The organism is Lacticaseibacillus zeae subsp. silagei (assembly GCF_030770335.1).
GTDB lineage: Bacteria > Bacillota > Bacilli > Lactobacillales > Lactobacillaceae > Lacticaseibacillus > Lacticaseibacillus zeae.
In genome coordinates this window covers 865074-922744 of sequence record NZ_CP132484.1, presented here as the reverse complement: position 1 = coordinate 922744, position 57671 = coordinate 865074, and the positions used below count along the sequence as shown (strand labels likewise).

Genomic DNA, 57671 nt, shown 5'->3' with positions numbered 1-57671 from the left:
GATCAGTGGCAATCAACACATCCGCACCGATTTTCTTGCCCAATGCGATCGGCAAATCAAAGACTTGGGCAAATTCAGGGTTCGGGAACGGGGTTGTCGCAAATTCCGGATCAGCAATGCTTTGTTCCGGAACCAAGCGGAAGTTTTCAAACCCGGCATTGCGCAAAACCATTTGTGCCGGAATGCGGCCAGTCCCATGTAACGGGCTATAAACCAGTGACATATTCTTCCCGACAGTGTGGACCAAGTCAGGATTGATTGTCACTGTGGCCACTTCAGCATAATAGGCTTCATCCACATCTTCACCAATCGGCTGCATTAAATCCTTGGCCCGCAACTCGTGAACATTTAACGCTTTAATCGCAAAAAGATCAGATGCCGACCGAGCGTACTTGGTAATTTTGTCGGATTCTTCCGGCGGCATTTGACCGCCATCTGGACCATAAATCTTGTAGCCATTGTATTGCTTCGGGTTATGGCTAGCCGTAATCATAATCCCGGCGTAAGTCTTCAAATGACGCACCGCAAAACTCAACTCCGGTGTTGGCCGCAGCTGGTCAAACACATAACTCTTGATGCCGTGAGCGCCAAGCACCCCCGCACTTTGATAAGCAAATTCCTGACTCATGTAGCGGGAATCATAGCTAATGGCGACGCCGCGCGCCTTTGTTTCATCCGTCAAAGTATCCATAAACCGCGCCAGGCCCTCAGTTGCCTGGCGTACCGTATAAATGTTCATCCGGCCAATGCCTGCACCAAGAACGCCGCGCATGCCGGCAGTCCCAAATGCCATGGGCGCAGCGAACGCCTCTTCCTTAGTTGTTTCGTCGTCAGCCATTTTCTTAAGATCAGCTTTTAGCTCCGGATCAAGTGTTGGTTCATCAACCCATTGTTGATACGTATCACGGTAACTCACGTGATCAGCTCCTATCTGTCTAAATTAATAATTTCGGGTACAGCCCTTCCCTTTCCAATCATACTATAAGTAACCAACGCTTGGTTGAAAACGCGCTCAAATAAGAAAATTCTTTTGCGATCCATTGAGAAGTTGGGGCAATAAATTCTATACCGTGCCAAACTCCGCAATCTCCGGCCAGCTGGGGCTGGAACGGGGTGGGCACGACTTTGAGCCCCATCTGGCCTACGATTGCTCCGCTTTGGCACTAAGATCTCAAGAGACTTGACAAGTTATTCATAAGTAAACAAAAAAAACAAACTTACCACCATCGTATCAATGGAATGTAAGTTTGCTTTTAAAGTTTGGCCTTATACTAGGCCATGGCCGTCTCCTATTTTTAGCTTCGAATCACTTCTAGTACACTAAAAATAACTAAGCTTTAACTTCAATGTTGGTATCATTCAAACTTTGGATATAGTTGAAAACGCCTTGCCCAGCAGTACCGCCTTCGCCTACCGCTGTGGTGATCTGCCGCAGGTCTTTGGCACGAACATCACCGATGGCAAAGATGCCCGGTACCTTTGTCCGCATGTGATCATCAGTTGGAATCCAACCATGATCGTCCAGAATGCCGAGATCCTGGAATGGTTCGGTCATCGGCATGATGCCGACATAAATGAAGACACCGGCAACTGGCAGAACATGCTCTTCACCGGTTTCCTTATCACGATACTTGACGCCGGTGACTTTCATGTCATCGCCTTGGATTTCCTGAACCTGGGCGTTCCAGACAAAATGCATCTTGTCATTGGCAAATGCGCGTTTCTGGATAATCTGTTGCGCACGCAGTTGATCACGCCGGTGAATAACCGTTACCTTTTTGGCCATTTGGGTCAGGTAAAGGCCTTCCTCGATCGCGGAATCGCCACCGCCAATAACGGCAAGCTCGCGGTCTTTAAAGAAGGCCCCGTCGCAGACTGCGCAGTACGAAACCCCGCGGCCGCTATAGGCTTCTTCGCCGGGTACACCCAGCTTTTTGTGTTCTGCGCCTGTCGCAATGACAATTGCTTTGGCTTCAAATTCGTCTTCATCAGTCTTGACCAACTTGGTTGCGCCATGATTCTGGACGCTGATGACATTACCATAGGCGTATTCGGCACCAAATTGAGTGGCGCCATCATACATTTTTTGGCCAAGATCAGGCCCAAGGATTGACTTGTAGCCCGGATAGTTTTCTACTTCAGCGGTGTTGTTCATTTGACCGCCATAGACACCGCGATCAAGCATTAACACTGACAAATTGGCACGCGAAGCATAAAGCGCCGCCGTCATGCCGCCGGGACCGGCACCGATCACGATTACATCATATTTTTTTGCCATTGGCAGTCTCTCCTTTTGCCGTATTGCTTACAAATAGTAAGCTACGTAGTCTAATATACAGGGTTTTAGTGCTTTTGTAAACTAGCATTGTCAAAATCAAATTCCGGTTTGCCGGATCGCTGCATGAGATCGGTAATCACCGCGCGAATTGGGGCATTTTCATACAGGACCTGGTAAATCGCATCGGTAATCGGCATATCGACACCTAACTCACGCGCCATGTGATGAGCAACCTTGGTCGTGGAAACACCTTCGACCACCATTCCCATATTCTTCAACACGTCTGAAAGCTTCTCGCCTTGACCCAGCGCATTGCCGGCGCGCCAATTGCGGCTGTGAACGGAAGTGCAAGTCACAATTAAGTCGCCGACACCGGATAGGCCGATAAACGTGAGCGGCTCAGCACCTAATTTTACGCCCACCCGACTGATTTCCGCCAACCCGCGGGTCATCAAGGCGGCTTTGGTGTTATCGCCGTAGCCGAGGCCATGCAACGCCCCGGCACCGATTGCAATCACATTTTTTAACGCTGCACCGATTTCGACGCCGATGACATCGGTATTGGTATAAAGCCGAAAATAGTCATTCATGAACAGCTGTTGCACTTTTTTCGCCAGCGGCAAATCTTCAGATGCGGCGGTTAAGGTGGTAATGTCATGCGTAGCAACATCTTCGGCATGACTCGGCCCGGAAATCACAACGATCCCTTGAATGAGATCCGATGGCAAGACGTCAGCCAAAACCTGCGAAATTCGCAACTCGCTGCCGCGTTCCAAGCCTTTTGCCGCATGGACAATAATCGGCTGCTCGCCGCGGCCACGGTGCGCCTGCAAAATCGGCTTGACCTGTTCGGCCACACTGCGAATGGCATTGGTCGGCACCACGAATAAAATCACGGTCGCCTGGTCCAACGCCTGGCCTAAATCTGCGGTCACGTGAAGCGCATCATGTAATGTAAATTCAGCACCCAGGTAATGCTCATTTTTGTGAGTCTGCTTCATGGTCGCAACTTGTTCCGGACTATGACTCCATAAATAAACGTCATGGCCATTTTCCGTTAGCAAGTTTGCTAACACCGTTCCCCATGAACCAGCACCTAACACTGCTATTTTTGTCGGCACAAAATCACTCCTATTCAACTGCTTTCAGCGGATTACCGTCTAAATACCATGCAACGTCTCCCCGGCGCCGCCGATACCAGATTAACGCACCAGCCGCGATGAACAAAATAATCGACAGAATCTGGGAAACCCGTAACCCTGGCACCACATACAGTGAATCGGTTCGCATGCCTTCAACAAAGAAACGGCCGAAGCTGTACCACATCACGTAACTCAAGACAACCTCGCCTTGCTTGAACCAATGCTGATGATGCCGCACCGTCATGATTAAGGCAAAGCCAACCAGATTCCACATACTTTCATACAAAAATGTCGGCTGGCGATATGCGCCGCCAATATTCATTTGCTGAATGATAAACTCTGGCAGATGCAAGCCACGTAAGTAAGCCAGACTTGTGATCGCACCATGAGCTTCCTGATTCATGAAATTGCCCCAGCGGCCAATCGCTTGCGCCAGCATAACCGTGGGCGCCGCAATATCAAGTACTAGCCAGGCTGGCAGCCACTCAATTCGGCAATAAATAGCAAAAACAATCACGCTGGCAATCAAAGCCCCATAAATTGCAATGCCGCCATGCCAAATGGCAATAATCTCGCCGGGATGGGCAGCATAATATGGCCATTCAAATGCCACATAATAAAGGCGTGCCCCGATGAGTGCAAATGGCAACGCCCATAAAATCAAATTCAGAATGTGATCTTCTTTAATACCGCGTTTTGGTGCTTCCTTCATCGCCAGATAGACTGCCAGTAAAACAGCACTGGCAATAATAATCCCGTACCAATGAACTTCCAGACCACCCAACTGAAACGCGATTGGATTGAGTACTAATAACAAGTTATTTTTCCTCCGAACTGCTCTGGTCGTTTGCTTCGTTATGTTCGATCAGATGATTAAGATTTTTTTCGAATGTCTTGGTCGCATCATAGCCCATTGACTTGGCGCGGAAATTCATGGCTGCCACTTCAATGATGATCGCCAGGTTACGCCCAACTTTAACCGGTATCGTAATCTTAGGAACCGGTACGTCAAAAATAAGCTGTGTCTGTTCACCGGAACCCAGCCGGTCAAATGTCTTATCCGGCGTCCAGTTTTCCAAATGAACAATAAGCGAAATGGTGGTGTCTTCGCGAACAGCACCGGCACCAAAAAGATTCATGACATCAATAATACCCAAGCCACGAATTTCCAGCAGATGTGAGAGAATCGGCGGCGCAGCACCCACGATGGTTTGTTCATCCTGTTGATAAACATCCACCCGGTCATCAGCGATCAGCCGGTGCCCACGTTGAACCAGTTCCAAAGCCGTTTCTGATTTACCAACGCCGGAATCGCCGGTGATCAGTACGCCCAGACCATAAATATCAACCAAAACGCCATGCATACTGCGGCGTTCTGCCAGCTGTCCGTCTAAGTATTCGGTGATCAAGCTTGACAGCCGCGTTGTCGGTAACCGTGAACCCAATACCGGAATATGCGCCGCGGTGGCCGCCGTAATCATTTCCGCCGGTGGTTGCAACCCGCGCGACACCAGAAACGCCGGGGTGTCCTCGGTTGCCATCCGTTTCAAAATCAATAACCGCTCTTCCGAGGACATATTCCGCGCAAATGAAATTTCTGTCCGACCAAAAAGTTGAATCCGTTCATGCGGATAATAATTAAAGTAACCCGTCAACTCAAGTCCGGGACGCGAAATATCGCTCAAAACGACCTGCCGAGAATCAAGATACTCCTCACCACTGTATACCTCAAGCTTAGTCGCCTTGACGAGTTGCCGTACCGTCACGCTGTCTGCCATGAAGTCCACCTTTCTTTCGCCATGTTTGCTTCATTTTACCATAACTCGGTGAACCACACGGGGACGACAGGGAAAATAGCTTTCAAAGTCGCCGCATTTCGCCAGAATAAGGTCAAAAGGTTACTTCCCATTAGTGCGCCGGATTACGCTCAGATAAAAAAAGTCGGTCCCCCTAGACAACTTTTGTCTTGAGAACCGACTCTTACCGCAGCTTTCAATCAAGCCGCACTATTTTTTACCCACAAAAATCATATTCATTACTGAAATGATGATGGCCAGTACCATGGTCGAGCCAAAACTGCTGAAAACAATTCCGGACACGAACCACGTCATCATACTGAGCATCAAGCCGTTGAGGACGATTAAAAACAATCCTAACGTGAGAATTGTAATTGGAATCGACAGAATCACCAGGATTGGTCGTAGCAAGCCATTAAGAACTCCTAAAACAAGCGCACCGACAACGGCCACACCAAAGCCCGCAACATAGAGTTGACTAGGAAACAGTTGCGCATAGATTAAGAAAACGGCGGTTGTGATGATGGTACGTTTGATGAAATTCATGACTAGAAATCGCTCCAATCATCATCATGTGACTCGGTAACGTGGGTAGCGTTTTTACGCGGTCGCGACGTACCTTGATCGCGATATGGATGCCGTGGACCACGGCGGCCATCACGGTCATGGCGCGAGAATAGCCATACAGCCAAAACCACCAGAAGTGCCGGTACGATTAACATTTTCAACAAGATGATCCCGATCGCAAATACCGCCACCAAAACCAAGCCAACGATGAAAAACATTAATGGAATTAATAGAAAAGGCATAAGCGATCCCCCTTAGTCATTTGAATCTTTCAGTTGAATATTGCCACTGGTCGTATTGAGTTTCAACTCGCTGCTACCAGTGCCCGGTCGCTCCAGTTCGAAGCGTTTAATCCCTTTTGCCGGTTCGGTCACATTGCTCAGGCGACTCTTAATACTGCCAAAATGGGTCCGGGCTTCGCCATTTAAGGCAATCGAAGCCGGCACAGCAACTTTCACATTGCCATTCATCGAAGTCCCTTCAATTTTGGTAAAGTCAGTGTGATAGGTTGCGCGAACCGTTCCATTTACGGTTTTCAGTGCGGCAGTTGCCGGGTCGGCATCAACTGAAACATCACCGTTAACAGTGGTCAGCAATAAGTCATGCGTATGGCCACCCTGAACCTTGATAGAGCCATTAACACCTTCACTTTCGATCATGACACCATCAATATTAGTGAAGGTCATTTGACCATTGGTACTCTTGACATAAAAATCTTTTCCGCTCATGCCGGTCAGATCCGCACTACCGTTGAGTAAGCGCACGGCCACATGATCATAGCTGCGTTTTGGCAGTGAAATGACTAGATCGGCCTGAACGCGCTTATTAGGCACCTGGAAACTGAAATGATCATCGGTAACATCAATCCGGCTGCGGTCGTTAAACGCGTCCAGCGGTGTCGGTGCATCCATTTTGCCGTACAGCTTGATGGCTGCTTCGACTTGAATACCCGGTTGATCCCAAGGCTTAAAATGCACGTCACCATTAGCAACCTTCACATCCAAAATGGTTGCCTTACTGTCAGGAAATTTAAATACATGCTCGAACTTCTCTGTGGCTAAGCCAGGAACGGTAACGGTGACATTCTTCCAATCGACATTATCCAAGACATTGTTGACAGTATCTTTGACAAAACCGCCGATTTGCGAGGTCGCATCCCCGATATTTTTACCAAGTTCGGAAAAGACGTCACGGGCATCTTTTTGCCACTCGTCATTGAAAATCTTGTCGCCGATCTTTTGACGTTCCAGATCATGTTTCTGATGACGAAGGGTGGCAAGGTTGGCTTTAAGTGACTCAACCTGGCCATTTAACTCGGCTAGTTGATCGGTGAGTTTCTGATTCTCCTGCTTTAATTCCCCGCGCTTTTGGTATTTCTCTGGGGACAAAGCTTCAAGATCTTCCATCGTGTCTAAGACGATAATCTGTTCGTTATTGGCTTCAATTTGCTTGTTGATGCTGGTTACTTGCGTTGTTGCCGCGTCCAATGCACCGGCTGCTTCGGCAATCTCGGTGTTGAGTTCGGTCAACGCAGCATCGGTGTCAGTATCGGTTTCTTCGTGATCATCGTGCTTGGCTTGATCATGCGTATCTGACTCCGAGTTGTCTTCGGGAGCAGTATGATCGGCCGGGCTGTCGGCTTGGGAGCCTTGCTGTTTGGCGAGGTTCTCCAAAAGTACCAGTGCCTCTTCGCTTGAAATAACGCCTTTTTTGACGAGGTCTAAAATTCTTTCGCGTTCATTCATGGGTTATCCCTCCAGGATTTGATTACATGATTAGTATGCACGGAATTTGACCACGGCGCATAGGTCCAAAGGTTGATTTTTAAACGGGTCGGAAGGCGGACGGTTCATTTATAACGAGGTTGAATCATAATTTAGTAGGTGCGCTCATAGTTTGATTCTGAACGGTCGAAAAAGCTTAGGCAATAAGTTCCAAGCCGTGCCAAACTCCGCAATCTCCGGCCAGATGGGGCTGGAACGGGGTGGGCACGACTTTGAGCCTCAGCAAACCCGGCTGAGTCTCAAAGCTCGGCCTTGGCCTAAAACGGGAAAACCGCCCGTTTAATGCCAATTTCACCCCTGAGCCCCATCTGGCCTACGATTGCTCCGCTTTGGCACTAACATCTCAATGCTCTGACAAATTACTCTAGGCAAAACAAAAACGAACATGCTCACTGCGGTCGGCCCTGTCAAGTTGACAGATGAAATAATATAAAATTTTGGTAGCTTTTAGACGGCCTTATTCCAGTATTCTTCTGGGGTAAGGCCGTCTCTTTGTCCTGAACGGTTTTCGTGATTGAAATAGTGGATCCCGTCTTCAACGAGCTTGACGAATTCCTTGTAAGTCTTTGCCATTGGATGACGATCCATCCACCGCAGTTTAAACTCGTTCCACCAGCGCTCTATCGGTGCGTTGTCATAGGGCGTTCCCGGCCGTGACATACTTCGTGTGACTTCAAATTGGTTGAGGTAGCGGTTGAATGCCTTGGATGTATAGGCGGAACCACGATCAGTATGAATGAGCGGATGGACGTTGCCAGCGCGAGTGAAAGCGCGCTGGAAGACCTGAATCTCGGCAGCGGTTGTTTCGGTTGCACTCAGGTTGTAAGCCAACAGATTGCGGCCATAGAGGTCAAGAACGCCACTGAGGCGCATCTTGTACTCGCCGTTGATACCGTATTTCAACTCGGTTGAGTCGGCTAGCCAGACTTGATTAGGGCGTTCCACGTAGAAGCATTGATTGAGCACATTGTCTTGCAGGTACTGTTCAGATTGCTTGACGCGCCTATGCCGTTTTTGGCGGATCTGACATCGAATGCCAAGCTCGCGCATGACGCGACGAACTTGTTTGATCGTGACCGGAAAGTCAATCAGCTCATCTTGTTGTAAGTTGATCAGGAGATTCCCAGCACCAATGCCTTGGTGATGAAAATCAAACCAATATTGAGTCCGCTCCTTAAGCCGTCGATCGTGGGCCTCCCACACTGTTTCCTCCCGCCTTAAGCCTTTGTAATAAGCTTGACGGCTGATGCCAATAACGTCCAATAACTTTGTGACAGCGCCATGTTGGCCTTGACTAACTTCTTCGATGGCACGGTAAGCTTGTCGGTGTTGTTTGATCACTCCTTGTGCTGGATTTCCAGTAATTTTTTTACAAAGGCCTCCACTAGCTCTTTGTCCTTGAGCTCAGCTTCTAGTTGACGAATGCGCAGTTTGGCCTTGTCTAATTCGGTTAGATCACGCTTGTCTTTGTGGTGACCACGGTTATCTACCAGCGCCTCATAACCGCCTTCGCGAGCCTTGATCACCCAAGACCGTGCCTGTTGATAAGACACATCAAAATGGGCTGCCGCTTCAGTATAGGAGTGCTTACCCTTAGTGACATATTCAACGACTTTAATGCGTTCTTCGAAGGTGGTTGTACGACTCATGGTGGGGACCTGCTTTCTAGACGGTGAAGCCGTCAAAGATTGATGATCCCTATTATACATGGCTATCCATCTTTGCAATTGTGTTGATGAGCGCAGACCAAATTGCATCGTGACTTCGGCTAATGACCCTTCACCACTGAGATAAGCAAGTACTGCTTCAAGCTTTTGTTCCTTGGTATAATGTTGATTCTTTCGAGCTTCCTCTAATCCCTTAATCCCATCGCGTTCATAGCGCGCCTGCCAACGTTGTAATGTACGATCACCAAGACCGTGTTGACGGGAGAAACTACTGATACTTATATTCGAATGTCTGAACTCCTCCAATATGAGTAACTTTTCTTGAGCTGTATGCTTAGATCTGGGCATAGAAAATCCCTCCATGATCATCAGATGAATTATGATATTTCATCTGACAACCATAAAGGGATTATCGCACACATTGCTGTTGAGTATGTCCGTTTTTAAATTACCAAGGTGAATTATGGTCATACCTGTTGATTGAGCATAAATACTAACTGAGCACTTTTAACAATCCTCATTGTTGAAGTGTCCCTTCATCAGAACTTGTCCTCAATCGCATTGGAGTTGAGTTCAGTGATCTTCCCAGTCTTTAAGTAAACAATCCACTCGCAGATGTTGGTGACATAATCGCCGATCCGTTCCAGATAAGAGGAGACGAGCATGTAGTCCATCGAGCCAACCACGGTTTCCGGGTTGTCCTGCATCTGGCGAATACATTCTTTATAAATTCGGGATGAGAAGTCGTTAATCCCGTGGTCTTCAAGCGCAATTTTGCGCGCCCGCGCGGAGTCTTCCTTAACATAGGCGTCCAAAACCTGCTCCACCATTTCCTTGACCGCTTCGGCCATGCCGGCAATCTCGGTTTCGATTTGTGGCACCCGGGTTTTGCCTTTGACGCGAATCGTTGATTTGGCAATGGAAACCGCATGATCGCCCATTCGCTCGAGATCAGAGCTTGCTTTCATCACCGTCACAATGACCCGCAGATCTGTTGTGACCGGTTGCTGCAGGGCAATCAGCTCAAAGCTGCGTTTTTCCAAATCGACTTCGCGTTCATTGATGTGTTTGTCTTCCTGGATCACTTCGCGGGCCAAAATCTTGTCATGATTAATGAAGGCTTTCACGGACTTATAGATGGCCTCATTGACCATCATCCCCATTTCCGAAAAACGTACATGAAGATCGTTCAATTCGTCAACAAAAAGTCGTCGCATACTACCCCTCCTACCCGAAGCGTCCAGTGATGTAGTCTTCGGTTTCCTTTTCTTTTGGATTTAAAAACATTTGTTTCGTGTCAGCGAATTCGATCAAATTACCGGTTAAGAAAAAGGCCGTTTTGTCCGAGATTCGGGATGCTTGATGCATACTGTGCGTTACCAAAATGATCGTGTACTGATCGCGTAAGCCCAGCAACATATTTTCGATTTGAGTGCTGGATATCGGATCCAAGGCACTGGTCGGTTCATCCAACAAAATAACATCCGGCTTAACCGCCAGCACCCGCGCGATGCACACCCGCTGTTGTTGGCCGCCTGACAACGATAACGCACTGTCATGCAAATGGTCTTTGACTTCATCCCAAATGGCCGCTTGCTTTAAGCTTGTTTCAACGACCTCATCCAGCTTACTTTTATCTTTGACACCAGCCAAACGTAACCCATAAATCACATTTTCATAAATCGAAAAAGGAAAAGGATTCGGTTGTTGAAACACCATGCCAACTTGTTTGCGTAACTGAACCACATCTTCGTTTGGTGCGTAGATGTTTTGACCGTGCAAGCTGACCGTACCGGTAATCGTGACGCCTGGGATCAGATCGTTCATCCGATTAAGCGTGCGTAAATAGGTCGACTTACCACAACCTGAAGGCCCGATTAAAGCCGTGATTTCGTGCTGGTTGAAATCCAGACTAATCCCTTTTAGTGCTTCAAACTTGCCGTAAAAAAGATGAACGTCTGAACTGGTAATGATTTTTTGTGCTTCAGCCATGGGGACCTCCTAGCCGAAATGTCCGGAAACATAATCGTTGGTTGCTTTAATCTTGGGACGCGTGAAGATCTTACGGGTTTCATCATATTCAAGTGCGGCGCCGCTATAAAAGAACGCGGTATAGTCGCTAATCCGAGCCGCCTGCTGCATGTTATGTGTCACGATGATAATCGTATACTTATCCTTCAACGCTAGCAAGGTATCTTCGACCGCTGAAGTCGAAATCGGATCCAACGCACTGGCCGGCTCATCAAGCAACAGAATATCCGGCTTCATTGCAATGGCCCGGGCGATACACAACCGTTGTGCCTGACCACCTGACAGCGACATGCCGCTTTGATTCAGATCATCTTTAACCTGATCCCATAAGGCGGCTTGTTTCAAACTGGTTTCAACAATCTCATCCAGCTTCTTTTTGTCTTTGAGACCAAAGCGGCGTAATGCAAAGGCAATATTGTCATAAATAGACTTCGCAAACGGATTAGGCCGTTGGAAAACCATTCCGATGTGTTTGCGCATTTCATAGACATCAACGGCATCGCTGTTAATATCGATGTTGCGATACATGATCTTGCCAGTGACACGGGCGCTTTCAATATTATCGTTCATTCGATTCAGCGAACGCAAGTAGGTCGACTTCCCGGAGCCACTCGAGCCGATCAATGCGGTGATTTTATACCGTTCAAAAGGCAGCGATACGCCATGAATGGCCTCACTGTCGCCATAAAAAACATGCAGGTCCTTCGTTTCAATGGCAATCTCCTGCTTGTCCCGATCAAACGGGCGGATATACGTATCATCTAAAGAATACTTTTCAAGTTCTTGCATCTTGAACCTCCATGCCTTTTCATGATAGGCGCCATGACCGTCTTCATCGCGGCATCCGCGCAAATCATCACCGTGAACCACGCATTAAGCGGCGGTCATCTTTTTGAATAAACGATTACCAAAATACCGCGCACCCACATTGAAGATTAGAACGGCGATAACCAGCACCGCACTGGCACCGGCGGAAACCGCAACCGCATCCGGCTGAATCCCTTCAGAGTTGATTTTCCAGATATGCACCGCCAGCGTCTCGGCTGGGCGGAACGGATTCAACGGGCTAGCAATGTTCGCCGGATTCCAATTGGTAAAATCAAGCGCCGGCGCACTTTGCCCGGCTGTATAAATTAATGCCGCAGCTTCACCGAACACCCGGCCGGCACCAAGAATCATCCCGGTAATGATCCCCGGCAACGCTTCAGGCATCACGACATGTAACACCGTTTCCCAGCGTGAAAGTCCAAGGGCCAAGCCTGCTTCGCGCTGCTCATTGCCAACGCCGCGCAATGAATCTTCAACATTTCGCGTTAACAGTGGCAAGTTGAAAACCGTCAATGCCAGCGCACCCGACAAAATCGAAAATCCAAACTTAAACTGCAAAACAAAAATCAGGAAACCAAACAAACCGACAACAACTGATGGCAACGAACTCAGGATTTCAATGGAAGTCCGGATCACATCCGTCAACCAGTTTTTCTTTGCGTATTCACTCAGGTAAATGCCGGCCCCTAAGGAAATCGGGGTTGAAATCAACATGGCCAGCAGCAACAAATAAAACGAGTTGAACAGTTGAATGCCGATCCCACCGCCAGCCTCAAAGCTTTGCGCCGGACTTGTCAGAAAGTGCCAGGAAATATGGGGAACCCCTTGAAACAGAATATAACCAAGCAGGCTTGCCAAAATAATAATGATGATGCCTGAGATAATGTAAAGCACTGTGGTAGCCACTTTATCCGCAATTTTCGGATTCATTTGTTCAGCTCCCCTTTCTTCCCGATCCACCGAATCAACAGGTTAAAGGCCAATGACATCAGCAACAATAGCAACGCTAAGGACCACAACGCGTTATTGTCAAGCGATCCCATGACGGTATTCCCGATGCCGCTGGTTAAAACCGATGTCAGTGTCGAGGCCGGAGATACCAGATTCTTTGGCAACAAGGCCGCATTCCCGATGACCATCTGCACCGCCAAGGCTTCACCAAACGCCCGTGCCATGCCGAAAACAATCCCGGTCAAAATGCCGGGAATAGCCGCTCGCAGAACAACCCGATAAGTCGTCTGCCAGCGAGTCGCACCTAACGCCAACGATGCTTCACGATAATGACGCGGCACCGCTTTTAAGGCATCAACTGTCATAGACGTCACGGTTGGTAGGATCATGACGAACAAAACAAACGTCCCGGCCAAAATCCCAAAGCCGGTGCCGCCAAAGATATGACGAATGAACGGCACGATGACGGACAATCCGATAAAGCCATAAACTACTGACGGAATCCCAACCAGCAGCTCGATGACCGGCTGCAGAATCTTTTGCCCCCATTTACGGGAAATCTCGGTCATAAAGATGCCGGCTCCGACAGCAAAAGGCGTCGCGATAATCGCCGACAGGAACGTGACCCCGAAAGACCCGACAATCATCGGTAAAGCCCCGACTTCGGGATTTCCATGAGCATCCTTAATCGAAGGGTTCCAAACACTCTTAGTCAGGAACGACCAGGGATTGATTTTGTTTTGGAAAAATGTTGCCAGTCCTTTTGATGCAACAAAGAAAAAGATTGCTACCACCACAATCACAATTAGGGTGATACAAAATAGGCTAATCATTTTGCCGCGCCGCTCTAACTTGGCTGACCGCGATTTTTTTAACATCGCTTCTCGAATTGGATCCATCATAACCCTCCTAAAATCTCATCACCGTGACCGTGCATGTCAATAAATGGCCCCTTTTGACAACGATCCGTGTACTTCGGTTGCCAAACGTCACATTCACATCGCACTTGGCTGCAAAGTGCCCGTCAAAAAGCTGCCGTTGTGCAGTTATTGCTTGCTAACATGGCCACTGGCATCACGAACGACCTTCATCTGGGTCATCGGGATATAGCCCATTTTCTGCACCAGCTTTTTTTGAATCGGTGATGACATAATATACGCCAAAAATCGCTTGGTTAGCCCGCGCGGCTGGCCTTTCGTGTACATGTGTTCATACGACCAGATCCGCCACCGGTTCGTGGTCACGTTGGCATCGGTCGGCGCAACCCCATCTACCGACAGACTCTGAACCGTTTTATCGATATAGGAAAAGGCAACGTACGAAATGGCCCCGGGCGTGCTGCCGACAATCTGGCGAACCATCCCGGTCGAATCCTGCTCTTGTGCGGCAATCGGTTGTTTGCCTTGAAGCACCCACTTCTCAAACGTTGCCCGGGTTCCTGATCCTTGCGCCCGGTTAACCAAAACGATTGGCACATTCTTGCCGCCCAACTGCTTCCAATTGGTGATCTGGCCTAGGAAGATCTGTTGCAACTGGGCCATTGTGACATTCTTGACCCCGACGTCCGGGTTAACAATCGGCGCAATGCCAACAACGGCTACTTTATGGTCCACGAGCTTTTTAGCGTTTATGCCCGGTTTTTCTTCAGCGAAAAGATCCGAATTGCCAATATCAACAGCCCCTTGCTGGATCTGGCTCAATCCGGTTCCGCTCCCGCCGCCTTGAACGTTAATAAAGACGCCGAGATGTTCCGTCTGATATTGTTCACCTGCTGCTTCAACCAATGGCTGCAGCGCACTTGATCCAACTGCGGTAATGGATTCACCTGACTGTTTGCTATTACTGCTGCTGCCGCATGCACTTGCCATAAACGCCAGAAGCATGATCGTAAACAGGGTCACAATTTTTTTCACACGAAATCCTCCATTTCAAGCTCCAACCATCTTATCAGCTGTGTGTAAATGTTCATGCTGTTGAATGTAAAGGTTGTGTAAACATCAACGTTAAGCCGGACGATTATTCTGGCCGACCGGCAATGTTACGGTAAAGGTTGAGCCAACCCCAACCTGACTATTAACCGCAACACGGCCATCCATACTTTTCACCAGTTCAGCCACGATGGCCAATCCCAATCCGGTGCCACCGTTGTGCCGGCTGCGCGCTTTATCGACCCGGTAGAAGCGTTCGAAAATACGGGCCTGTTCTTCTTCCGGAATGCCGATTCCCGTATCCGCCACCGCTAATGATAAGTGATCGCCTACGACTTGTGCGGTAATCGTTACGTGACCGGCTAGGCGATTGTAAAAGACAGCATTATTCAAAAGATTCCGTACGATCTGGGTCAGCTTACGTTCGTCGGTAACAATCTGCAAGTCCGGTGCAATCGCAACTTCAACCTGAATTTGTTTATCTTTAATCACTTTATCCAGATTGCGCAAGGCATCATCAACCAGCTTCTTAAGCGCAACTGTCGCTTGCACCGCCTGATTGGTTTCCGGCCGGCTCAGTGTCAGAATATCATTGATCAGCTGGGTGAGTCGCTTACTTTCATCGAAAATGATGCCTAAAAATTTATCCAGAGTCGCCGGATCATTTTTAGCCCCGTTCAACAAGGTTTCCGCAAACCCGGCAATCGCGGTAACCGGTGTCTTTAATTCGTGGCTGACATTGCCGACAAAATCCAGCTGCATTTTTTCAACCTGCCGGAGATAGGTGACATCATATAAAATCACCAATACCTGTAGCCGGCTAATGCCTTGATTCAACGGAATAACGGAGGCATCCACCGACTTTTGGGTCGCCAAGACGGTTAGTTCCTGATGATGGGTCTTTTCATGGCGGAATGTATGCTCGATCATCCGCGCAAGCGCGTAAGTTTTGACATCGTCGAGATAACTGTGACGCGGTTGGGGAATCTGATGCCCCAAAAGCTGCGACATGGCATGATTGTGCAAGATCACATCTTTGTTGGTGTCAATCAACATGACGCCTAAAGGTAGGTTGTCGATTAAGCGATCAAAGCTCGACTGGCGCACAGCTACTTTTTCGCGGAGATGCGCCTGTTCAGCGGCGAGCGCATTGATTCGCTGTGCCACAGGTACAAATGGTGACTTCGGCGGCAAAATCACCGGATCGGGTTCCTTTTTTTCGCGGATGCGATCCAGATTGTGGCTCATGACCCGGATGGCTTCCTGATACTGATGTTCAGAGCGGAAAAGCCAGAGTAGAATCAGCGCAATTAAGGCCGCGAAGATCAGTGTCAGAATCCAAAATTGCTCTGGCGCCGTGGTCCATACGCTTGATTTATACCGGCTAACGGCAACCCATTGACCGTGATCCCGAAACAGATAAGCCTGCTCCGTTCGCCCATAAACATTGACTGATGTGACGAAAGCCTTGGCACGGCGTCCTCGCAACGCATCAGCCATTACCTTCTGTCTGGTGGTCTGAGGATTATCCGGAATGATCGTGATAAAAGCAGCTTCTGATTCAGCCAGCGCCTGGCGATCAACGCCATCGTGATCAGACGTCACGTAAGTTCTGGCCACCCGGCGAAGATCACGTGCCTGCTGGTGAACGATTTGTTGATTCACTGTTGTCACAAGCACAAAAAAGCCTGCCAAAGATAGCAGACTAATAACAAGTGCACGGCGAAAAACCCGTTTATTCATGTGGTGCCTCCATTTGATAGCCGAATCCCCGAACTGTCTTTAAATAATCCGGATGTTTTGGATCGGTTTCAATCTTATCCCGTAAATGACTGACCTGAATATCGACCATGCGGGTTTCAGCTGGATAATCAAACCCCCAGACGCCATTTAACAAAGCGTCACGAGACAAGGTCTTACCTACTCGCTGGGCAAAATAAACCAGCAACTCAAATTCCTTAGGGGTCAGTTGCAGCCGGTGACCGGCTTTGCTAGCCTTATAGTTTTCCGGATCGATGGTGATTTGGCCAACGGTAATCTGATTGTCGTTACCGGAGCGCGCCGTGGTTTGCGGCTGGCTCTGACTACGCCGTTCGATGGCCTTGATCCGTGCGATGATTTCCCGTGGCGAAAACGGTTTGGTGACATAGTCGTCGGCACCCAATTCAAGTCCCACAATTTTGTCCGTTTCATTATCCTTCGCCGTCAGAATCATGATGGGGGTCTGAATCTTATCTTCACGAATCTTGCGGGTAACATCCAGTCCGCTCAGGCTTGGTAACATGAGATCGAGGATAATAAAATCAAACGGTTCGCTACGTACCTTGTCTAAGGCTTCTTGCCCATCGGTTGCTGTCTCCACCTGATAGTGTTCGGTTTCTAAATTATATTGCAGCAACGTCAAGATGGCTGGCTCGTCATCAACAATCAAGATCTTCTTCATGCTGTCTCCTCCGGGAATAAAATCATACCAAGTTCATGCGGCGCACCGGCAAAAATTGCGGTTTCGGCAAGGCGCAATTCACCATCTGCCTGTTGAAGCCGCAAGCGACAATAAGTGGGTTCCTTTTGAATGGCATTGTACAATTCACTGGCGCTATTCACCGCGATGTGGTTACAGGAAAGCACCCGATCTCCGGGTTGCAGATTCATTTGTGCTGCCGGGGTATCAGGCACAACCCCGATTAAAACAACGCCGCGATCAGTGCGCGTTACTGTCAGGTACACCTTATGGCCTTGCCAGAGTAACCCGCTTCCAAGAATAACACTGATACATGCAGGCACGATGGCGCTCGCAAATGCAGGAAGGAACAGTAATCGTGCAGCGACGCCGTATGCGACTAATGCGCCACCTGCGCCGGCAAACCACGGCCAGCTGCGTTGCCAATGCATTTTCGCCCGATCATGCTGTGACGTAAATGACGCACCTAAGACCAAAGGCAGGCCGACGATCGCAAATGCTTGAATGATCACTGTCAAAACCGGCAACTCGTCAACCTGAGTAGGAACCACCGGAACCAACAACGGTACCCAATAAAACTGCCGCAACCGAAACGCAGCACTTTTTCGCTGGCGCCGATCTGTCAAAATAACCGGCGATTCAAGTTGGTCGCCATGATTCAACCATGCCAGCACAGCCTGGGCAAGCCAAAGCAGCCCGATCAAAAGCGCCAAATTAGCTGCCAGCATTCCATCTGTATCAGAATAATCTGATCGAATAAACGCGGCTAAACTTGCAAGACCTAGCCACCATGGACTAAACGACCATGCAGACACGATCAAGGCAATCACGGTCAAACCGCTTATAGCCAATAAGGCAGCTAAACTGACCTGAAGTCGCGCCAAAACCGAGATGGCGGATACCACAATACCGATCAGGATACCTACCCAAAAAAACCGGGCAATCTCAATATGTTTTGGGTGAATCGCCCGTAAGTACCGGTGGCGTTCACGGCCCGTGCGCCGAACCGCAAACAAAATCGTCAACCCTAAGGCTAGCCAAAACGCCAAACCAACCGGGCTGATAAGTAAGGCAATGATCACTGCCATTCGTAACCCTCCACTATTCACTGTAAACAGTATAGCAGAAATCAACTGCTGCTCCTATAAGGTTTGGGCAATCGGAGATGGCTCAGTGATGCGGAGGCGGTATTGAAGTCTACAAAAAAGTTTAGGTAATAAGTTCCAAGCCGTGCCAAACTCCGCAATCTCCGGCCAGCTGGGGTGGCGACGCGAAGCTAGAGCAGTGGGCACGACTTCGAGCCCGCAAAGTACGCGGTCTCGAAGCTCGGCCTCATTGTAGGCGGTAAACCGCCAACAATGACTTCACTGCTGATCCCCATCTGGCCTACGATTGCTCCGCTTTGGCACTGTTACCCTAATGCCCTTAACGAATTATACTTGGGAAACAAAAAAACGAACATATCCTCTTTACTAAAGAATACGTCCGTTTATATACTGTGGTCGTGAATGATGACCAGTCTATTTTGTAAATTTGATTAGATTAACTTTCATAGACTAATTAATGCTCTAGAACTTAAGGAACCGCCGCATTGAGATGACCGATCCGAGCGCGCCGATGACGATCCCGATGCCGGCTAGCATCAAGTCTAACCAGAACAGGAATGGCATATTGGCATACAGTGAATAGCCACTGGCGCCGTTAGCCATGCTGAAACTATGGTAGACAACGGCATAACCGACATCAACAACAACGATCGGCAGGATTGCCCCGAACAAGCCGGTCCATGCCCCTTCAAGTAAGAACGGCCACCGAATATAGGAATTGGTTGCGCCGACTAACCGCATAATTCTGATTTCGTCGGAACGCGATAAAATCGTAATTCGGATGGTGTTGTTGATCAGGAACACGGCGACAAATAGGAGCAGAATCGTGAAGCCAAGCCCCCACTTTTGGGCAAGATCGACAGAATTAAAGAGTTTCTTCGCCGTTCTGCCCCCGTAACTGGCATCAACAACATGATCGAGCTTCTGCGCCTCTTTAGACACGGTTATCGTTGCCTTGGGGCTGGTCGTCTTAACCATATAGACGTCGCTTAACGGATTCTGATCGCCGGAGAACATCCGCCACTGAGATCCGTAACCGCCGATAATTGTATCCAATTCCTGCTGACGGGAACGGTAAGTCACTTTATTGACATGATCAAGTTTCTTCAGCTTGTTCTTTAACTCATCCCGTTGCTTAACTGTTGTTTTTTTATCAATATAAACCCGCACCTGAACATCATTTTCAACCTGTTGCGAAATATGGTGCAAGTTGAAGATTAATGCCATAAAAATGCCGACAAGTAACAAGGTTACCGTCACGGCACTGACGGCGGCAACTGACATCCAGCCGTTACGCCGCAAACTGCGCAGAGAATCTTTGACATGGCGGAAAAAGACTTTACTCTTCATTGCCGTATGTGCCTCCTTCTTCGTCACGAACTAAACGACCACCGGCAATTTCAAGCAGCCGGTGTTGCCGTTCATTGACAATATCCTTGTTATGCGTCGCCATAATAACGGTCGTACCGTTGGCGTTGATCCGTTCGAGGATATCGACAATTTCATCGGAGGTTTGCGGATCCAGGTTACCGGTTGGTTCATCAGCAATCAACACCTTTGGCTTGTTCACAATCGCACGGGCAACTGACACCCGCTGCTGTTCACCACCAGATAATTCATCAGGAAAACGGCGCAACTTCTGCTCCAAGCCAACGAGCCCCAATACTTCGAGCACCCGGTCTTTGATTTCATCATCCGGCGCTTCGATAACCTGCATCGCATAGGCAACATTTTCATACACGGTCAATCGCGGCAAGAGTTTAAAGTCTTGAAAGACAATGCCGATGTGGCGACGCAAAAATGGTACCTCTGAAGGCTTCATGGTCGAAAAGTCAAAGTTATCAATTTTAATGGTGCCGCTGGTCGGCATCAATTCATGGTATAGCATTTTAACAAGCGTCGATTTTCCGGCACCACTAGGCCCAATGACGTAAACAAACTCACCATCTTGGATCTTAAGATTCACATCCTTGATGGCGGTGACGCCGTTAGCGTATTGCTTCGTCACGTTTTCCATTTGAATCATGCATTTTGCTCCTTTTTCTAAGCTAGAGACAGTATAACAGGCGATTAAGTCAGCAAGGTTTCAGGCAGATTACAGTTTTAATCCGGATTTTTCTGCGAAAGTTCCCACTGTAAATAAGCGTTGATAAAAGGATTGAGGTCGCCATCCATGACGGCGTTACCGTTGCCGGTTTCGTAATTGGTTCGATGATCCTTCACCATCGTGTATGGATGGAAAACGTAAGACCGAATCTGGGAGCCAAACGCGACATCTTTTTGTTCGCCTTGAATTGCCTTGGCTTTGGCGCGTTTGGCCTCTTCTTCACGCTGATACAACTTGGCTTTTAACATCGCCATCGCGGTCGCTTTATTTTGGAATTGTGACCGTTGTGCCTGGCTTGAGGTAACAATGCCAGTCGGAATATGAATCAGCCGAACCGCACTGGAGGTTTTGTTAATATGCTGACCACCGGCACCGCTAGAACGGAACACTTCCATTTTGACGTCTTCCGGACGAATATCGACTTGAATCGAATTATCGAGTTCCGGCATCACATCGACGGAGGCAAAACTGGTATGGCGGCGGCCGGCGGAATCAAACGGCGATATCCGTACCAGCCGATGCACGCCTTTTTCGCTTTTAAGCAACCCATAGGCATTTTCACCGTTAATGAGCAACGTCACGCTTTTGATCCCGGCTTCGTCACCTGGTTGATAATCGGCTACTTCCACCTTGAAGCCATTTTGGTCGGCCCAGCGCTGATACATGCGCATCAACATGGACCCCCAGTCTTGCGATTCCGTGCCGCCAGCGCCAGGATGAATTTCCAAAATGGCATTGTTGTGATCGTACGGGCCGTTCAAAAGGAGCTGCATTTCATAATGATCGAGCTTGTCTTGAAGATCCTTAATCTTGGTTTCTTCTTCATGCTGCAAATCCGCATCAGGTTCGTCCTGCAACAGCTCGAGACCAGCTTCAAGATCTTCCAGTTCGTTTTCAAGGGCATAAAAACGATCATGCTTTTCCTTCAACGCATTGTTGGCATCGATCACTTTTTGGGCGGCTTCAGAATCATCCCAAAAGCCCGGCTCAGCCATTTTGCCTTCATTTTCAGTGATCCGTTCGTTCAACGCATCGAGGTCAAAGTGACCCCCTAAATTGATTTATTTTGGTCCGCATGGCGGCCAAGGTGTTACGCATAACATTAAGTTCCATCGTCTAAATCCTTTCCCAAATAAGTGAGCGTGAGCCAGTCCGATCTGAACCAACTGCTTGACTACCGTTTTTCTACCGCTATCCCCAAAACACCCCAGTACCGCAAGTCAAAATTGCAGTGCCGGGGCGTCTGTTCATTGTTAACGGCGAATATTTTGCCGGATTTCGGCTTTCATGAACAGCCGGGTAACGTCATCGTCAATTGAGGCAATCATTTCTTCAAACATCCGATAGCCTTCTTCTTGGTATTCGACTAACGGATTCATTTGACCATAACCACGCAAACCAATGGACTGACGTAGCTGATCCATGGCATCAATATGATCGGTCCAAGCCGAGTCAACCACTCGCAAGATAACAACCTTCTCAAATTCAAGCATCTGGGCATCATCGCCTAGTTGCTTATTCTTTTGTTTAAAGTTTGTTTCTGCCAGATCTGCCAGCAAACCAATCAATTCATCTTGTGACTTACCATCCAATTCGCTGCGCTTGAATTTCTCCGGATCAATCATGTTCGCGGTGATCCACGCATACAGCGCATCCAGATTCCAGTCTTTCTGTTCGCCTTGCGTATGGGTTTGAACGATTCGGGTAATCGTACGATTGATCATCGCCATCAAGACCGGCTTCAGCGTCTCATTTTCATTAATGATCTGCTGCCGCTGCTTGTAGATAACCTCACGCTGTTCACGCATCACATCATCGTATTGCAACGTATTCTTACGGGTATCGTAGTTGTTCCCTTCAACCCGCTTCTGGGCGGACTCGACTTGCCGGGAAATCATGCGACTTTGAATGACCTGATCATCATCTGCGACTTTGAATCGATCCAGCATGGCTTTGATGCGTTCTGAACCAAAACGCTTCATCAAATCATCTTCAAGGCTCAAATAAAATTGAGTCGAACCCGGATCACCTTGCCGACCGGAACGACCACGCAACTGGTTATCGATCCGGCGACTTTCATGGCGCTCGGTCCCGATAACAGCAAGCCCGCCTAATTTAGTCACGCCGGGTCCTAATTTAATATCGGTACCACGTCCGGCCATGTTGGTCGCGATGGTAACTGCCCCACGTTGGCCGGCATTCATGATAATTTCTGCTTCTTTAAAATGGTTTTTCGCATTCAAAACAGTGTGCGGAATTTTGGCTTTATCAAGCTGCTTACTCAACCGTTCACTCGATTCAATTGCAACGGTCCCGACCAAAATTGGCTGGCCTTTCTTGTGGCGCTTTTTGATGTCTTCAACAACGGCATTGAACTTGGCATCCAGTGTCGGATAAAGTACATCGGGCGAATCAACTCGAATAACCGGCTTATTAGTCGGCACCGAAATAACTTCCATGTTATAAATTTCGCGGAATTCCTCTTGCTCGGTTTTCGCCGTCCCGGTCATCCCAGCCAGTTTGTTATACATCCGGAAGAAGTTCTGATAAGTGATGTTGGCCATCGTCTTATTTTCATCCTGAATCTGGACGCCTTCTTTAGCTTCGATCGCCTGATGCAGGCCATCAGAATAACGCCGGCCTTCCATTGCCCGACCGGTAAACTGATCGACAATCAGAACTTCGCCGTTGGAGACCATATAATCGATATCCTTGAGCATAATATAATTAGCACGCAAGGCTTGATCGATATGATGGGTCAACGCAGTATTTTCCGTGTCATACAGGTTATCCAAGCCAAAATTCTTTTCGGCTTTGCGGATGCCGCTTTCTGTCAGGGAAATGGTCTTAGTCGGCCAGTCAATCTTGTAATCGGTATCGGCTTTCAACGTTTTCACAAACCGATCAGCCCGAATATAAAGGCCGGTTGTCTTCTCGGCACCACCGGAAATGATCAACGGTGTCCGCGCCTCATCGATCAAGATGGAATCCACCTCATCGACAATGGCAAAATTCAACGGACGCTGAACCATTTGTTCCTTGTAAACAACCATGTTATCCCGCAGGTAATCAAACCCAAGTTCACTGTTGGTCGAATAGGTAATGTCGCAATTGTAGGCTTCGCGCTTTTCATCGCTGTTCTTGGAGTTGAGATTCAGCCCAACACTCAAGCCAAGCCAGTTATACAACTCGCCCATTTCCGTGGCATCACGGGTGGATAGGTACTCGTTAACCGTAACAACGTGTACACCTTTGCCAGTCAAGGCATTCAAATAAACGGGCATGGTAGCGGTCAAAGTTTTACCTTCACCGGTTTTCATCTCCGCAATATTACCTTCGTGTAACACGATGCCGCCGATAATCTGAACCCGAAACGGGAACAGTCCCAAAACCCGCTTGGCACCTTCACGAGCAGTTGCAAAAGCTTCTGGTAAAATATCGTCCAGAGTTTCGCCTGCTGCAAGCCGATCTTTAAATTTCTGGGTATTTGCTTTTAATTGTTCATCAGATAATGCTGCATATTCATCTTCATAGCGCTGAACCTGATCAGCGATTTTGCCGAGGCGACCGATCTCTCGCTTATCGCTTTCGACCCATTTTCTAAGAATATTGGCCATAAATGGATTCCTCTCTGTCGAAACCTCGTGAATCTAACACACTTTAATCATTCTAACATTGATACATTGTAACATCTTAACATTTTCACGGGGAGATTGAAAATACCATGATGACATTTTCGGTTATTTAACTCAGTCGTGATGCCCAGAACATGAATGCCACCAAACTTAATGCCAGCCAATGAAAGCAAATGGTTGCCGCGCTTGCCAAACAAAAACAAGACTGCCGGTAAATCAGCAGCCTTGTTTTTGTTTAAAGGGTATTTATTTATTCGTTGGTTTCGATCAGGCCGTAACGTCCATCACGACGCTTGTAAACAATGCTCGTACCATTTGTATCGGCATCTTCGAAGATGAAGAAGTTGTGGCCCAGCATATCCATTTGTAAAATGGCTTCTTGCGAATCCATTGGCTTTAATGAAACTCGCTTTGTCCGTACCACCGTCAGATTATCATCATCTTCGGCTGGCTTTGGCTCAGCTGGTGCACTAGTGTCAACATCAATTTGCCCAAAGCCTTTTTCACGGGATTTACGATTGATCTTCGTCTTGAACTTGCGAACCTGCCGCTCCAGCTTATCAGTTACAAGATCAATGCTGGCGTATAAATCAGGACTGGTTTCTTCCGCACGCAGGGTCAAAAACGAGAGTGGGATCGTCACTTCGACTTTAGCTGTCTTATCCGGATAAACCTTCAAATTGACGTGCGCCGTCGCAGTGACTGAACCTCCGAAGAACTTGTTCAGTTTGCTAATTCGCTTCTCCACGTAATTTCTGATGGCTTCGGTGACTTCGATGTTTTCGCCACGAACATTGTATGTGAGCATAAAACTTCTCCCCTTTCCTGCGTGTAACCAAATGCTTACACGCTGATTGGCTGGGATAAAACCCTTCCAATCTTCAATTTCATTATACCCGAATGTTGCAGTCAGACACAACAAAAGCCGCAATTCAGCGAATTAATGTCAACGCGTCAATTGTTCCTTTAAAACCGGCTGCCACCAATGCATCGCGTGCATGGTATAAAGTCCGTCCAGTCGTATACAAATCATCGAGCAGTGTGATTTGCCGAACCCGGTTCAACGTCTGTTCCGGCACCAGAACATGAAAACTTTGCGGTGTCTTCAGGCGTTCCTGTCGGGTCTTTTGGGCTTGTGGTCGCTCGGTGGCCGTTTTACGCAACCACGACCGCAACCGTAAGCAGCCAAATAAGCCGAGAATCGGATCAAAGCCGCGTAATTCAAAATGCTTTGGCTCACTTGGAATCGGCACAAGTGCAGACGCATGCCGCAAACGCGCGGCGATCAGATCCTGAAACGCCACGTGCAGTCGGTAATCGCCAAGCCCTTTATACTGGTAAATCCACGCTTTCATGCTAGCATCATATGCAAATAACGCCCGATTATGTAAAAGCGTTCCTTGGCGTTCCCACTTGCGACAATCCGAACACAATTGCTCGGTAGGCTGCATCCGCCCGCATCCGGCACAGGTCGCCCCGGTTATCGGGCAAAAGCGACTTAAACAACTGTGACATAATCTCGGTGCCAGCAGTGGCCCATGCGCAAATAAAGTCGTCAGTTGCAAACTGCGGTCGGTGGGTCGATCACATCCGATGCAACGCATACCATCACCTTCCGTTCATCATCACAATCTGGCGTTTAGCGACCAATAACGCCAGCGTATAGCGATCCGTGAAGAACACGACCGGATCATCTGGGCTGTCCGCCGCCCGTCCGGCACGGCCCGCAATCTGAATCAAAGCCGCAGCCGAGAATTCCCGATCCGCGGCTGCAATCACCCCCACCGCACACTGGGTGACTGTCACCCCTCTTTCCAAAATGGTGGTCGTAACCAGAACATCGAGTTGCCGTTGCCGAAATGCCATGACTTTTTCGGCCCGCTGCGGATCGGTACTGGCTACCCCGGCAGTTTTTAACCCCAGTTGGCGCAGCACATCAGCGACCTGTTCTGCCCAACTGATTTTGGGCACAAATAACAAACAAACTCGCTCCGTTGCGAGGACCTGGCGAATCCACGTGACCATCGCAGTCGGGAGCTGGCGCGGCACTTTTTGCAGATTCATCAATCGAATAGTCGGAACAGGTAAGGGATGGCCATGAAACCGGCGAAACAGCCTGCTAACACCCAGACCGTGGTGCAACGCTTTTTTCAATACCCGATCCGGTGTCGCGGTTAAATATGCCACTGATCCGCGGCGTGCCTGCTGAACGGCCTGATGCAACATTGGCGTGCCGTTCATGGGGAACGCATCGACCTCATCAACAACAATCAGGTCAAACGCCTGATAAAATCGCAGCAGCTGATGCACTGTCGCCAATAGCAAGTCACTATCGGTCTGATCAAAATGACCGCCATAACGCACGGTAATCGGTGTCGTTGCAAATGCTGCGCTAAATCGGGGTGCCAGTTCTCGGATAACATCAATTCGCGGTGAGACGATCGCAACGCGTTGTTGTTGCTGGATCAGCCGCGCCACAGTTGGAAATAACATCTCGGTTTTCCCTGCACCGGTAACTGCCCAGATGAGATGATCACGACCAGCCGTCACACTCGCCATTAACGCATCCGAAGCCGCTTGCTGATCCGGCGTGAGCGTACCGTGCCAAGTCAACCGACCGTCTCCAACTGGCTGATGTGGTTGGTCAAATCGATAAAGGCTATCCCGGTCAGTCAATCGTCCCAACGTCACGCATTCCGGACAATAGTAGCGGCCATCCGGCAATGCCACTGGCAACTGGCTGCGGCACCGCTGACAGCGCCAATGACCCTTATCTTTAACCAATGCCGGTACCACGGTGGCCTGTGCTATATTAGAGACAGCCAACCGTGCCAGCTCAGGTTGGGTGAGTTGTGCCCCAGCAAGATCCATTTTTATCACCTCAAAAGGAGATTACGCATGACCAAGCCATATCTCACTATTAAAGAAACCGGAAATTATACCCGGATCATCAAAAAATCGCGCTTCATCACCCATTTAGCCCGCATCCAAAGCGAGGATGAAGCCAAAACCATCATTGACCAAATCAGCCACGAAAATGCCAAAGCCAATCACAATGTCTATGCCTATGTTCTCGGCGATGAAAGTCAGATTCAGCGGGCAAGCGACAACGGCGAGCCTTCCGGAACCGCCGGAAGCCCTACGCTAGAAGGTTTGCTGAACCACAACATCCGCGACGTGGTAGCCGTCACGACCCGCTATTTTGGCGGCATCAAACTTGGTGCCGGTGGACTGATTCGCGCCTATGCCGGCAACGTCAACAACGCCATTGAAACCATCGGCATTGTGGCGCGCATCAAGCAAAAAACGGTCACATTCCAGATCCCTTACGCCGATCTTGAACCGTTACAACACTTTTTGACCACCCATCACCTCACCATTGCCAAAATTGATTACGGCGTGAATGTCACCATGACGCTGTACTTGGATGAAGACCAACTAGAGGCTTCATTAGCGTTGATTAATGATTTTCTGAATGGTCAGTTTTCACCGTCAATCGGTCAGAGTGAGTATCGCGAGGCACCATATCCGTTTGCCAAAAATCGGGAATGACGGTCGCGGACAGATTGTGACTAAAAAATCGTCAGCAGTCATTGGGGTACAAAAAAGATCCGCAAGACAAGGCTCATCTTGCGGATCTTTTTGACGCGACACTCGGCATCCAATCACTAGCGTTAGCTCACCGCGTGTCTATTTAGCATATTCAACGGTTCGGGTTTCACGAATCACGGTAACTTTGATGTGACCCGGATACTCTAATTCTTTTTCGATTTCATTGCGAATGTCCCGTGCCAAAATCACACTCTGATCATCAGAGAGCTTTTCCGGTTGAACAATCACGCGTACTTCGCGACCAGCCTGAATCGCGAAACTGTGATCAACGCCAGCATGACTGTTGGCAATGGCTTCCAGTTTTTCTAAGCGATGCAGGTAATTTTCAAGCGATTCCGACCGTGCGCCTGGGCGAGCGGCGGAAATAGCATCAGCGGCGGCGACCAGCACCGAAATGACACTGGTCGGCTCAACGTCACCATGATGGGATGCAATGGCGTTAATGACCGTCTTTGGTTCCTTGTACTTTGTTGCCAGCTCAACCCCGATTTCAACGTGAGATCCGTCTACCTCGTGATCGAGTGCCTTACCAATATCATGTAATAACCCCGCACGTTTTGCTAAGGTAACATCTTCTCCTAATTCAGCAGCCATGACACCAGCCAGCTTTGCAACCTGAATCGAATGATCCAGGACATTCTGGCCGTAACTTGTCCGAAAATGCAACCGACCCAAAATCTTAATCAGATCAGGATGCATGTTATGGATGCCCACGTCAAAAATGGCTTGTTCACCAATTTCTCGGATACGGTCATCCATTTCTTTGCGTGCTTTATCAACCATTTCTTCAATGCGTGCCGGATGAATCCGACCATCTTGAATGAGCTTCTCCAAGGCGATCCGGGCGATCTCTCGCCGGATCGGATCAAAGCCGCTCAAAACAACGGCTTGTGGGGTATCGTCAATAATCAAGTCGATGCCCGTCAAAGTCTCAAGCGTCCGAATATTGCGACCTTCACGACCGATAATGCGGCCTTTCATGTCGTCATTAGGCAAGTTCACTACGGTAACCGTTGTTTCTGCAACGATATCCGAAGCACTGCGCTGGATAGCATCCGCGATCAGTACCTTGGCTTTCTTATCCGCAGCTTCCTTAGCTTCATCTTCACTTTCTTTGATCATAACAGCGCGTTCATGCGTCAATTCCGATTGCGTTTCATCAAGGATCTGAGTTCGAGCCTGTTCATGCGTTAACTCGGCAATTCGTTCAAGCTCTGTCTGTTGTTTGCTGATTTCTGAAGAGATATCTTGTTCACGTTCATCTAGCTGTTGCTGCCGCTTGTTCAAATTTGCTTCTCGGTCAGCAAGACTCTGCTCCTTACGATCCAGCGTATCATCACGCCGATCCAGAGTATCTTCCCGCTGATTCAGTCGATGTTCCGACTTCTGGACTTCCGCCCGCCGATCTTTCAATTCATCTTCAAGTTGGGTTCGATAGCGATGATTCTCATCTTTTGCTTCCAGCAGTTTCTCTTTTTTTAAAGTCGCTGCTTCTTTTTTAGCGGCCTCAATGATACCTTCTGCTGTCTGCGTCGCTCGATCCAAACTGTTCTGGTGGAGCTTCTTTTGAAGTGCAAATCCGATCAATAAACCGACCGCTAAAGCGATGACTGCTGCGAGGGTTATTGAGACCAGTGTTACTGAACTCATCATTTCACCTCCGCATCATCTAAGCGATTCAATCATCTTGTTGATCAAAATCTTTGATGCTTTTTTAAATTATTACACCTCTATCAGTTTACGTGCTGGCAATGAAGGTGTCAACAGGGCAAGAGCGCGAGCAGGAGCGTTTAGAAATCGGAGTGTAAGTGGCCTCAAGCCTAAATGGCTGGGCTTTGGCCATTTAGGCTTGAGGTCCTTACACGTAGATTTCTGCGACTGTGAGCGCGTTTCGGAACCGGATTGCCCCACACTCCTTATTCCCGCACTAGCCCGGCTTTAGACATTTAGGGCTGAGGTCCTTACACGCAGGTTTCTGGGCCTGCGAACGCGTTTCGGAACCGAATTGCCCCACACCCCTTATTTTCCAATCCCAAACCAAAAAGACACTAACCAAAAAAATCGCCGGCTAGTGTCTGTACAACATGAATTTCACTATTCAATTTCCGAATCATTTAACAAGTCGATACTGTCATGAAGCTCGCGCCGATTCATCCGGATCGTCCACTTCAATCACTTGGTTTAACGGCATTCCATATGCCTCACGCACTTGCCCCTCAATCTTCTTACGCATTTCCTCATGAGTTTCAAGATAAGTCTTGGCATGCTCGCGTCCTTGGCCAATTCGCTCACCTTGATAAGCATACCACGACCCGGACTTTTCAACGATGTCTTTTTCAACCGCCATGTCGACTAGTTCGCCGCTTTGCGAAATGCCGCGGCCATACATAATGTCCACAATCGCCACTTTAAAAGGCGGCGCCACTTTATTTTTAACGACCTTGATTTTAGTACGATTGCCGATAATTTCAGCACCGTTTTTAATCTGTTCGGAACGGCGAATTTCCAACCGCACCGTTGCATAAAACTTCAAGGCCCGACCACCTGGCGTTATTTCTGGGTTGCCAAAAACGATGCCGACTTTCTCGCGAATCTGGTTAATAAAAACGGCAATGGTCTTCGTCTTACTGATGTTGCCAGACAGCTTCCGCAACGCTTGTGACATCAGTCGCGCCTGTAAGCCAACGTGCGCATCGCCCATATCGCCATCTATTTCGGCTTGGGGTACCAATGCCGCCACCGAATCAATCACCAGAATATCAATTGCTCCGGAAGCGACCAATTCGTCAGCAATTTCCAGCCCTTGTTCTCCAGTATCCGGTTGAGAGAGCAACAGTTCATCAATATTGACGCCCAGCGCGGTCGCATACTTAGGATCCATGGCATTTTCCGCATCAATATACGCGGCGGTTCCGCCATGCTGCTGCACCATTGCCACCGCATGCAAGGCAACGGTGGTTTTCCCGGAACTTTCAGGACCGTACATCTCGATAATCCGCCCGCGTGGTAGTCCACCAACGCCAAGCGCTTCGTCAATCGCAAGTGAGCCACTGGAAATGGCGGAAACCCGCGTATCAGCCTTGTCGCCCATTTTCATGATGGCACCTTTACCAAAATTCTTTTCAATCTTTTTTAGTGCTGTTGCTAACGCTTCTTGTCGTTCTGTGTCCGCCACTTCCTGCCGCCCCCTGTCATTGCTACCTCTCCAACTTTTCAATCGTTCCGAACATTAATCCCGCAAGCTCTTCAATGCGATCATCATGCCGGTCATAACCGCGCGTTTGCGCACATCATTGCGGCCACCGGGAAAATGATAAACCTGTGCAACCGGCGCCTGGCCCATCCTCGCTAAGCCGATCCAAACTGTCCCCGCTGGCTGGCCTTCCAGTGTGTCGGGCCCGGCCACGCCGGTAAAACTGACTGCAATATCGGCCGCAGCCCGCTGACGGGCATGCTCGGCCATTGCTTTGGCGGTAAATTCACTCACTACCCCATGAGCCGCTAACTCACGCGCGTCAATATTCAAAAATGCTGCCTTAGTGGCTAATGCATAGGTCACAAAGCCGCCTTTGAAATAATCCGAGACGCCGGGAACATCCCCCAAAGCCGCCTGAAACGCACCGGCTGTCAAGCTCTCTGCTGCCGTTATTTGCTTGTCGGTCGCCACTAATGCCTTGACCAACTCTTTAGCGAGGCTATTATCATCACCATAACCATAAAAGTAACGTCCCTCGCGCTCCATAATGGCGCCAATCACCGGTTCCAATTTTGCTTCAGCGTCTGCTTGGGTCTCACCGCTAGCTGTCACCCGAATGGTCACCTCATGGTCCTTGATGTAAGTGGCTAATGTCGGATTCGTTTGCTTGGCAATCAAGTCACCCAAATCCGTCACCAGTTGTGATTCACCAACGCCAAAGAAGCGCATCACGCGGCTGACAAAAGCTTCATGGTGGCCGCTATACTTGGCCAAACGAGGTAATAGCTCATGATCAACCATTGGGATAAATTCCTTAGGCGGCCCAGGCAGTAGTACATAGGCATGTTGGTGTTGTTCGACCCAGGCACCGACTGCCAGCCCGACACGATTAACCAATATATCAGCACCTTGCGGATACATCGCCTGTAACTTATTATTTGGCGTCATTGGCCGTTGCTGTTGTTTTACCCGCGCCGCCAGTTTTGCCATGGCATCCGCATCTTCAACCAACGGCAAATTCAGATGAGCCGCCAACGTTTGTTTCGTCAGGTCATCTGGTGTGGGTCCTAAACCACCGATCAAAATCACAATGTCACTGCGTTTTTCGGCTAAGCTGATCGCATCAGCCAGGCGCTGCGCATTGTCACCGACAACCTGTTGATGATAGCTGGCAATGCCTAAAGCGGCCAACTGTTTAGCCATATAGGCGCCATTAGTATTAGTAATCTGTCCCATCAGAATTTCAGTTCCGACAGCAATAATTTCTGCTTGCATATCTTTCCCACCTAACAATAGAGTTCGACTTTAATTCTTTTTTTCCCTTTTTCAAATCAAAATTTTCTGGATAAAGGCCATTGCAACGTGACGCATCTCACATTAAAAACGCTGCTATTTGCTTACAATCCATTTTACTACCTGCGATTGCACAAAACAGCCTTTGCCAACAAGACTGTGTGGTCCCCTAACTACCGGCTTACATAGCCCACACTGGCGCAAAAGTCTGCGTACTAAAAAAACCAGATCACCTGACCTGGGTTTTTACCAAACTTATTCATGACTCGAACCAAACGAATCAGCGAAGACAGCGCGATTTTTGTAGAAGTATTCCACCCCTGAATAAATGGTGAAGAACACGGCGACGTAGAAGAGAATCAGCGCAAACGGCACGTTGATGTTGTTAAACCACGCGTTGTTTAACATCAGAAAAATAATCGCAAACATCTGGGTGTTGGTTTTAATCTTGCCGGGCCATGCCGCTGCGAGAACTTCACCTTTATTGGAAAGTAGAAGCCGTAAACCGGTCACTGCCAACTCCCGCCAGAGAATGATCGCCGTTCCCCATGCCGGAATCTGCCCAGCAGCGGTTAAAAAGATAAAGGCGGTCATGACTAACAGCTTGTCCGCCAATGGATCGGCAAACTTGCCAAAGTTGGTTATTAAGTGTTGACTGCGGGCAATATGACCGTCTGCAAAGTCGGTGAGTGACGCAATGATGAAAATAATCAATGCGACGAACCAACTGACCGCCACCTTGGTTCCTGCAATGGTCAGATAACCCGCTGGCCAATTAAACGCAAGTAACAACGTGAAAACCGGAATTAGGAAGATCCGGATCAACGTCAACTTGTTTGGAAGATTCATTCTTGGGACCCCTCGCTTTCACTGGTACTGTTTGTGAAGGTGATTGTCCGCACGATGCTGGTTCCGTTTGAAATGTCAACGTCTTTGTCATTCAGTTTGATGGTTGTTGCCGTTGCATTACCAGAACGGACTTGGAAGGTTGATGCGTTATCCGGCAGTGAGACTTCTTGCGTATTGCCAGATGTTAAAGATCCTTGCCAAGTGGTCGTACCATTGACAATCACTGAAACCCATGCCGTTGCTCCCTTAGCACCTAAAGTAAGCTTGTTGCCGGTAGTCGGCAGATTTTTGAGCGTAACCGCCTGTGTTGCGCCATTAGCAGCCGCGACAGAAATATCGAGTTTACCGCTCTTTTCTTTCTTCTGCTTGGACGTTCTTTCAGATGGCTTGGAACTGCTTGAAGCGGATGCCTTGCTGGACTTTGATGAGGACGATGATGATTTTGACGACTTCGATGACTTTGCGCTACTGCGTTTAGACGAAACCGCAACGCTTTCAGAATCTGCAGGTATCGTCTGCTTCGGTCCTGATTGTGACATCAACATCACAGCATAAATGACAATAACCGCTACAACTACAATCCCTGCCACTGCAATCTGCGGTAAATAACGCCGCAATCGGTTGACTGGACTGGCTTCTTCAGCACGGGTTGCGCGCGTCTTATTTTCAACTGATTGAGCAGCATATTCTTTTGGCTGCGGTTCCGGGATATCCTGCTGAAACTGCGTTAGGAGCTCATCGCCGTCAAGACCGACCGTATCGGCATATTGTTTGATGAAAGCACGCACATAAAAATCACCTGGCAGCGCATCGAAATGTCCTTCTTCGATGGCAATCAGATAGCGTTTTTGGATTTTGGTGATCTGTTGCAGATCATCAATGGTATAACCCTTTTCAATCCGGGCGTCCCGTAATTTTTGCCCAATTTCATCCATATGTTTTCTTCACCCGCTATTTTTTATTAATTTTTAGTATAGCATGAAAAACCATCTGTAAGCCTTAAGAAATCCTTTGTTTGCTAGATGCGCCAGCCACCTGTGACGTAAAGGGTCTGGCCTGTCAGGTAAGCAGCATCTTTGGCAGTCAGCATAGTGACATAGTAACTAATATCCTGCGGGGTCGCAAACCTAGCCGCCGGAATTTCGGCCCGGACCTTGGCTAACGATGACTGATCAAACATCTGCGTATTCATTTTTGTCGACACCGCACCTGGAGCAACAACATTAACCGTGATGCCAAGGCTTGCCACCTCTTGCGCATAAGCTTTGACAAACGCACTTTGCGCTCCCTTTACCGTGCTATAAGCCACTTCCATCGCCGAACCGGTTCCGCCGTAAACCGAACCGATGAAAATCACCCGGCCATGTCCGGATTGGGCCAGCTTATGTTCCACCTTGGTTAACAGCACCATCGGCGTCAACAAATGCACCCGCATCAACGCCGTCATTTCTGGCACGGTCGTTTCTTTGAAAAGATGATAATAAGTCATCCCGGCAGCAAAAATAACCGCATCAAGGCTGAATAGTTGCGCGGTTAATTCGTCTAAATGCTGATCATCGGTTAGATCATATTGGAGCGGAATAAAGTCCTGGTGCGGATAGGCCACCTGAAAGGTTTTGACCTGATCCGTTACGATTTTTTCGTGACGATAATAGTGAAGATATAGCGACCAACCATCTGCTGCCATTTTCGTAGCGACCGCCTGCCCAATATCACCTGACGCGCCAATAATCAGTGCAGCTCTCATGATTGCCCCTCCGGAAGCATGGTCAAAACCGTCAAGGCGTCAGATTGGAAAATTTTGGGAATCAGTTCCTTGACGTCATTGAAGCTAATACTGTTCAAAATCTGCGGAAAATCAAACAGCCGCGCCTGGCCAAAACTCAAGGCGCTCAATTGATTTGCAACCCCATTCAGGCCGTTCAGTCCAGCATAATACTTACCCAACGAAGCGCGCTTGATCAACTCAACCCGCTCGCTCGTCAAATCAGACTGTGCCGTTGCGTGCAGCAAAACCTGTTTAATCGCGGCACTCAATGCTTGAGGATCATCCGTATCACCGCCGACAAGCCCGTAACTAAAACTGCGCTGATTGGTAAAATCGAAATCAAATGAATCATCAATCAGCCCCTGATCATACCAATCCTGGTATAGCTGGGAAGAATCGCCGAATAGAACTTCAAGTAACAGCCTGATGGTCAGCTGATACCGCCATCCCTCTGTTGTCTGCGGGATCGCTACCTGGCCTTTAAAGCCAACCAGTGTTTTCGGTCGGCTAACCGGCATCTTCAACTCACGATAAGGGATAATGTCGGCCGTTTGTAAATCAGCTTCGACGCCGCGCGCAATGGGCTGCGGCTCCGGAAAATGCTTCTTAGCCTGATTATCGGCAACAAAGTCAATGATTTCGGCAGCATCAATATTGCCGACAATCACCAACGTCATATTGCTAGGTTGATAGAAAATCCGATGAATCGTATAAAGCATTTCCGGCGTAATTTTGGCAATGCTGGCTGCTGTTCCTGCCACATCAACGTGTGCCGGATGATTTGGGAAAAGATTTTCCAACAGCCCAGCATAAACCCGCCAGCCGGGATCGTCTTGATACATCTGAATTTCTGAGCCGATAATTCCCTGTTCTTTGGCGACCGAACTTTCGGAGAAGAACGGTTCTTGAACAAAATCCAGCAAAATCTGCAGATTCTTGGTTAACTGCGTCGTCGCCGAAAACAGGAAACTGGTTTTGGTTGCGCTGGTAAACGCATTGGCCGAGGCCCCAGTTTCACCAAAAAGATCAAAGGCATCATGGTCTTCTTTTTCAAAGAGTTTGTGCTCTAGAAAATGCGCAATACCAGCCGGGTAAGTGACCATTTTCTTGCCATCTGGGGCAAACCGCGTATCGATCGCGCCATAGTCCGTGGTCATAATCGCATAACTTTTGTGATACGCCGGCCGCGGTACGACCTGGAGTTGCAAACCGTTGGGCAGCGTTGTCGTGACCAAGGTTTCATCAACATCGCTAAAATATTGCGTCTTCATTCGCTCTCCTCCCCAGTCAGAAAATATGTGGCTTGAAGTTTCATGCCGGCTGCTGCTTCCTGAACCGCTTGGCGATCCACCGCCTGAATACGGCGCGCAAAGCTTTCAAAGTCTTGAGGGGCATCTGGCACCAATAGCTGATACAGCGCCTGATTGGTTAAAAACCGCGGGCTGTCGTACGCTGCCCGTTGATGATCCAAAATCCCGTCTTTAACCGACTGCAAAAGCTTATCGGAAAAGTCGCCGTTAACCACCGCGGCCAGTTGCTGCTGAATCAAGTCGGCCACTTGATCATGGGCTTTACCTTCGATCCCGGTTTGAACCAACATCAGGCCCCGGAAAGCGTCTAACATCGAGCTTGCGTAATATGCTAAGCTGGCTTTTTCACGTACATTGGTGAATAAAAGCGACAGGCTGGATCCGCCAAATAATTCTTCGGCCACTAACGCAGCAGTATACTTGGGACCCATCAAATCCGTTGTGATATGATAAGCCAAGTCAAATTTGGCTTGCTGGGCCACAACGGTTTTCGTTTGGGTCAGCACTTCAGGGTGCGGAGGCAAATCAAAGGCAATTGCCGGCATCGTCCGGGCACGCGCTGCCAGCGGCCAATCAGCAAACAGCTCCTCTACCTGCTGCTCCTGCACATCCCCCAAAACCGTGATAATCACTTGATCCTGACTCATCAGTTGATGATAATAGTCCGTCAAATCTGCGGCCGTCAGCGGAGCCAAATCCTCCCGCGTACCAAAACTCGGAATGGCTTGATCGGGATCAACGCCAAAATATAAGCGTTGCACGCCCAACGCGGCCTGGGTCTGCCGGTCATCATCCAAGCTAGCCAGATAATGATCCAGATTCTCTTTTTCCCGATCAAAAGTTACTTGATCAAATTGATCGTTTTGAAAATTCGGTGCAAAAAGAACCGACCGCAAAAAGGCGACCGCTTGCGGTAACAACGGTTGATCCGTAAACCGATCATCGACCGTGCTCATGGTGACGCCGATCCGGTGCAATCGGCCTTCCCGCGCCACGCCGATACTAAAGTTGGCGCCATACAGTGCCTCTAAATGGGCCGCCATCGCCGCTTGCGTCGGATACTGTTTACTGTTTGTTTCCAATAAACTGGTCAACAAAGTGCGCTTGGTGATCGTCGCGCGCCGCAATGGCGTCAAAAACTGAACATTAATACGTGTTGTTTTGAATTGGGTAGTTGGCAAAACAATGAGCCAAACTCCCGGCTTGATTTCTTTTTGCATAGTCTCCCTCATGACTGATTAGCATTGGTTGCCGATTCTGGTGTGGCAAAAACTTTTCGGGGCTTGCTGCCTTCGCTTGGGCCAACGATTTGATTAGCCTCAAGATCATCAATGAGTCGCGCCGCGCGATTATAGCCGATACGAAAACGCCGTTGCAACATGGATGTCGACGCACTCTGCTGAGCAATGACAAACGCCTTGGCATCATCGTATAACTCGTCTTCGGAATCACCTTGCTGCTCGGTTTCGACACTTTCCGTGGGTGTCATGCTTTCAACGTACGCCGGTGAGACCTGATCCGTAATCGCCTTAACGACCCGCTCCACATCAATCGATGGAATAAAGGCACCTTGAATTCGCAACGGTTTTGACGCCCCGATTGGCGAAAATAGCATGTCGCCGCGGCCAAGCAGCTTCTCTGCGCCGTTACTATCCAAAATTGTGCGCGAATCAATCCCGCTAGATGTGGCAAACGCAATGCGGGATGGAATGTTGGCCTTCATCAGCCCGGTGATCACGTCTACCGACGGACGCTGGGTCGCAATGATGACATGAATCCCAGCCGCACGCGCCATCTGCGCAAGCCGGACAATCGCGGTTTCAATTTCATGACCGGCAACCATCATCAAATCGCTCAATTCATCGATAATGACAACGATATACGGCATTTTTGTCTGCCCGCTGGCCGGATCAGCTGCGACTTTTTGATTAAATTCCTTCATGTTACGGACACCGGCTGCCGCAAATCGTTGATACCGCTCGTCCATAGCCGTTAAAATTTTATTCAACGCACTTGGCGCTTTTTTAGCTTCAGTGACCACTGGCGTCAACAGATGTGGCACGCCATTATAAACCGACAACTCAACGCGCTTAGGATCAATCAACATTAAACGGACATCAGTCGGCTTTGTTCGCATGAGAATGCTTGTCAAAATGACATTAATCATCACCGATTTACCGGAACCGGTTGCCCCGGCAATCAATAAATGCGGCATTTTAGTCAGATCAAACGTTACGACTTTCCCGTTGACATCGCGGCCAAGCGGCAAAACCAAGGGATGATCCGGTGCTTTTGGTGTTTCGGCCATCACTTCTTTAAAGCCGACTGTTGCAATATGCTGATTCGGCACCTCAATGCCAATCAGTGATTTCCCCGGAATCGGTGCTTCAATCCGAATGTCTTTGGCGGCCAGTGCCAAGGCCAGATCATCGGATAAATTCACGATCTTGGACACCTTCACGCCAACAGCTGGTTGAATCTCGTACTGGGTGATTGATGGGCCTAGCGTGGCACTTTTGACAGCCACCTTGACGCCAAAGCTTTCAAACGTATCTTTTAATTTGGTTCGATTGGTTTTAATCGCCTGATATTCAGCGCTTTGATCAACCGGCGGCGTTGCCGTTAGCATGTTTAAACTCGGCAGTTGATAATCCGCTGCAGGCATGTCTGAATCTGGATCGTGAACAGCGGCGGGTTTCTGGCTCGCCGATGAAACATGCGGTGCTGCTGAACTCGGCGAGGCAACTTTTGTCGGCGCCTCGCTTGGTGGGGCTGGCGGTACTGGCGCAGGTCCGTTAATTGTAAAATCATCTGTCCGTTCCGAAGCCGGCTCTGCCTGAGTATCAGCCGATACTGACACTGGCTTAGGCTTTGCCGCCGATGTTTTCGGTCGGGCGGCCGCTTTCTTGGCACGTTCTTTCTTTAAATCAATGAAGCTGCTATGAATTTGAAGTACCCCGCGCTTGCAAGCCTGCCCCAATGCTTGCAACCAGTTAAAAACCTGGTTAGCACCTACTCCCAAAAACACGAGTATGCCAGCGACAACGCCAAACCAGGCCAGAATCGTTGCACCAAGGCTGCTCAACAACGGCGCTAGCAGTGAGAAAAGGCTAGCTCCGAGTAAGCCGCCACCAACTTGAGAGGCAGTCGTCATCAGGCCGAAATCATTTTGCAGCAGCCGCCAAGTGGTCAAAAGATAATGGCTGTGAACATTTAAAGTCGCCATCGTGGTTGACGTCAACAAAACCAGCGCGGCAATGAGGACAATCGCCAGTCCTACCCACACATGGCGGGCAAGTTTAGGTAAGCGGTCAGCTAAAAGAAACCAAATGCCGGTCACAATCGTTGCGGCACTCACAACCAGGAAACTGTCGCCGACAACTAACCGAAAAACATTCGCCAACACTGTTCCAACCATTCCCAGACGGAAAAACGCCAGGCTTGAAAACACCACAAATAGCGCCCCAACCCAGCTCAGGGTGTGCTGCTGTTGTTTAGTTGGTCGCTTTTTGCGCGGACGCCTGCGCCCGCCGCGTTTTTGTGCCATGTGTTGATACTCCTTCCATTCCTGCCTATTATACACGAGCTGAAGCCGCAATTAAAAAAGGCAGCCATGCAGCCGCCTTTTTTGCTTCTTTAAGTATCAAATGCCATTAATGCTGGCCGGGTTGTTCATCGCTTGCCCCGAATTGCAGATTAACCCCTTGATCCAAAGCGACTGCTGTCACTTGATAAGTTAACGTTTCAATCGTTTCAACTAACGGTCGGCTAAGCTTGCCCAGTTCTTCTTGCGGCAATTCATTGGCTTCACCAAAGTAGTCCATTACCTGAACGATCTGGGTAATCTTCCCTGAGATTTCAAAACCGCTATTATCCGGAACAACATCAAACGGAATCATCATCTCAAAAAGATTGCCTTTTTTCAGTTCTTCCTGTCTTTTGGGATCCGACCACTGAATCTGCCGCATCGCAACCTGTAAATCATTCTTAGCCGGGGTGTCTGATTTAACGAGATCATAATGAAATGATTCGACGGTAATTGGGTAACGTTTTGCTTCCATCTTCGCGCCTCCTAAAGGTAAGTTACTTCAGTTTATCATGTTGGTAAGTATGAACGGTCTCCAGTCCGGCAAACTGTTGCTGCCGCAGCGCCTCATATACTACCAGCGCCGCGCAGTTTGACAGGTTAAGCGCCCGGACATTTTCCGTCATTGGAATCCGCAAGCACTGGTCGGCATGTTGCCGCATGAAGCCTTCTGGCAATCCAGTGGTCTCTTTACCGAACAAAAAGTAATGATCCACATCGGTATTGGTATAATCGCGATCTGAGTATGTCTGATCGGCAAACTTAGTGATGAGATACAGGTGCCGCGGATCCGCGACTGTGCTCATAAAATCATCCAGACTGTCGTGATAAATAATCCGCACCTTCGCCCAGTAATCCAAGCCGGCCCGCCGCAAGTGCTTGTCGTCGGTTTCAAATCCCAACGGCTTGATGAGATGTAAGTAGCTATTGGTTGCGGCACAAGTCCGCGCAATATTGCCGGTATTTGCCGGAATTAGCGGTTCAAATAAAACAATGTGATTCGCCATGTTATCGTCCCTTCAACACAAGTGCTTTCAGTGTAGCACACTTGCAGCACACAGTCCGCCCGGATAATCACAACTTTATGGCCAATTCCTAATCGATTTCCGTTTAAGTCTCCCAGCAGTTTCATAACCCAAAATGGCAAATCAACGAGAAAACCTGAGCAAGGCCGTTTTTGAGCAACAAAAAAACGCATTGCTTCGGAGCGCACTCAGCGAAGCGATACGTTAGTGAAGTAATTTATCGCAAACTTTTATCAATTACCCAAAAGCTAGCCCTGATAAAAGCCCGAAATAAATAGCTTAAAAGAATATTAACACCGGCTACCCCCGTTTTCAACCCCTTTACTTGACAAGATGTGCAACGATTAACAGATCGACTTCAATGTGAATACTTGAAAGCGGATTCGCGAGCATCGCGCGGCGACGTTCAGCCGGCGCCTGCCAAGACAATGGCGTCATCGTCAACAAATCAGCAAACTGAGCGGCTGCTAACGGAAAGTCATACGTAATTGGGTGAATCTCTGCTTGGGGAAAAGTCGCCAAAAAGCGATCCAGCACCGGGCGATTGTCGTAAGTTGCCTTGGCGGTTCCGGCGTACAACCCGGTCCGTAGTTCTTTGAGGTACCCAGCGCGCGGAATAATTTTCAACAACTGACCGTTCGGCCGCAACACCCGGCGAAATTCTTGATAGTTGCCAGGCGAAAAAATATCGGTCACCGTGTCAAAAGCAGCATCGACAAACGGCAAATGGGCCAAATCAGCCACCGCAAATAAAGCCGACGTCGCCAAACTACCGGCTAAATTAATCGCGGGCGCCGAGATGTCGAAGCCCACGGCCACCTGCTGCTTTTGCTCTGCCAAGTAAGCTGTCGGAGTGCCTTCTCCACAGCCAACATCCAGTAAGCGGTGATGCGGTTGCAAATGCACTGCCATGGCATCCAAAAACGGCTTGAACAAGCCGGCCGCAAGCATCCGCCGTCTAGCTGCCAACATCGTTGCTGTATATTCGGTTGCGACTTGCTGGCTTAAAAAGTTCATAGTCCCTTTGCGGCTAAAATCGCGGACGTGCCCTTGGGGACATACCAGTGAATCCTGTTCAACGCGCATGACATTGCCGCATACCGGACAGGCAAAAAGCGGCTCCTGCTGCGCGGCTAATTGAATTTTTGCTTCACGTTTTCGCATTATTTTCCCTTCTGTACATTACTAGCGCTTGTTGTAAACTAAAAGAAAAAAGCCAAGGAGCGTGCCATGCTTTCAATTTATCGCTTTGATGAGAAATCCGGCCAGCTGAATCCGCAATCGCGTATTCGCCCCGGCGTCTGGATTAATGCTGTCAATCCCACACCGGAAGAGCGTCAGCAACTTCAGGATAAAGCCAACCTTTCAGAGGCTTTCCTACTGTATGGACTTGATCCTGATGAAGGTGCCCGTTATGAATTCGACGAGGACAATGACAGCCATCTGTTTATTTTCGATATGCCCACCGTCACGCGCGATGCCCGCAAAAAAGTCGTTTATAAAACGGGTCCGCTAGCCATCATTATCACCAACATCGCCGTGATCACGATCAATGAAGAGCCGATTCCGTTGCTGAGCCTGTTTTCTGAAGGGAAGATCAGTAACTTTAACCCTGAACACCAAAGCCGGTCCGTCATTCAAATTCTTTATCAAATTTCCATTAGTTATCTGACTTATCTGCGCGACTTGAACAAAGCCCGCGAAGCCATTGAAAGTAAACTTCAGCACAACCTGCGTAACGAAGAACTTTATGGGTTGATGGGCATCCAACGTTCCTTGGTTTACTTCATGATGAGTCTTCGGACGGATCGTAATGTTTTGGAACAACTCAAACGAACCAACCCATTAAATCTCAACGAAGACGATCAGGATTCTTTAGAAGATACCCTTATCGAAAATCAACAGGCCGTTGAGATGGCGCAAATCAGCAATTCCATCATCAATGAAACCGCCGATACCTACTCGTCAATTATCAACAATAACATGAACGGCGTCATGAAGTTTTTAACTTCTTACTCGATTCTGCTGACAATCCCGACGCTGGTCTTCTCTTTTTACGGCATGAACGTCCATTTACCGCTGGCAGATATGAAAGTCAGTTGGATCATCACCATCGCCATCTCCATCGCGCTCGCCGTTGTTCTGGCCTTTCAATTTTGGCGCAACAAGTACTTTTGAGCGCGTCCTACCTAGCCGGGATCACCGGCTTTTCTTTTTCTCTGTGTAAAATCCGAACATTAAAAAGAAAATGATCCATTTTGATTGACTTTTACATTTGATTCGCGTATCTTAGCACTTGGTGTTTTGAATAACACCAAAAATGCTTAACAATGTTCGGCTTTTGCGAAAGGATGAATCCGATGAACAACGGCATGCAGATTTTTGATTATGAAGACATTCAAATGATTCCCAACAAATGTGTGGTGCGTTCACGCAAAGAGGTTGATACCAGTGTGAAATTCGGCCCCCACACCTTTAAGATCCCGGTTGTTCCTGCCAATATGCAGACCATCATTGACGAACCTTTGGCGATCTGGCTGGCCGAACACGATTACTTCTATATTATGCACCGCTTTCAACCGGAGCGACGCATGGATTTTGTCCGCGATATGAAGAAACGCGGCCTGATTGCTTCGATCAGTGTCGGCGTTAAAGATGAAGAATTCGATTTTATCGAAGCACTGGCAGCCAATGAATTGACCCCGGACTATATCACCATCGATATTGCTCATGGTCATGCCCAAATTGTGATTGACATGATTCAACATATCAAACACTACCTGCCAAATGCTTTTGTGATTGCTGGCAACGTGGGTACGCCCGAAGCTGTCCGCGAACTCGAAAACGCCGGCGCCGATGCAACCAAAGTCGGGATTGGCCCCGGTAAAGTCTGCATCACCAAATTAAAAACCGGTTTCGGGACCGGTGGTTGGCAGCTGGCTGCCGTTCGCTGGTGCGCAAAAGCCGCCCGTAAACCGATTATCGCTGACGGCGGCATTCGCAACAATGGCGATATTGCCAAGTCCATTCGGTTTGGTGCAACCATGTGCATGATCGGCTCCCTGTTTGCCGGTCATGAAGAAACACCGGGCAAACACGTCACGATTGATGGCAAAGAATACCAGGAATATTACGGTTCCGCATCGGAATATCAAAAGGGTACCCACCATAACGTTGAAGGTAAGAAGATTCTTTTGCCGGTGAAGGGTAAGATCGGTGACACGTTAAAAGAAATGCAGGAAGATCTGCAGTCTGCTGTTTCCTATGCTGGTGGTCGCGACCTTGAAGCCTTAACCAAAGTTGATTACGTGATCGTTAAAAACTCAATTTTTAATGGTGACCAATACTAAAAGCTTACATTTTGTAAGTGTTGCGAGTCGACTGCGGCTGTGCTATGCTAAGTGGGTTGAACTGTTCGAATATAACCGTTAAAAAACAAACCACAAACAAGGAGTGATAGCATACATGGCTAAAAAGTCAAAGATTGCCAAAGAAAAAAAGATTGAAGCGACGATTGCCAAATACGCACCGCTGCGTGCCAAGTATAAGGCTGAGCACAATTATGCTGCATTGCAGGCATTACCGCGAAATGCGTCCCCTGTTCGTGCCCATAGTCGTGATGAGCTTGATGGTCGGCCACATGCTTACATGCGTAAATTCAAGATGTCGCGTTTGAACTTCCGCGATTTGGCTCATAAAGGTCAGATCCCCGGCGTTCGCAAGGCATCATGGTAAAAAATGACACCTAGCTGGCTTGCTCCCCCAAAACTTGGCGGAGCAAGCCGTGCTAGGTGTTTTTTTATGGGTGCGTTATGGAGAAACCGCTTAGGCTAATCCTGTGTTTCGTACAACAAGGTCGTGCCAACTTTAAAGGTCGGCCGGTGCGTAGGCTTGAGATAAATCGCGTTTTGCATCGGCTTATCTGCAGGTACATCCTGAAACAATAAGGTCACATGCCCGATTGCTTTCAGATTGCTAACGGCCAGTTGCCCGACATAGGTCATCGTAAAGGTTGTCTCGTCAATCGTTATCCGGTCGCCTGCTTGAATCGAAAACTGTGCAAGCGATGCGGGGTCAGCAAATTGCTGGATCACGGCGACATCACGCAATGCGTCCGTTGCTTGCGGCCCAAACAAAATAATCATGGGATCTTTTGAGCTCAAGGCATCCTTGCCAATTGCTGTTACTGTTGCCTTAAATTGCATATTAAAGCCTGCTTTCCATTATTGTTGAGCGTGAACTGGCACGTTATGACAGTCACGGTAAATAGCCATAAATTTTTGCACGTTCTTAAAGTGTGAAATACTCATTTTGACATCCTGGGAGAAATAACGCTGACGACTCAAGTACGCTAATCAACCCTTGCCGCCACACCCGGTACCCGTTATTTCCATTCAGGTCACGCTTTATATCATAGCATAAGCAAGGTCAAAACATGCTATACTCAACATAAATTCGAAAGGAGCAATCGGTTCATGAAGCAAAGACTCTTATTAGGCGGTTACACGCGCCATGGCGGTGCCGGTATCTACGCAGGTACCTTTGACGATACTCAGGGACAATTGGCCGCGCCTACCCCACTGATTTCCGATTTAGGCTCACCGACCTACTTAGCGGTGTCTGATGACAATATTTTATATGCCGTCGATGCAGAAGGTGATCAAGGCGGGGTTGCCAGCTATGATCTGAACACTAATCCTCCTCGCTTGATCAATCGGGTTTTGACGCCCGGCTCATCACCCGCCCATGTTTCCATCGATGAAAATCGTCAGCTCGTTTATGCCAGCAACTACCATGAAGGCCGTATTAATGTTTATAAAATCAACCGCGACCACAGTCTAACGGCCACGGATGAGGTCGTTCATTCAGGCAACGGCCCCCGTCCGGAACAGGATAGCGCCCACGTCCACTTTGCGGCAGTCACGCCAGATTTTCAGCGACTCGCAGTTGTGGATCTTGGTAACGACACCTTGACGACCTATGCCGTTAGCGATGCCGGTAAACTCAGCGATCCCATCGTCTTCCATACCGAACCCGGATTTGGCCCGCGGCATATTGCCTTTAATCACAATCAGCCAATTGCCTATCTGCTTGGTGAGTTATCCAGCAAAGTCAGTGTTTTAAGCTACGATGCCGGTACCGGCAGCTTTGAGCTTATTACAACATTGCCAACTATCCCGGCCGACTATACCGACCACAATGGTGCAGCCGCGATCCGCCTCAGCAGTGACCAACGTTTTCTTTACGTCTCTAACCGTGGCTTTAACAGTTTGACGGTCTTTGCTGTCAGTCCCGACGGCCGTAATTTGACGCAGTTGCAGCAAATCAGCACAGCTGGTGACTTTCCGCGCGATTTTAATTTTGATCTGACAGAACGTTACATCCTTGCCGTCAACCAAAATACCAGCAACGGAACCTTATACAGCCGCGATCCGAAAACCGGTACACTCACGGAACAGCAACGCGACATTCCAACACCGGAAGCTGTTAATGTCTTGTTCTTAGCGGATAAGTAGTGGATTTTTTAACTCGCGTGGGACTTGCTTAATTACCACATATGATGAAATCGGTCAGCAAATGCTGTCCGATTTTTTTGACGCTATCCCCCCGTACCCGTCTTCGACCAGCACAACCACCACTGCCGCCGGATTCTGTAAGATCCCAATAAATTGCGGCTTCAATGTGGCAAGTGGGCTAAAACCTTGTATACTGTTAACATTGAGAATTGGAGGGTTATTATGTTTGATATTATTAAAGCCGTGATTATCGGGATCGTCGAAGGGCTGACGGAATTTCTCCCGATAAGTTCCACCGGCCACATTGACCTGGTTAATCAGGTCGTTAAGTTGTCCCAGGGACGCGAATTCATGAACATGTTTGAATACGTCATTCAGTTCGGTGCGATTTTAGCCGTCATTCTATTATATTTCAATAAGCTGAATCCATTTTCTAAGCCAACCGTTAAGGAACAAAACGCAACCTGGCAATTATGGGCAAAAGTCATCATCGCGGTTTTGCCTTCCGTTGTTGTTGGCCTGCCGCTCAACGACTGGATGGACAAACATTTACATACACCACTGGTCGTTGCCACTACTTTAATCGTCTACGGGGTTTTGTTCATCATCGTTGAAAACTACCTCAAAAATAAACCGTCACACATCACGACATCGGCTGACATCACTTACCAAACCGCGCTGTTGATCGGTCTTTTCCAGGTTCTGTCAATTGTCCCTGGCACTTCCCGCTCCGGCGCAACGATCCTGGGAGCCTTATTAATCGGTACATCCCGTTATGTTGCGACCGAGTTTTCCTTTTTCCTGGCGATTCCGACCATGGTTGGGGTGTCGATTCTAAAAATCGGCAAGTACTTGTGGCAAGGCAACGGCTTCACCGGCGAACAGTGGATCGTCCTGCTCACCGGCTCTGTCGTTTCGTTCCTAGTTGCCATCGTCGCCATCAAGTGGCTGCTTAAATTCGTCCAGACACATGACTTTAAACCCTTTGGCTGGTACCGAATCGCGCTCGGTGCTATCGTGTTGCTTGTGATGTTCCTTTAATTATGCCATAGGAGGATGTTATGTTACGAGAAGTTGCTGTTGAAAATTATACGCATATTCCCCAAGCCTTAGCTGCTGGTGCCGATCGCATCGAACTTAACGATAATCTGGCGGTGGGCGGCACAACGGTTTCGAAAGGCGTTATGGCGGAAAGCGCAAAATATGTCCACGAACATGGTCGCAGCCTGGTGACCATGATTCGACCACGGGGCGGAAACTTTGTCTACAATGACACCGAATTAAAGATAATGGAAGCCGACTTGTTTGAAGCCCAGGCACTCGGTGTTGACGGTGTTGCTTTTGGCGCCTTGACCGCAGATGGCCTGATTGACGAAGATGCAATGACCAGTCTGATTGCTGCGAGTGCCGGCATGAGTGTGGTTTTCCATATGGCCTTTGATGCCATCCCCGAAGACCAGCAACCGGCCGCCATCGACTGGCTGGCGGCCCATCATGTTGACCGCATCTTAACGCATGGCGGACCGCTCACGACCCCAATCGAGTCCACTCTGCCCCATTTACAAACGCTGATCGCTCACGCCGCGGATCAAATTACGATTCTTCCCGGCGGCGGCATCACCAGCCAAAATGCTACGGCAATTGCCGACAAGTTAGGCGTTAAGGAGTTACACGGCACTAAGTTGATTGATTTTTAAACTAACTATTCCCACGTCCCGTCTGTGCTAAACACGATTGAATAAAGCCCCACCAAAATCGGTTCTCGGAACAAAAGGCTTACCCACACAGCCTTTCGTCTCGGAACCGATTTTTTGATGCATTGATAAACTGCTTCGGACTAGCTCAAACCGGTTTTTCTTTTTAGATAACGCGCGGTATGATACTAGAGGGAAAAATGAAACGAGGGTTACGCATGATGCGAAAAATTTTTATCGGTATAATAGCATTCTTTGGACTTCTGACCTTATCCGGCTGCCAGAAAAAGGCCCAGCCGACTTACCTCAAAACGCCGTATACACAAAATGAATTCGTGATGGGCACGACTTGTACCTTGACGATTTATGATAAAGGCAAAAAATCGGCATTAAAAGACGGTTTTGCCATGATTCATCATGTTGACGATGAAGCGACGCTGACCCGCGGTGGTTCGGTGCTTGATAAAATCAATGACAATGCCGGCATTAAACCGGTCAAAGTGCCAAAAGACTTCATGCCGCTATTGGAGAAAGCTTATTATTTTTCCAAAAACTCAAATGGCAGTTTTGATATGGCGATCGGTGCAGTGACGAATCTGTGGCAAATCGGCTTACCAGGGGCGCGGGTACCAGCGCAAAGCGAGATCGACCAAGCATTACCGCTGGTTAACTGGCGCGATGTCAAGCTTGATTCAAAGAACAACACCGCCTATCTCACCAAAAAAGGTATGCGCCTTGATTTCGGCGGCATTGCCAAAGGCTGGGTGGCTGATAAAGTCCGCGACGTGTTACGCAAAGACGGCGTCACCGCGGCCATTATCGATCTTGGCGGTAACGTGGTGGTCATGGGCCACTCGCCACTGGGGGCCAAACGCGACTGGCATGTGGGCATCCAGGATCCGACTGCTGCGCGCGGCACCGCTGTTGGCACCATTCCGGAAAGTGACGAATCGATTGTCACTGCCGGTACCTACGAGCAATATCTGATTTCCCACGGCCACAAATACATTTACCTTTTTGATCCTAAAACCGGCTATCCTTATGACAACAATCTAGCTTCAGTCACGATTGTTTCCAAAAAAAGCGTGGATGGTGATGCGCTGTCAAATGCCGCTTTTGATAAGGGATTGAAGGATGGCTTGCAGTATATGAATGCTAAAAATAGTCAGCACATCCAAGCCATTTTCATCACCAATGACAAAAAAATCTACTTAACCAACGGACTCAAGAAACAATTTAAATTTGATGCTGATTCGGGTTACCACAAAGGCAATTTCTAAGTTCGCGCTAAATACAATACGCCCAAAGTCAGTCACCGCTTGAGACTGACTTTGGGCGTATTTGCATGCGAAAATAGATAAATTTATTAACCGGAGTTCAGCAAAAAGTCCACTCATCCCCGCAGCGGCAACTGCAAACGCTCAGCCAGCCCCGCCATATCCTTTGGCAACGGTGCCTGTATATCCAGCCATTTCTTTTTCAGTGGCTGCCAGAAGCGCAGATGAGCGCAATGCAACGCCTGCCGTTCAAAGCTGACAGGTTGTCGGCTGTACAAATCGTCGCCAAACAACACGTGCCCGATCGCCGCAAAATGCACCCGAATCTGGTGTGTCCGACCGGTGTGCAACGTCACCAACACAGCCGCGGCCTGCGAAGTCTGCGCCAGCGTTCGATATTCGGTCACGGATGGCTTGCCAGTCGTGCTCACGATTCGCCGCATATAAAAGCCTTGGCTCACCCCAATCGGCAACACGATCCACCCATGGGCAGGCAACGGCGACTTAGCGGTAACAATTGCCACATATTGCTTCAAGAAAGCCTCACTATGCAGTTGCCGATCCAGCAGACTATGCGCCAGACTGTGCTTGGCAAATACCATTAAACCGCTGGTATCCCGATCTAACCTAGTGACAACGTGTACCGCCTGACTTTCCGCACGCGTTTTGATCAAATACGCCTTGACCATATTGGCCATACTGTCATTTTTACGACCGATTGCCGGAATCGATGCCACGCCGGCTGGTTTGTTGACGACTAGATAATCATCATCCTCATAACAAATCGCCAGATCATGTGGGTACGGGACGACACTATCAGCCGCCTGCTCGGGAGCGGTTTGAACCAGGATTCGGTCGCCCGTGCGAATCCCATACGCGGTATTGCGTTGCCGTTTATTCACAAAAATAAAACCGCCTTGATAGTGGAGCTTTTTGAGTTGGGCACGGGAGAAACCCTGTTGTCTTAAAAAAGCCCCCAATTTAAGCGGCGGCCCTTCGTAATGCCATTCAAAACGCATTAATGTTTCGCTCCAATAAAAGCATCTTCGACCCGATCCCAAAAATGCATGTGCCGATAACGGGCAAAATGAATCCGTTCTTTGGCAATCTTATAACGAATCTGTTTAATCGTTGGTGGATTAATCACAAACTGATCGACTGTCATCACATAATCATCCCGACCAGTCGGCTCCAGCGTCACCCATTCATCAGGCGCCGTAATAATCGGCGAGCTCAGCGTCCGAAATACCCGATTATTAATCGACGCAATTTCGGTCACCTGAAGTGCGTCTAACCGCGGATGCATGACGGCCCCGCCATTTGATTTGCTATAAGCCGTCGAACCGGTCGGCGTGGAAACACACAAGCCATCGCCTCGAAAACTCTCGAAGAAATCGCCTTTAATATAAACTTCTGTCCGCATCGTACCGTTCAACCGCTTCAAAGTTGATTCATTAAGTGCCAAATAATGCGCACTCGTGGCATCCGCGTACATGGCACGAACATCCAAAAGCGGATAGCTCACGCTTTGCCCGGAATCTTCCTTTAAGGCAATCACAAGGTCTTCAATTTCAAAATCGCGCCAGTCCGTGTAAAATCCCAGATGACCGGTATGCACGCCAATAAAGCGAATAGTATCCAGTTGGTCAGCGTACCGATGAAAGGCCGACAACAACGTGCCATCACCGCCGATTGTGATGACAACATCGGGGTGCCGTTCATCCAGTTCAAAATGGCCGTTTTTTAACAGCTTAATTAACTTTTGGGCTGCCGTGATGGAGGCAGGTATGCTATTATGAAAAACCGTTACGCGCATCTTATTCATCCTTTTTACTGTCAGGCTTTTTTTCGTCAGTTGTGTCAGGATACGGCTGTTGTCCCTTGCCATAAACAAATAAATGTTGGGCTTCCTGAATTTCTTCGCGAATATCGGACATTTCCTTGTCAAGCATGAAGGAAGCCTCTGCCGCTCGCTTAAGCCGGGCTTTTAACGTGTCCGGAAATTCGCCATTGTATTTGTAATTCAGGCTGTGCTCGATCGTTGCCCAAAAATTCATCGACATGGTGCGAATCTGAACTTCGGCTAGAATCTTTTTTTCGCCGTGAATCAGCTGCACCGGATACTCAATTACAACATGGTAGCTGCGGTAGCCGGAAGGTTTCACATTGGTTACGTAATCCCGTTCTTCGACGATCTTCATATCCGTCCGTTGACGAAGCAGATCGACCACCTGATAAATGTCTTCCACAAATTGGCACATAATTCGCAGACCAGCAATGTCTTGCATATCCTGTTCCAAAAGCTCATCGCTAATGAACCGGCGACTCTGCTTCTCAATAATCGAACTGACCGGTTTAACCCGTCCCGTCACGAATTCAATGGGTGTATGCTCATTGGCCTGTTGAAATTGTTTACGCATGCCACGAAATTTAATCTTTAATTCCCCGACCGCTTGTTCATATGGCATTAAGAAACTGTCCCAGTCTCTTTGCATTACTGGCCCTCCCATACTAAACTCTAATAATGTGGTATGTTTGTCAGCTAACAAGTCAAAGCTTAATTGTTTGACTTGTTGATAGTTCCCGACAGCACTCACGACCACCATTCTATCATATTTTTGGCATGTAACCGGTGCCGTTGCGTTTGGAGGCAACTCATGGCTATTTCCCGCGAACAGGAATTTAAAACTTGTTTAACCAAAACCGCATTTCTGGCGATTTTGAATCATTTTGAGTTTGACCCGGCTTTTTCCCAAATGAACACCTATTATGACACAGCTGACGGTGCTGTCAAAGCGGCACGTCTTGGCTTGCGGATTCGCCAGTTTGCCGACCATGCCGAGCAAACGCTGAAGGTTCCCAACGACAGTCAGCATCGTGATCTTCAGGAAATTACCGATCCGCTCACATCGATGGAGGCGCAAAATTTAATTGAGCGGGGTGAGCTTAAGCCCGGCCAGGTCACCCAAACATTGGCAGCCCGCCACATTGACCCGGCAAGCGTCCATCCGCAAACACAAGCCAAAACAACCAGACGACTCGCACATCTGCCGGCTGGCTTGTTAACACTCGATCAGACCTTTTATATCGACCAGACCTCTGATTTTGAATTGGAAATGGAGTATCAAAACCTAGATGAAGCCAAAAAATTCTACGATAACTTGCTACAAAATTTTCACATAAAAAAACAACCTGTCATCAATAAAGTACAACGTGCATATGAGCATGTGCATGATTCACAAGCTAAATAATTGTTACTTGCGCGATTTCTGATAAAGTAAGTGTAGAAATTTGTTGCCAGCACATTGGAGGCCAAGACCGTGTTAGAAATTTTTCTTTTTTTCAATCCGATTGGCAGTATCTGTCTGAGTACAGAGCAAAAGCTGCTACACCAACTGGATAAATTCCAACAAGAGGTAAAGGTTCATTTTGTTCCGGTTCTCAATCTGGACATTATTGAACAATTCATGCAGTACGAACAATTAAACGTCCACAGCCTTGCCAAACGAAATCAATTGTTGCGTGCCGCTTATAACCTCGCATTGGATTATAAAGCGGCCCAGTACCAAGGCAATAAGAAGGCGCGCATGTTGCTGTTGCGATTACAACAACACGCGCCACTGGTTCAGTATCAATACGATGCCGCCTTCGTTGCCAAAATGCTGACGAAATGTCATTTAGATCATGAAATGTTTTACGAGGATCGGCAGCGCACCGAAGTCAAAATGGGGTTTGATTCCGATCAGCGTACTGCCAACCAGATGGGTATTACGCAGACCCCTTCCCTTGTCATTGTGGACACGGATCGCGCCGTTGATGACGGTCATGCTGTCTTAATCGAGCAAATCAGTGATGCCGATCTCATTCCGCAACTTTGTGACCTCATCAGAACAGATCCGGCCCGATTCTTCACTGAACAACCGGAAAATATGGGTGGTCATTTTCGATTCTTTTAAACGCCTCTAACGTCGTCACCCACCTTCACGATTAAGCGACCTAGCTTGATAACAGGCAGGTTGCTTAGCTGATCGGTTTCATCTGGCAGCAAACAGTTTAGCTGAATAGTTCTATGGTGTACTTGGGACTTTGCAATCATGCAAGGTCCTTTTTATATGATATGAGCGTGAGCCAGCCCGTTTAGAAGCTGGAGTGTAAGGCTCTTTTACTCCAGCGAACGTGTTACGGCGTGCGTTAAGTCAGGCTAAGTTTAGGCCGTCGCGCACAAAGACTTTAACCATTTAAATTCTGAACCCCTCATCCGCAATCTTTTTCTGATGAGTGCGTTATGTTGGCCAGCTTCCGGTCAATATCCGCAAACCATTGTGGCAACTGGCGCCACTGATAGCGCGAACCATCAAAACCGATGAGGCCAGCGTTTTTGATCAGTGCCAGCCAATGAGTATCAAGCACCCTAGCAAGTGTCCTGGCTGGCAATAAGGGCGTCCAAACATCTGGTAACGCGCTTACCCAGAAACGCTGGCTTTGCGCTGCTGTGAAGCTCCGACCTTCAAATATCAGTAGCCACTGAATCCGCAACCGTAATTCTGGAACGCCAAAATGCCGCAGCGGATGCGGTTGGTTATGAACCACCCAGGGAGCACCTTGCAAATTATGCCGTCTTTCATATGCCAATGCTTGGAGACGCATCCATGGCCGAGCGCGCTTCTGCAAGCTTAAAGCAATTTGTCTGGCCTGACGATAGCCATCAACTGATTCGGACTGCCATTGTTGGCTTGGCGGGTTGTCATGCGCATAGTGCGTCCAAAGCCGACCTTTGTCTTTTAGCTGTAACCGCGACAAAGTGCCAATCTGCACATTTAAATACCACAACGTTAACCTGTCATTTTCCAATGTCAAAAATTTGCGGGCTTGTCGTTTTCCTTGTGAATCGTGGTACCGACGTCCCAAGATCCAACCCACTTGCCAGCCACGGCGATGATACATCGTCGTCCGCTTCTTTAAATCAGGAATACTCAACGGGCTTGCCTGAAATTCCAACACTTTAGGTGGTTGTTGGTGAATCAGAATATCGGCACGCTGGCGGATCGCGGCATCATAGTATTCCAGTGTTGCCGGTCGCTCATGCTGACGCAGCCAGGTTGCCAACCAGCTTTTCCCGGCCAGATGTTCAGCGCTTTCCGGTTCGCCTTCACCAATTGGCCGCTGACGATGGGCAAAGTGCGCCGGCAGTACAACGCCATTTTTGATGAACACCCGTTGTTGGCAAAGTGGACAATGAAAGCGACCGCCAGCCAATTGACGCGCCTGCTGATGACTGGTTAATGTGATGCGGCGATTGTTCTCGTCTAACGCTACAAACATCATTTTCACCTCGTCTACAGATTACGCCAACAATCAAAAATGCCTTGTCCTTCCGCTAATCATCGGTTGGACAAGGCATTTTGATGACTAGCTATCGAAAAAGTAAACTCTCTATACAAAACTGAAAAAGCCAGCCAAATTAATTTTTAAAACTATGAATCGGCGCCGGAATCCGCCCGCCGCGGTTGATGAACTGAGTGGCATCGCCGTCATTGACTGCCATGATCGGAGCCGTACCGAAAAGTCCGCCGAATTCTACCTGTTCGCCTACGTGTTTACCTGGCACAGGAATGACGCGAACCGCCGTGGTTTTATTGTTAATCATGCCAATCGCCGCCTCGTCGGCAATCATGCCGCTAATCGTGGTATCCGGTGTATCACCCGGAACTGCCACCATATCCAGTCCGACCGAGCAAACGGCCGTCATTGCTTCCAACTTTTCCAAACTGATCTGGCCATTCGCCGCGGCCGTAATCATGTTTGCGTCTTCGGATACTGGAATAAAAGCGCCTGACAAACCGCCGACCCGTTCCGCTGCCATAATGCCGCCTTTTTTCACAGCATCATTGAGCAGGGCGAGGGCTGCCGTTGTTCCCGGTGTGCCAACATGACTGAGGCCCATCGTCTCTAAAATCTGGGCCACCGAATCGCCTTGAGCTGGGGTTGGTGCGAGACTTAGGTCAACAATATTAAACGGTACTTTTAGCCGTTCAGCTGCCACCTTACCCACAAATTGTCCCATTCGTGACACTTTAAACGCGGTCTGTTTAATGGTTTCACAGACGCCTTCAAAGCTGGTATTTGGTTCGGCTGCTAACGCTCGTTGCACAACCCCGGGCCCGGAAACACCGGTATTAATCGCCACGTCACCTTCAGAAACACCCCAGAAAGCACCGGCCATAAACGGATTATCTTCAACGGCATTACAGAAGATCACCAGTTTCATCGCATTCTGTGGCTTACGAGCGGCGACCTGCTTGACCACTGTACCCATTAGCTTCACGGCATCCATGTTCAAGCCACTGCGAGTGCTGCCAATATTGACCGAGGCACAAACCCGTTCGGTCGTTGCCAGCACCTCTGGCAAACTTTTCATCAAAGCGACTTCCGCATCTGTACTGCCATTTTGAACCAAAGCCGAATAGCCGCCGATTAAGTCGACGCCCAGGTCTTTCGCTGCCCGATCCATTGCCTTGGCAACCGGACGAAAATCCAACGTTGGGTCAGCACCTGCCAATAGACTGACCGGTGTCACGCTGATACGTTTATTGACAATCGGAATGCCGTACTCATCACTAATGGCCTCCGCAACCGGAACAAGTTTGGCGGCTTTGCGCATGATTTTGGCATAAACGTGATCGGCCGTTGTCTGTAAATCGCCGGTCACACAATCCAGCAAGGAAATTCCCATCGTGATGGTACGAATATCCAGGTTTTCCTCGCTGATCATTTCAATTGTTTCTTTAATCTGTTGCGTTTCCATGATTACTCCCTCATTGATCTAATTGGTGGTGATTAAAGCCGATGCATGGCATCAAAAATTTCTTGGCGGGAAACTTTAATTTCCACACCGATCTTGTCGCCTAAAGCCGTCAGATGCTGCTTAACAGACTTAAAGCTGGCATCATCCGGGATCTTGGCAAGTAGCATCATGGTAAAAGCGCCTCGCATGATGGTTTGTGACACATCCAAAATATTGACGTTCAAGTCGGCCAATGCCGTTGTCACTTGGGCAATGATCCCGACTTTATCAGTTCCAATAACGGTTACGATGACTTGCATGATTTGTCCTCTCTCTAAAAAGCTTTATTTTGATTGATGCTTAAAATGATGTCTCATTTTACCATAATCCGCCTCGCAACTTGGAGAGATCTTCAAATACTTAGACCTTAGCATCGGTAAATTATTTTCCCAATCAAACTATCTTATGATTCAAGTCAGCACTGAACCAATGCCGTGATAAACTAAATCGTGGAGGCAGAAAATGAAAGTCGTTAAATATTTTGCGGCACTGCTTGGCATGGTGCTATTCGCATTCGCGTTAAGTCAGGTGCATCCCGATCACAATGCACCTTTAACCAGTGATACTCGCGCCAACATTTGGGTGCTGAGCGATACCCATTTCATCGCGCCCAGTTTGCACGATGAGCGCACCGCTTACACTGAAATCAAGAAATCCGCTGCCGGTAAGGACATGGATTATCAACCGGTAGCCGTTCATGCCCTGGTACAAAGTGCGCTTAAGGCGCGGCCAACAGCTTTAATCATCACCGGTGACGTGACGTTTAATGGCGAAAAAGCCAGCGCGGAAAGCTTGATGCGACGCCTGCAACCGCTTGTCGCCAATGGCACCAAGGTTTTGATCATTCCCGGTAACCATGACATTTACGACGGCTGGGCGCGTGCATACAAAGGCAAGCAACAGCTGATGACCGAGCAAATCAGCCCTAACGACTGGCGGCAAATTTTTCATACCAGTTACGCACAGGCGGCGGCGCAGGATCCGAACAGTCTGAGCTATCGCGTGAATCTGAACCACCAATACCAGTTATTGCTACTCGACAGCAATATTTACACGATTGAGCCATCCAATCGCCCGCCTAACACAGGTGGCAAACTCTCGCCGCAAACGTTGAGTTGGGTTCGCCAACAGCTTGCCATCGGGGCTCATGCCCATCGCAAGTCAATTGTTTTCATGCATCACAACCTTTATAACCACAATGAAGCTGTGAATGAGGGCTATGTTTTAGACAATAGTGAGGCATTAAAGAAGTTACTAACCAAATATCATGTTCCGCTCTTGTTTTCCGGTCATATCCACGCCCAGGACATCAGTCGTGATCCCACTGGTCAATGCTCGACGATTGAGGTGGTCAGCGGTGCCTTTTCAGTCAGCCCGGCAAGTTATGGCATTGTCAGTTTCAGTCCGAATAAAATTACTT

56 protein-coding genes (2 of these 56 cut by a window edge) are annotated in these 57671 nt (G+C 48.6%); 11 read left to right on the top strand and 45 right to left on the bottom strand.

What is annotated here, in order from left to right:
- The 26 genes from LACZS1_RS04430 to LACZS1_RS04305 all read right to left on the bottom strand — a co-directional run.
- On the bottom strand, positions 1–916 hold the 5' portion of the coding sequence (locus tag LACZS1_RS04430; protein WP_070650195.1) for a phospho-sugar mutase. Its footprint begins 812 nt before the window's first position; 916 of the gene's 1728 nt are visible here — the first part of the coding sequence; it begins with the start codon at positions 914–916; the stop codon falls past the left edge of the window.
- A gap of 414 nt (positions 917–1330) precedes the next feature.
- On the bottom strand, positions 1331–2278 hold the full coding sequence (gene trxB / locus LACZS1_RS04425) for a thioredoxin-disulfide reductase (protein WP_010489391.1): 948 nt from the start codon (positions 2276–2278) through the stop codon (positions 1331–1333).
- Between the two features lie 65 nt (positions 2279–2343).
- On the bottom strand, positions 2344–3399 hold the full coding sequence (locus LACZS1_RS04420; protein ID WP_070650196.1) for an NAD(P)H-dependent glycerol-3-phosphate dehydrogenase: 1056 nt from the start codon (positions 3397–3399) through the stop codon (positions 2344–2346).
- A 10-nt stretch (positions 3400–3409) separates the two neighbouring features.
- Complete coding sequence (gene lgt / locus LACZS1_RS04415; RefSeq protein ID WP_070650197.1) at positions 3410–4237, bottom strand: prolipoprotein diacylglyceryl transferase; 828 nt, start codon at positions 4235–4237, stop codon at positions 3410–3412.
- A 1-nt stretch (position 4238) separates the two neighbouring features.
- Positions 4239–5198 (bottom strand): HPr(Ser) kinase/phosphatase, encoded by a 960-nt coding sequence (gene hprK, locus LACZS1_RS04410; RefSeq protein ID WP_047105800.1) that lies wholly within the window; start codon positions 5196–5198, stop codon positions 4239–4241.
- A 228-nt stretch (positions 5199–5426) separates the two neighbouring features.
- A complete protein-coding gene (locus LACZS1_RS04405) occupies positions 5427–5762 on the bottom strand; it encodes a phage holin family protein (protein ID WP_070650198.1) in 336 nt (111 codons plus the stop codon).
- Between the two features lie 2 nt (positions 5763–5764).
- Positions 5765–6025, bottom strand: coding sequence for a hypothetical protein (locus tag LACZS1_RS04400; protein ID WP_010489401.1), 261 nt, complete (start codon positions 6023–6025; stop codon positions 5765–5767).
- A 12-nt stretch (positions 6026–6037) separates the two neighbouring features.
- Positions 6038–7528, bottom strand: coding sequence for a daptomycin-sensing surface protein LiaX (gene liaX, locus LACZS1_RS04395; protein WP_047105799.1), 1491 nt, complete (start codon positions 7526–7528; stop codon positions 6038–6040).
- Positions 7529–8014: 486 nt separating this feature from the next.
- Complete coding sequence (locus tag LACZS1_RS04390; protein WP_070650228.1) at positions 8015–8908, bottom strand: IS3 family transposase; 894 nt, start codon at positions 8906–8908, stop codon at positions 8015–8017.
- A complete protein-coding gene (locus LACZS1_RS04385; RefSeq protein WP_070650229.1) occupies positions 8905–9582 on the bottom strand; it encodes a helix-turn-helix domain-containing protein in 678 nt (225 codons plus the stop codon). The genes LACZS1_RS04390 and LACZS1_RS04385 overlap by 4 nt, the downstream gene beginning before the upstream one ends.
- Before the next feature lie 191 nt (positions 9583–9773).
- The gene (phoU, locus tag LACZS1_RS04380; RefSeq protein WP_070650233.1) at positions 9774–10451 is read right to left on the bottom strand and encodes a phosphate signaling complex protein PhoU; all 678 of its coding nucleotides are present in this window, start codon (positions 10449–10451) and stop codon (positions 9774–9776) included.
- Positions 10452–10461: 10 nt separating this feature from the next.
- Positions 10462–11226 carry a phosphate ABC transporter ATP-binding protein PstB gene (gene pstB, locus LACZS1_RS04375; RefSeq protein WP_306402903.1) on the bottom strand — a complete coding sequence of 255 codons (765 nt, stop codon included), beginning with the start codon at positions 11224–11226 and terminating at the stop codon, positions 10462–10464.
- A gap of 9 nt (positions 11227–11235) precedes the next feature.
- On the bottom strand, positions 11236–12054 hold the full coding sequence (gene pstB / locus LACZS1_RS04370) for a phosphate ABC transporter ATP-binding protein PstB (protein ID WP_025012524.1): 819 nt from the start codon (positions 12052–12054) through the stop codon (positions 11236–11238).
- Positions 12055–12138: 84 nt separating this feature from the next.
- Positions 12139–13023, bottom strand: coding sequence for a phosphate ABC transporter permease PstA (gene pstA / locus LACZS1_RS04365; RefSeq protein ID WP_010489412.1), 885 nt, complete (start codon positions 13021–13023; stop codon positions 12139–12141).
- A complete protein-coding gene (gene pstC, locus LACZS1_RS04360) occupies positions 13020–13943 on the bottom strand; it encodes a phosphate ABC transporter permease subunit PstC (protein WP_025012523.1) in 924 nt (307 codons plus the stop codon). The genes pstA and pstC overlap by 4 nt, the downstream gene beginning before the upstream one ends.
- Before the next feature lie 147 nt (positions 13944–14090).
- Complete coding sequence (locus LACZS1_RS04355) at positions 14091–14957, bottom strand: phosphate ABC transporter substrate-binding protein PstS family protein (protein WP_010489423.1); 867 nt, start codon at positions 14955–14957, stop codon at positions 14091–14093.
- 90 nt (positions 14958–15047) lie between these two features.
- Entirely contained in the window at positions 15048–16715 is a 1668-nt protein-coding gene (pnpS, locus tag LACZS1_RS04350) for a two-component system histidine kinase PnpS (RefSeq protein ID WP_070650235.1), read from the bottom strand.
- Positions 16708–17415, bottom strand: a complete 708-nt coding sequence (locus tag LACZS1_RS04345; protein ID WP_010489426.1) for a response regulator transcription factor — start codon at positions 17413–17415, stop codon at positions 16708–16710. The genes pnpS and LACZS1_RS04345 overlap by 8 nt, the downstream gene beginning before the upstream one ends.
- Positions 17412–18521, bottom strand: a complete 1110-nt coding sequence (locus LACZS1_RS04340) for a PDZ domain-containing protein (RefSeq protein ID WP_070650236.1) — start codon at positions 18519–18521, stop codon at positions 17412–17414. Before LACZS1_RS04340 ends, LACZS1_RS04345 begins: the two co-directional genes overlap by 4 nt.
- 480 nt (positions 18522–19001) lie before the next feature.
- Positions 19002–19889: a permease-like cell division protein FtsX gene (gene ftsX / locus LACZS1_RS04335; protein ID WP_039638830.1), complete on the bottom strand. Its 888-nt coding sequence runs from the start codon at positions 19887–19889 to the stop codon at positions 19002–19004.
- Complete coding sequence (gene ftsE / locus LACZS1_RS04330) at positions 19879–20565, bottom strand: cell division ATP-binding protein FtsE (protein WP_025012520.1); 687 nt, start codon at positions 20563–20565, stop codon at positions 19879–19881. The genes ftsX and ftsE overlap by 11 nt, the downstream gene beginning before the upstream one ends.
- A gap of 77 nt (positions 20566–20642) precedes the next feature.
- Positions 20643–21759 (bottom strand): peptide chain release factor 2 gene (prfB, locus tag LACZS1_RS04325; protein WP_115656720.1). Its coding sequence is split into 2 segments (ribosomal slippage): positions 20643–21686 and positions 21688–21759, totalling 1116 coding nucleotides; the frame shifts between segments, so codons are not numbered across the junction.
- A gap of 140 nt (positions 21760–21899) precedes the next feature.
- Positions 21900–24263: a preprotein translocase subunit SecA gene (secA, locus tag LACZS1_RS04320; protein WP_070650237.1), complete on the bottom strand. Its 2364-nt coding sequence runs from the start codon at positions 24261–24263 to the stop codon at positions 21900–21902.
- A 268-nt stretch (positions 24264–24531) separates the two neighbouring features.
- Positions 24532–25089 (bottom strand): ribosome hibernation-promoting factor, HPF/YfiA family, encoded by a 558-nt coding sequence (hpf, locus tag LACZS1_RS04315; protein WP_010489439.1) that lies wholly within the window; start codon positions 25087–25089, stop codon positions 24532–24534.
- 124 nt (positions 25090–25213) lie between these two features.
- Positions 25214–25732, bottom strand: coding sequence for a ComF family protein (locus LACZS1_RS04310; RefSeq protein WP_070650238.1), 519 nt, complete (start codon positions 25730–25732; stop codon positions 25214–25216).
- A gap of 157 nt (positions 25733–25889) precedes the next feature.
- Positions 25890–27152: a DEAD/DEAH box helicase gene (locus LACZS1_RS04305; RefSeq protein ID WP_070650239.1), complete on the bottom strand. Its 1263-nt coding sequence runs from the start codon at positions 27150–27152 to the stop codon at positions 25890–25892.
- Positions 27153–27179: 27 nt separating this feature from the next.
- On the opposite strand from LACZS1_RS04305, the gene LACZS1_RS04300 reads away from it, so the two are divergent.
- On the top strand, positions 27180–27833 hold the full coding sequence (locus LACZS1_RS04300; RefSeq protein ID WP_070650240.1) for a YigZ family protein: 654 nt from the start codon (positions 27180–27182) through the stop codon (positions 27831–27833).
- Positions 27834–27971: 138 nt separating this feature from the next.
- On the opposite strand, the gene rny is transcribed toward LACZS1_RS04300, so the two are convergent.
- The 12 genes from rny to LACZS1_RS04240 all read right to left on the bottom strand — a co-directional run bounded on the left by rny (position 27972) and on the right by LACZS1_RS04240 (position 42084).
- A complete protein-coding gene (rny, locus tag LACZS1_RS04295) occupies positions 27972–29543 on the bottom strand; it encodes a ribonuclease Y (protein ID WP_010489446.1) in 1572 nt (523 codons plus the stop codon).
- A gap of 481 nt (positions 29544–30024) precedes the next feature.
- Positions 30025–31068, bottom strand: coding sequence for a recombinase RecA (recA, locus tag LACZS1_RS04290; RefSeq protein ID WP_047107448.1), 1044 nt, complete (start codon positions 31066–31068; stop codon positions 30025–30027).
- Positions 31069–31122: 54 nt separating this feature from the next.
- A complete protein-coding gene (locus LACZS1_RS04285; RefSeq protein WP_070650241.1) occupies positions 31123–32364 on the bottom strand; it encodes a competence/damage-inducible protein A in 1242 nt (413 codons plus the stop codon).
- A gap of 273 nt (positions 32365–32637) precedes the next feature.
- Complete coding sequence (pgsA, locus tag LACZS1_RS04280) at positions 32638–33231, bottom strand: CDP-diacylglycerol--glycerol-3-phosphate 3-phosphatidyltransferase (RefSeq protein ID WP_070650242.1); 594 nt, start codon at positions 33229–33231, stop codon at positions 32638–32640.
- Positions 33228–34166, bottom strand: a complete 939-nt coding sequence (locus tag LACZS1_RS04275) for a helix-turn-helix domain-containing protein (protein WP_306402902.1) — start codon at positions 34164–34166, stop codon at positions 33228–33230. The genes pgsA and LACZS1_RS04275 overlap by 4 nt, the downstream gene beginning before the upstream one ends.
- A gap of 83 nt (positions 34167–34249) precedes the next feature.
- Positions 34250–34978: an elongation factor P 5-aminopentanone reductase gene (gene ymfI / locus LACZS1_RS04270; RefSeq protein WP_070650244.1), complete on the bottom strand. Its 729-nt coding sequence runs from the start codon at positions 34976–34978 to the stop codon at positions 34250–34252.
- Complete coding sequence (gene yfmH, locus LACZS1_RS04265) at positions 34975–36270, bottom strand: EF-P 5-aminopentanol modification-associated protein YfmH (RefSeq protein ID WP_093997915.1); 1296 nt, start codon at positions 36268–36270, stop codon at positions 34975–34977. Before yfmH ends, ymfI begins: the two co-directional genes overlap by 4 nt.
- Positions 36267–37529, bottom strand: a complete 1263-nt coding sequence (gene yfmF, locus LACZS1_RS04260) for an EF-P 5-aminopentanol modification-associated protein YfmF (RefSeq protein ID WP_070650246.1) — start codon at positions 37527–37529, stop codon at positions 36267–36269. Before yfmF ends, yfmH begins: the two co-directional genes overlap by 4 nt.
- An 8-nt stretch (positions 37530–37537) precedes the next feature.
- Complete coding sequence (locus LACZS1_RS04255; protein WP_093997914.1) at positions 37538–39856, bottom strand: FtsK/SpoIIIE family DNA translocase; 2319 nt, start codon at positions 39854–39856, stop codon at positions 37538–37540.
- 106 nt (positions 39857–39962) lie between these two features.
- Positions 39963–40370, bottom strand: coding sequence for a DUF1149 family protein (locus LACZS1_RS04250; protein ID WP_010489470.1), 408 nt, complete (start codon positions 40368–40370; stop codon positions 39963–39965).
- A 22-nt stretch (positions 40371–40392) separates the two neighbouring features.
- Positions 40393–40902, bottom strand: a complete 510-nt coding sequence (gene trmL / locus LACZS1_RS04245) for a tRNA (uridine(34)/cytosine(34)/5-carboxymethylaminomethyluridine(34)-2'-O)-methyltransferase TrmL (protein WP_070650248.1) — start codon at positions 40900–40902, stop codon at positions 40393–40395.
- A 339-nt stretch (positions 40903–41241) separates the two neighbouring features.
- Positions 41242–42084 carry a methyltransferase domain-containing protein gene (locus LACZS1_RS04240; RefSeq protein ID WP_070650249.1) on the bottom strand — a complete coding sequence of 281 codons (843 nt, stop codon included), beginning with the start codon at positions 42082–42084 and terminating at the stop codon, positions 41242–41244.
- A 66-nt stretch (positions 42085–42150) separates the two neighbouring features.
- On the opposite strand from LACZS1_RS04240, the gene LACZS1_RS04235 reads away from it, so the two are divergent.
- The 3 genes from LACZS1_RS04235 to rpsN all read left to right on the top strand — a co-directional run bounded on the left by LACZS1_RS04235 (position 42151) and on the right by rpsN (position 44655).
- Positions 42151–43098: a magnesium transporter CorA family protein gene (locus LACZS1_RS04235; RefSeq protein WP_010489474.1), complete on the top strand. Its 948-nt coding sequence runs from the start codon at positions 42151–42153 to the stop codon at positions 43096–43098.
- Between the two features lie 194 nt (positions 43099–43292).
- A complete protein-coding gene (locus LACZS1_RS04230) occupies positions 43293–44270 on the top strand; it encodes a GMP reductase (RefSeq protein WP_044112599.1) in 978 nt (325 codons plus the stop codon).
- A gap of 115 nt (positions 44271–44385) precedes the next feature.
- Positions 44386–44655 (top strand): 30S ribosomal protein S14, encoded by a 270-nt coding sequence (gene rpsN, locus LACZS1_RS04225; protein WP_003564153.1) that lies wholly within the window; start codon positions 44386–44388, stop codon positions 44653–44655.
- A 95-nt stretch (positions 44656–44750) separates the two neighbouring features.
- Here rpsN and LACZS1_RS04220 read toward each other — a convergent pair whose 3' ends face one another.
- Positions 44751–45125 (bottom strand): PTS glucitol/sorbitol transporter subunit IIA, encoded by a 375-nt coding sequence (locus LACZS1_RS04220; RefSeq protein WP_010489512.1) that lies wholly within the window; start codon positions 45123–45125, stop codon positions 44751–44753.
- A 270-nt stretch (positions 45126–45395) separates the two neighbouring features.
- Here LACZS1_RS04220 and LACZS1_RS04215 point away from each other — a divergent pair, with 270 nt between their 5' ends.
- The 4 genes from LACZS1_RS04215 to LACZS1_RS04200 all read left to right on the top strand — a co-directional run bounded on the left by LACZS1_RS04215 (position 45396) and on the right by LACZS1_RS04200 (position 49410).
- Positions 45396–46436: a lactonase family protein gene (locus tag LACZS1_RS04215; protein WP_070650250.1), complete on the top strand. Its 1041-nt coding sequence runs from the start codon at positions 45396–45398 to the stop codon at positions 46434–46436.
- A gap of 222 nt (positions 46437–46658) precedes the next feature.
- The gene (locus tag LACZS1_RS04210; protein WP_274804304.1) at positions 46659–47477 is read left to right on the top strand and encodes an undecaprenyl-diphosphate phosphatase; all 819 of its coding nucleotides are present in this window, start codon (positions 46659–46661) and stop codon (positions 47475–47477) included.
- Positions 47478–47497: 20 nt separating this feature from the next.
- Complete coding sequence (locus LACZS1_RS04205; protein ID WP_070650252.1) at positions 47498–48133, top strand: copper homeostasis protein CutC; 636 nt, start codon at positions 47498–47500, stop codon at positions 48131–48133.
- A 218-nt stretch (positions 48134–48351) separates the two neighbouring features.
- Positions 48352–49410, top strand: coding sequence for an FAD:protein FMN transferase (locus LACZS1_RS04200; protein WP_070650275.1), 1059 nt, complete (start codon positions 48352–48354; stop codon positions 49408–49410).
- Positions 49411–49523: 113 nt separating this feature from the next.
- On the opposite strand, the gene LACZS1_RS04195 is transcribed toward LACZS1_RS04200, so the two are convergent.
- Genes LACZS1_RS04195 through yjbM form a run of 3 tightly spaced genes read right to left on the bottom strand, consistent with a single transcriptional unit; the run spans position 49524 to position 51902 of the window.
- Positions 49524–50426 carry an RluA family pseudouridine synthase gene (locus tag LACZS1_RS04195; protein ID WP_070650253.1) on the bottom strand — a complete coding sequence of 301 codons (903 nt, stop codon included), beginning with the start codon at positions 50424–50426 and terminating at the stop codon, positions 49524–49526.
- Positions 50426–51295 (bottom strand): NAD kinase, encoded by an 870-nt coding sequence (locus tag LACZS1_RS04190; protein ID WP_080958156.1) that lies wholly within the window; start codon positions 51293–51295, stop codon positions 50426–50428. Before LACZS1_RS04190 ends, LACZS1_RS04195 begins: the two co-directional genes overlap by 1 nt.
- Positions 51225–51902 carry a GTP diphosphokinase gene (yjbM, locus tag LACZS1_RS04185; RefSeq protein ID WP_010489529.1) on the bottom strand — a complete coding sequence of 226 codons (678 nt, stop codon included), beginning with the start codon at positions 51900–51902 and terminating at the stop codon, positions 51225–51227. The genes LACZS1_RS04190 and yjbM overlap by 71 nt, the downstream gene beginning before the upstream one ends.
- Before the next feature lie 162 nt (positions 51903–52064).
- Between yjbM and LACZS1_RS04180 the strand changes: the two genes are divergently transcribed.
- A complete protein-coding gene (locus tag LACZS1_RS04180) occupies positions 52065–52658 on the top strand; it encodes a CYTH domain-containing protein (RefSeq protein WP_070650254.1) in 594 nt (197 codons plus the stop codon).
- A gap of 69 nt (positions 52659–52727) precedes the next feature.
- Positions 52728–53363 carry a DsbA family protein gene (locus LACZS1_RS04175; protein ID WP_025012499.1) on the top strand — a complete coding sequence of 212 codons (636 nt, stop codon included), beginning with the start codon at positions 52728–52730 and terminating at the stop codon, positions 53361–53363.
- A gap of 298 nt (positions 53364–53661) precedes the next feature.
- Here LACZS1_RS04175 and LACZS1_RS04170 read toward each other — a convergent pair whose 3' ends face one another.
- From LACZS1_RS04170 to LACZS1_RS04160, 3 genes are all read right to left on the bottom strand, one after another.
- Entirely contained in the window at positions 53662–54729 is a 1068-nt protein-coding gene (locus LACZS1_RS04170) for a competence protein CoiA (RefSeq protein ID WP_070650255.1), read from the bottom strand.
- 139 nt (positions 54730–54868) lie between these two features.
- Positions 54869–56212, bottom strand: coding sequence for a PFL family protein (locus LACZS1_RS04165; protein ID WP_070650256.1), 1344 nt, complete (start codon positions 56210–56212; stop codon positions 54869–54871).
- A gap of 32 nt (positions 56213–56244) precedes the next feature.
- Positions 56245–56511: an ACT domain-containing protein gene (locus tag LACZS1_RS04160; RefSeq protein WP_010489536.1), complete on the bottom strand. Its 267-nt coding sequence runs from the start codon at positions 56509–56511 to the stop codon at positions 56245–56247.
- Between the two features lie 202 nt (positions 56512–56713).
- On the opposite strand from LACZS1_RS04160, the gene LACZS1_RS04155 reads away from it, so the two are divergent.
- Positions 56714–57671, top strand: the 5' portion of a protein-coding gene (locus LACZS1_RS04155) for a metallophosphoesterase (RefSeq protein WP_070650257.1). It continues 371 nt past the right edge of the window; only the first 958 of its 1329 coding nucleotides appear in the window; it begins with the start codon at positions 56714–56716; the stop codon falls past the right edge of the window.

Bases quoted from the DNA above. Each gene is read 5' to 3' on its own strand.
- trxB (WP_010489391.1), bottom strand. From the start codon at position 2,278: ATGGCAAAAAAATATGATGTAATCGTGATCGGTGCCGGTCCCGGCGGC.
- hprK (WP_047105800.1), bottom strand. From the start codon at position 5,198: ATGGCAGACAGCGTGACGGTACGGCAACTCGTCAAGGCGACTAAGCTT.
- LACZS1_RS04405 (WP_070650198.1), bottom strand. From the start codon at position 5,762: ATGAATTTCATCAAACGTACCATCATCACAACCGCCGTTTTCTTAATC.
- LACZS1_RS04400 (WP_010489401.1), bottom strand. From the start codon at position 6,025: ATGCCTTTTCTATTAATTCCATTAATGTTTTTCATCGTTGGCTTGGTT.
- liaX (WP_047105799.1), bottom strand. From the start codon at position 7,528: ATGAATGAACGCGAAAGAATTTTAGACCTCGTCAAAAAAGGCGTTATT.
- LACZS1_RS04385 (WP_070650229.1), bottom strand. From the start codon at position 9,582: ATGCCCAGATCTAAGCATACAGCTCAAGAAAAGTTACTCATATTGGAG.
- phoU (WP_070650233.1), bottom strand. From the start codon at position 10,451: ATGCGACGACTTTTTGTTGACGAATTGAACGATCTTCATGTACGTTTT.
- pstB (WP_306402903.1), bottom strand. From the start codon at position 11,226: ATGGCTGAAGCACAAAAAATCATTACCAGTTCAGACGTTCATCTTTTT.
- pstB (WP_025012524.1), bottom strand. From the start codon at position 12,054: ATGCAAGAACTTGAAAAGTATTCTTTAGATGATACGTATATCCGCCCG.
- pstA (WP_010489412.1), bottom strand. From the start codon at position 13,023: ATGAATCCGAAAATTGCGGATAAAGTGGCTACCACAGTGCTTTACATT.
- pstC (WP_025012523.1), bottom strand. From the start codon at position 13,943: ATGGATCCAATTCGAGAAGCGATGTTAAAAAAATCGCGGTCAGCCAAG.
- pnpS (WP_070650235.1), bottom strand. From the start codon at position 16,715: ATGAATAAACGGGTTTTTCGCCGTGCACTTGTTATTAGTCTGCTATCT.
- LACZS1_RS04345 (WP_010489426.1), bottom strand. From the start codon at position 17,415: ATGAAGAAGATCTTGATTGTTGATGACGAGCCAGCCATCTTGACGTTG.
- LACZS1_RS04340 (WP_070650236.1), bottom strand. From the start codon at position 18,521: ATGGCAGTGATCATTGCCTTACTTATCAGCCCGGTTGGTTTGGCGTTT.
- ftsX (WP_039638830.1), bottom strand. From the start codon at position 19,889: ATGAAGAGTAAAGTCTTTTTCCGCCATGTCAAAGATTCTCTGCGCAGT.
- ftsE (WP_025012520.1), bottom strand. From the start codon at position 20,565: ATGATTCAAATGGAAAACGTGACGAAGCAATACGCTAACGGCGTCACC.
- secA (WP_070650237.1), bottom strand. From the start codon at position 24,263: ATGGCCAATATTCTTAGAAAATGGGTCGAAAGCGATAAGCGAGAGATC.
- hpf (WP_010489439.1), bottom strand. From the start codon at position 25,089: ATGCTCACATACAATGTTCGTGGCGAAAACATCGAAGTCACCGAAGCC.
- LACZS1_RS04310 (WP_070650238.1), bottom strand. From the start codon at position 25,732: ATGCAGCCTACCGAGCAATTGTGTTCGGATTGTCGCAAGTGGGAACGC.
- LACZS1_RS04305 (WP_070650239.1), bottom strand. From the start codon at position 27,152: ATGGATCTTGCTGGGGCACAACTCACCCAACCTGAGCTGGCACGGTTG.
- LACZS1_RS04300 (WP_070650240.1), top strand. From the start codon at position 27,180: ATGACCAAGCCATATCTCACTATTAAAGAAACCGGAAATTATACCCGG.
- rny (WP_010489446.1), bottom strand. From the start codon at position 29,543: ATGAGTTCAGTAACACTGGTCTCAATAACCCTCGCAGCAGTCATCGCT.
- LACZS1_RS04285 (WP_070650241.1), bottom strand. From the start codon at position 32,364: ATGCAAGCAGAAATTATTGCTGTCGGAACTGAAATTCTGATGGGACAG.
- pgsA (WP_070650242.1), bottom strand. From the start codon at position 33,231: ATGAATCTTCCAAACAAGTTGACGTTGATCCGGATCTTCCTAATTCCG.
- LACZS1_RS04275 (WP_306402902.1), bottom strand. From the start codon at position 34,166: ATGGATGAAATTGGGCAAAAATTACGGGACGCCCGGATTGAAAAGGGT.
- ymfI (WP_070650244.1), bottom strand. From the start codon at position 34,978: ATGAGAGCTGCACTGATTATTGGCGCGTCAGGTGATATTGGGCAGGCG.
- yfmH (WP_093997915.1), bottom strand. From the start codon at position 36,270: ATGAAGACGCAATATTTTAGCGATGTTGATGAAACCTTGGTCACGACA.
- yfmF (WP_070650246.1), bottom strand. From the start codon at position 37,529: ATGCAAAAAGAAATCAAGCCGGGAGTTTGGCTCATTGTTTTGCCAACT.
- LACZS1_RS04255 (WP_093997914.1), bottom strand. From the start codon at position 39,856: ATGGCACAAAAACGCGGCGGGCGCAGGCGTCCGCGCAAAAAGCGACCA.
- LACZS1_RS04250 (WP_010489470.1), bottom strand. From the start codon at position 40,370: ATGGAAGCAAAACGTTACCCAATTACCGTCGAATCATTTCATTATGAT.
- trmL (WP_070650248.1), bottom strand. From the start codon at position 40,902: ATGGCGAATCACATTGTTTTATTTGAACCGCTAATTCCGGCAAATACC.
- LACZS1_RS04240 (WP_070650249.1), bottom strand. From the start codon at position 42,084: ATGCGAAAACGTGAAGCAAAAATTCAATTAGCCGCGCAGCAGGAGCCG.
- LACZS1_RS04235 (WP_010489474.1), top strand. From the start codon at position 42,151: ATGCTTTCAATTTATCGCTTTGATGAGAAATCCGGCCAGCTGAATCCG.
- LACZS1_RS04230 (WP_044112599.1), top strand. From the start codon at position 43,293: ATGCAGATTTTTGATTATGAAGACATTCAAATGATTCCCAACAAATGT.
- rpsN (WP_003564153.1), top strand. From the start codon at position 44,386: ATGGCTAAAAAGTCAAAGATTGCCAAAGAAAAAAAGATTGAAGCGACG.
- LACZS1_RS04220 (WP_010489512.1), bottom strand. From the start codon at position 45,125: ATGCAATTTAAGGCAACAGTAACAGCAATTGGCAAGGATGCCTTGAGC.
- LACZS1_RS04215 (WP_070650250.1), top strand. From the start codon at position 45,396: ATGAAGCAAAGACTCTTATTAGGCGGTTACACGCGCCATGGCGGTGCC.
- LACZS1_RS04210 (WP_274804304.1), top strand. From the start codon at position 46,659: ATGTTTGATATTATTAAAGCCGTGATTATCGGGATCGTCGAAGGGCTG.
- LACZS1_RS04205 (WP_070650252.1), top strand. From the start codon at position 47,498: ATGTTACGAGAAGTTGCTGTTGAAAATTATACGCATATTCCCCAAGCC.
- LACZS1_RS04200 (WP_070650275.1), top strand. From the start codon at position 48,352: ATGCGAAAAATTTTTATCGGTATAATAGCATTCTTTGGACTTCTGACC.
- LACZS1_RS04195 (WP_070650253.1), bottom strand. From the start codon at position 50,426: ATGCGTTTTGAATGGCATTACGAAGGGCCGCCGCTTAAATTGGGGGCT.
- LACZS1_RS04190 (WP_080958156.1), bottom strand. From the start codon at position 51,295: ATGGCAAGGGACAACAGCCGTATCCTGACACAACTGACGAAAAAAAGC.
- yjbM (WP_010489529.1), bottom strand. From the start codon at position 51,902: ATGCAAAGAGACTGGGACAGTTTCTTAATGCCATATGAACAAGCGGTC.
- LACZS1_RS04180 (WP_070650254.1), top strand. From the start codon at position 52,065: ATGGCTATTTCCCGCGAACAGGAATTTAAAACTTGTTTAACCAAAACC.
- LACZS1_RS04170 (WP_070650255.1), bottom strand. From the start codon at position 54,729: ATGTTTGTAGCGTTAGACGAGAACAATCGCCGCATCACATTAACCAGT.
- LACZS1_RS04165 (WP_070650256.1), bottom strand. From the start codon at position 56,212: ATGGAAACGCAACAGATTAAAGAAACAATTGAAATGATCAGCGAGGAA.
- LACZS1_RS04160 (WP_010489536.1), bottom strand. From the start codon at position 56,511: ATGCAAGTCATCGTAACCGTTATTGGAACTGATAAAGTCGGGATCATT.